The organism is Pelagimonas sp. (assembly GCF_050633425.1).
Taxonomy (GTDB): domain Bacteria; phylum Pseudomonadota; class Alphaproteobacteria; order Rhodobacterales; family Rhodobacteraceae; genus Pelagimonas.
In genome coordinates this window covers 31,489-73,944 of record NZ_JBOEGM010000014.1, presented here as the reverse complement: position 1 = coordinate 73,944, position 42,456 = coordinate 31,489, and the positions used below count along the sequence as shown (strand labels likewise).

The following is a 42,456-nucleotide window of genomic DNA, read 5'->3' as shown; positions in this document are numbered from 1 at the left end:
CCCCAGCCGGAGCAGACCCCACATGGCCCGTGTGTTCCTGGGCGTCCTTGGATCATGGCGGCGGGTGGAAAGTCTTGCACCATATGGCGCGCCGGTTTTTCGCACCGCTGCATGTGACGGTGGTTCCTGAGGCGGAGGGTTTTGCCCTGCGCGCCGTCAATGATGGCGACACAGACCTGTCTGGCAGGTTGGTGGTGGAAGCCATGACGCCAAAAGGCACACGGCGGAAATTGGGAGACTTCGATTTTCAAGTGTCGCCACGCCAAGCCGAAACGGTGTTTCAAACCGGAGCGTTGGCCGAGGATGAGATGTTGGTGTACCGTTGGGATGTGCCTGACGGCCCGTCTGGTCGGGATTGGTTCGCACCCAAACCGTACAAATCCTATGATCTTGAGGCGCCGCAGTTGGATTTGGAGGTGTCAAAAACCCAAGGCGGCTATGAGCTAACGGTTACAAGTGCGGCACCCGCTTTTTTCGCCACGGTCGAAGCCGACTGTGAGGGCCGTTTTAGTGACAACGCGTTTCTTGTTGTACCCGGTGAGCCGGTCGTCGTCCGCTTTGAGCCCAAGGAAGCAAGCCGGTCGCCGATTTTTGAAACCCGTGATCTGCATTCCGCGACATATGAGAAGGTATGACTGAGATCAAATTAACATAATCCTCATTATACGTACCGTGGGCGGGATCTAACCTCGGATGCGAAATTGTCCTTATTTTGCAGGAAAGAAAAGAGACTGAAAGCTGTGCCGCCGCCAAAGGCCATACCTTTCGGTCATATCAATTCTGATAAGTCCAAAGCTCTTGATCCGCTTGAATTGCGGCGATCACCGCTTTTGCGCGGGCCGCAGCGTCTTGTCGGTGGCCTAAACCCATATGGTTGGCCTCAATATCCATGAGGTAATTCGCGGTGTCTTCTTGGGACGCGCCCCTGCGAAGCTGACCTGCGGCATGAAGGAGATATCTGTCATACTCGTTGACGAACGGCTGGCAGTTTTCATCATCCCACTTTTGCCCGTGAGCCAAGAGGCCAATCGGATCCCATTTGGACCAGCCAATATCCCGAAGCCGAGAAAGCCTTATTTTAGGAGCTGGTGTCAGTGGCGGATCAAGACATGGCATCTCAAAACTTTCAAAATATCTGGCTCACTTACAGATGACCTGATTCCAGAGGGGTTCCAAGCCCGACCCTTGTTGCGATCTGTCGTGACAGGTCTGTTTTGCAGACCGGATGAGATGTCTCGTGGGGTGCAGTATTTGGAGCGCGGTTGGCGGGGCGCATGTTACAGTCGGGGTCTCAGACCTGAACCAGTGTGCGCCCGTTGGTCTGCACGACCTGCGCATCGGTGTTGAAGACTGATTTGAGCATGTCATTAGAGACCACATCCGAGGGCACCCCGGCGGGGCCGAGCTGGCCGGATTTAATCGTCACCATATGATCGGCGTAGGCGCAGGCATAGTTGATATCGTGAAGAACGGTTACGACGGTGCGATTGTGCTCATGCGCGACCCGGCGCAGCAGCTTCATCAAGGACCGACTTGCGGCAATGTCCAGGTTGTTCAGGGGCTCATCGAGCAACACAAAGTCTGTGTCCTGCGCAAAGGTCATCGCCACTTGCGCCCGCTGTCTTTGGCCCCCAGAGAGACTATCAAGCGTACGGTCAACGAATTGGCTAAGTTCAAACGTCTCAACGGCATTTTTGATTTTCGCCCGGTCCTGTTCTGTTGGGCGGCCCTTGTGGTGCGGATAGCGGCCAAAACTGATCAGTTCGCCCACCGTAAGGCGGGTGGCCACGTCTGAGGCCTGCGGGAGAATGGCGAGCTTGCGCGCCAGCACGTCGCTTGGTGTTGTTGCCACGTTCAAATCATCGACGATGACCCGGCCCGATTGGAGCGGCATCAATCGGGCGATCAAGCCAAGCAATGTTGATTTCCCTGCGCCATTGGGGCCGACTAACGCCGTGACCCCGCCACGGGGAATATCCAGCGAAATATCGCGAAGGATCGGAACGCTGCCGTAGTGATATGACAATCCAGTGACCGAAATCATGTGCGCAATCCTCGTAGAAGTAGAGCTAGAAACAGCAGCCCGCCCAGCACATCAACCACCACCGACAACGGGGTGGCCAAGCTAAGCACCCGTTCGAGCAGGGTTTGCCCGCCGACCAAGGTAATGGCGGAAATCAACCCGGCGGACGGGATCAGGGTGCTGTGATATGGGCTGGGGGTGATCAGATGGGCAAGCGAGACAACGAGCAATCCAAGAAAGGCAACCGGGCCAACCAAGGCCGTGGAGACCGAAACAAGGATCGCGACAAGGACAAGCGCCTTTATCTGGCCGCGCTTTGGGTTCACCCCAAGGTTAATGGCGGCATCGTGACCAAGAGCCAAGACATCAAGCTGAAAGCGCATGCGCCAACACATGGCCAGTGTCAGACAAGTGAGAAGGCTTGCGATTCCAAGCAGTTCGGTGTCGATCCACCCGAAACGTGCATAGCTTGCAACTTGAATCACCGAGTATTCATTGGGATCAATGAGGCGCTGCATAAAGGAGGTCAGGGACCGAAACAGCGTACCAAAAATAATCCCGGTCAAGATCAAGCGCATGAGGTCATGCCGGGTCTGGAACAGCAGGCTCCCAAAGAGGATCAAAGACGCCCCAACCAGCAATCCGACATTGACCACAAACAAGCCAATGGGGGGGAGTTGAATATAGCCCTGCCCGCCGAGGAAAAACACAGCCCCCGTCAACAACAGCACATACAGCGCGTCAAACCCCATAATGGAGGGGGTCAAAATGCGGTTTTGGGTGATCGTCTGAAAGAGCACAGTTGCGGTGCTGACCGACACTGCCACAAGGATCAGCGCAACCAATTTGGCCCCCCGAAACGGCAGGACGAAAGACCAGTTGCCCTTGGCACCGACCGTCATATAGGCGGCGCAACACAGCGCCAGGAAAAGCCCCAGGCCCATCAACCGTTTAGCGTGCATGGCGCGGCCTCGCATAAAGCAGCCACAGGAAAACGATCGCGCCGATCACGCCGAAAACAGTGCCAACCGGGATCTCAAACGGGTATCGCAAAACCCGGCCCAGAATGTCAGAGAACAGGACCAACCCTGCCCCCATAATCGCAACCATCGGCAAGGTCGCGCGCAGATTATCACCGAACCTGCGCGACACGATGTTGGGCACAACAAGCCCAACAAATGGGATCATTCCAACCGTAACAACCGTTAAGGCGGTCACAATGGAAATGGCCAGCAAGCCAATCAGTACAACCTGTGAATAATTCAGGCCCAGATTGATGGAAACGGTGCGCCCCATGCCAACGATGGCGAATTGATCGGCCACCAGATAGGTGAGCGCACCAACCCCAGCCGCAATCCACAGCAGCTCATACCGGCCTTTCAGAACGCCCGAAAACTCGCCTGTCATCCAGACATCAATGTATTGTAACAGGTCGTATTGGTAAGCCACAAAGGTAGTGCCCGCGCCCAACAACCCGCCATAAACCAAGCCAACCAAAGGGATCAGCAAGGGCTGTGTCGGTGGCAGGCGGCGCACAATCGCCAGAAACCCGATTGAGGCCAAAAGCGCTGTGCCCGAGGCAAACCCCATCCGCACCAGTAAGGGTGACGAGGGGATCAAAACAGTTGCCAGCAAAATGCCGATGGCGGCGCCCTGCCCGGTTCCCGTTGTCATGGGTTCGACAAACCGGTTCCGCAGGATTTGCTGCATGATTGTTCCGGTCACGGCCAGAACCGCACCGGTGATGATCACCGCAACTGTGCGGGGGCCTCGGCTGATGAGGATCAGCCGCAAAGCTTCGGGATCATGCAAAAGGTCAGTTGGGGCCATGTCGATGACCCCAACAAAAAGCGACAGCACAGCAAGAGCCATGAGAGCCAAAAGGCCCAATATTCCCGCCATGCGCCTTGTCATATTACCGGTCCAAAAACGCAGTGGTGATTTCATCAAGAGTCATGGTCATCGACTGAATCCCGCCGCTTGCAATATAGAGCGGTGCGCTGTTCAGATAGATCACTTTACCGGTCTTCCAGGCGGTTGTTTCGTGAACCAAGGCATTGTCCAAAGTCGTTTGAGCGCGTTCGCCGTCTCGTCCGATGGCCGCCAGCCGGTCAACGACGATCAGGATGTCAGGGTTGGCATCCCGGATAAATTCAAAGCTGATCGCTTCGCCATGGGTCGCTTGTTCCACCGCTTCGACCGCTTCTGGCAAGCCAATCGTATTGTGTAGCCAGCCAAACCGCCCCCCCGCGCCATAGGCCGACACTTTTGGCCCGTTGGTCATGATGATCAGGGCATTGCCTTGACCTGATACCGCCGTTTTTGCGGCGTCCAATTTGGCGTTGAAACTGTCGGCCAGGGCCTTGGCTTCGGCTTGCTTGTCGAAGATACGTCCAAAGGTCGCCAAGCGGTCCAGCCCTTGGCCCACGGTGTCTTCCCAAATGGTCATGTCGACGGTCGGCGCGATTTTTGCCAGATCTGGAGCAACTTTGGCGGATCGACCGCCCGCAACGATCAGATCCGGGCCCATGGCCGCGACGGCTTCGAAATCAGGTTCGAAGAGCGTACCGACTTTGGTTGCGCCATCCAGCGCCCCTTCGAGATAGGTCACGTAAATCGGGCTGACAGCCCCGTTTGGTTTGACCCCAAGCGCGGAGAGAGTATCCATTGCGGCCACATCAAAAACAGCGACGGTTTCAGGTGCCAAGGGAACATCCGCAGCGCCGGTATAGGTGTCGACAGAAATGGTGTCTGCAAAAGCCGGTGAGGTCAGCATAGCCAGCGAAAGGGTAAGCTTTTTGAGCATAGGATTTCCTCCTGATTGCTGCATGGCTTACCGGATGGTTGGCTGTGCATTTAAAATTCTGGGCTTGATTAGACGCTTGAAAAAGGCGAGTCCAGTATTAACTGACAGTTTCAATCAGATAAGGTTTGACTATGCACGCACTCACTGGCACCTTCGAAACTCCAAATGCATCAAAGTATCTGCAACAGCTCTGCAAACACTTTGCCCATAAAATTGAGGTCACATTCTCCGAAACGGAAGGCAGCTGTGCCTTTCCCATGGGAACCGCGCAGCTCCGGGCGAGCAACGACCGTTTGAATATCTCATTCGAATTGGCGGATTCCGACAAGGTGGATATGGCGAAATCGGTGATCGACAAACACCTGGAGCGCTTTGCCTTTCGCGAAGACTTCACAAATATGGACTGGTCCAGCGACAGCTGACAGGCCACGCAACAGGTCGGCCTTGATCGGTCAGGGTCATTGAGGGAGTCGGGCTCCCTCACCGAAGACCGCGGCCTGTGACCGGCGTCAAATAGGCATCAGGGCCCGGACGGCGCGGGCTAGGTCTCGTTTGCCTATTGGCTTCATGAGGCGCACGTCTTCCGCCCGCAACCCGTTGCCGTGAATCGTGGCTTCGTTGGGGTATCCTGTGATGAAAATCACCTTGAGATCGGGTTGTTGTTTGCGCAATTGCCGAGCCAGATCAGGCCCCTGAAGCGCGCCGGGCATCACGATGTCTGTGACCAACAGATCAAAAGGCCCGCTCTCGGCGTGGATTTCTGCGGCTTTGTCGCCGGTTTCGGCACTGGTGCAATCCAACCCCATTTCGGTCAATCGGCGCTCAATGATCTTGCGCACCTCCTCGTTGTCTTCGGCAAAGAGGACACGGCCACTGGCTTTGACGTCTGGTTCAGTCAGGGTTTCGTCCACTTCCATCGAGGCATCCAAGGCCGACGCAGGAAAGAAGAGTTTGATGGTGGTGCCGACATTTGGCTCGGAATAAATCCGCAACCCGCCACCCGATTGCCGCACAAACCCATCGACCATAGACAGGCCCAAACCGCTGCCTTGCTCGGAAGGTTTGGTTGAGAAATAGGGCGACAATGCATTTTTGAGCAAGGCTTCAGACATGCCAATCCCGGTGTCTGACAAGGCAAAGACAACATAGGGGCCGGGTTGAAGTGTTTCATGCCGGGCTTCGATATAGCGTTCGGTCAAAACCATATTGTTGGTTTCAAGCGTCACCACCCCGCCATCGGGCATGGCATCGCGCGCATTGATCGCGAGATTGAGCACCGCATTTTCAAAGGAAACGCGATCTGCATGCACGCTCCAACAGTTTTCACAGGACTTGATTTCCAACCGGATATTCTCTGGAAACACCCGGCGGAGCACGTCATCCATGCTGATCGCGATGTCATTCAAGTTAACCCGCCGCGGGTTGAGAACCGCTTTGCGCGCAAAGCTGAGCAGGTTACGGGTCAGCTCAGCGCCACGCAATGTTGCCTTGAGCGCGCTGTTGACCAACGGTTCCTGACTGCTTGATAGCTGTTCCTCTTGGAGCATCTCAAGATTGCCCAGGATAACCGCAAGCAGGTTGTTAAAATCATGCGCCGCACCGCCAGCCAATTGGCCAACGACCTCTTTCTTTTGGGCCGCCACCAATTGTTGTTCCGCGACGACAAGACCGGTGATGTCCTGCACGGTTCCAACCAGCTCAAATGGTTTGCCGTCAATGTCGGTTTCAACAATTGTACTGATGTCGCAATACCGCGTTTCACCATCGGGGCGAAAGATTCTTACCCGAATGCGATCAACCATATTCGGATCAAGATGCCATTTTTGCAGCACCCGCAGCTCACCCTTTTCGACCAATTCCAAATCTTCAGGGTGAAAGAGTTTGTCGAGGTCGCGCATATTGGGCTGAAAAGTCTCTGGGTCCAGCCCAAAAATTTGGCACAGTGCGTCGGACCAATACATTGTCTCTTCGCCAAGTCGGCGGGACCAATTGCCAAGCTTGGCGATCCTTTCGGCGCGCAGCAGTTTGTTGCTCAGGTCAACTTGTTCGGAAATATCGGTTTCAATGCCGACAAGCTGGACCGTCTCACCCGCGTCGTTGAGCACTGGCTGGCCCCGGATCAGGATCGACAAATACCGCCCATCCACAGCCCGCACCCGTGCCACTGTGCCAAAAGGCGTCCCATGTTTGACGGAATTTTGCATCACCTCGTCTAGTTGGTGAAGGTCGTCAGGGTGATACAGGCTCGAATTGAAGGCCACCAGATCGTCGACCTGACTGTAATCATGACCCAGCGAATTCATCAAACGAGCGGAAAAACTCACCTGGTTCGACAGGAGATCCCAACGCCAAATGCCGATTTCTTCGCCAAAACGGGCATCTTCCAACAGCTGGGTTGATTGGTGCCAGAACTGAAACTTGTGCGGATCGCGTCCGTCACGAGTGGTTTGAACAAGTTGCACCGGCGCGCGGCCTGCTTGTGGTGCCTGCATCGGAGAGACAACCAACAGCAAATCCGCAGGCTGATCACCATCTTGGGGGAGCACCCGCCCGGTGACTTGCCAACTGCGAAGGCTGCTGCTTGCCCAAAACGCATGTGTGTCGCCCTGGGCCTCGCGCACCTGCCGCAATTCATCCGCCAGAGCCCCATCATTGTCCGCCCAAATCCGAGCCAGGGGTCGTCCGATCAGTCGATCGATATCCAGTCGCAGCAATTTGGCGAATTCTTGATTGCAGATTTTGATCGCCTGATTCCCGTCGAGCACCAGCCACGGTTGCGGCATGTGCTGCAGCAACATCTCACTGCTTAACGGGTTGACCTGTTTACCATCCATCAACAACGAGTATGGCGGATAAAATTACCGCTTGTCGAGGAAGGTATCACAATTCTCGGTAAAGTTGATAACTTGGCCGCGAATATCACCTTGCAAATCGCGGCCCTGGATCGTGGGCCACATGAAAAAGCCGCCATGCCGGATGGGGCATAGCGGCGTGATCGCGATCAAATCAATTGCGGGTTAGATGACCCGAACAGCCCCTTTGGCGGCCGAGCTTGCCATCATGCCATAGGCCTTGAGTGCCTTGGAGACCTTGCGTTTACGAGGTGCGGCCGGAACCCACCCTGCGGCCTCTTGAGCGGCACGGCGGGTTGCCATTTCCTCATCCGACACAACAAGATTGATGCTGCGATTGGGAATGTCGATCTCAATTTTGTCGCCATTTTGGACAAGCCCAATGGCGCCACCCTCAGCGGCTTCTGGTGACACGTGGCCAATCGACAATCCTGACGTCCCGCCCGAGAAGCGGCCATCGGTCAACAGCGCGCATTCTTTCCCAAGACCTTTGGATTTCAAATAAGAGGTCGGGTACAGCATTTCCTGCATTCCCGGCCCGCCGCGCGGCCCTTCGTAGCGGATCACCACAACATCGCCCGCCTTGACCTTGCCGGTCAAAATATCGCTGACGGCGGCGTCTTGGCTTTCGCAGACATGTGCCGTGCCGGTGAATTTCAGGATCGAGGCATCGACCCCGGCGGTTTTCACGATACAGCCATCCAGCGCGATATTGCCGAACAGCACCGCGAGGCCACCGTCTTGGCTAAACGCATGTTCTTTTGAGCGGATCACCCCGCCTTCGCGGTCGGTGTCCAGCTCTTTGTAGCGGTTGCTCTGGCTGAAGGCTTCGGTGGTGCGCACGCCACCCGGTGCGGCTTTGAACAGGTCTTCGGCCTCGGGATTGTTGGCGACTTTGACGTCCCATTTGGCAATCGCTTCGCCCATGGTCGAGCTGTGCACGGTTGGCACATCAAGATGAAGCAAGCCAGCGCGGCTCAACTCGCCCAAGATCGAGAAAATACCACCGGCGCGGTGGACGTCTTCCATATGAACGTTTTCGGTGTTGGGCGCGACTTTGCACAGGCAGGGCACTTTGCGGCTCAGGGCATCCATATGGGTCATGTCGAAATCGACCTCACCCTCATGGGCAATCGCCAGCAGGTGCAGAACAGTGTTGGTCGAGCCACCCATCGCAATGTCCAAAGACATCGCATTCTGGAACGCTTCGAATGTCGCGATTTCGCGCGGCAGAAGGCCTTTTTCTTCGCCTTCATAGTGGCGCTTGGTGATGTCGACGATCTTGCGACCGGCCTCAAGGAACAGGTTCTTGCGGTCCGAATGTGTCGCGAGGGTTGAGCCATTGCCGGGCAGCGCAAGACCCAGAGCTTCAGCCAGACAGTTCATCGAGTTGGCGGTGAACATGCCCGAACACGACCCACAGGTCGGGCAGGCGTTTTCTTCGATATGCTGAACTTGTTCGTCGGTATAGGTTTCGGACGCTGCCGCAACCATCGCATCGACCAGATCAACCTTGTTCATATCCAGGTCTTCAAAGTCGATTTTGCCAGCCTCCATGGGCCCGCCAGAGACAAAAATCACCGGAATGTTGAGACGCATGGCGGCCATCAACATGCCGGGCGTGATCTTGTCACAGTTCGAAATACAGACCATCGCATCGGCACAGTGGCCGTTGACCATGTATTCGACACTGTCGGCGATCACTTCGCGCGAGGGCAGCGAATAGAGCATGCCGTCATGTCCCATCGCGATGCCGTCATCGACCGCAATGGTGTTGAATTCTTTGGCAACACCACCCGCAGCTTCGACTTCGCGGGCCACCATCTGACCGAGGTCTTTGAGATGCACGTGACCGGGCACGAATTGGGTGAAGCTGTTCACAATCGCAATGATCGGTTTGCCAAAATCATCATCCCCCATACCAGTGGCGCGCCACAGGCTACGGGCACCGGCCATATTGCGGCCATGGGTCGAGGTTCTGGAACGATAACGTGGCATACGACTCTCTTTTGCGGCTTGTGTCTCGGGCTGTCCTGTCTTTAGCAAAGATCATCCGACAGGAAAGCCGAAAACGACCTTATGTTGCCCAAAACCCCGACGCAAGTGATTGAAAGTTTCGATGGGCAAGGCCGCGCAGGGTTATAATCGTGCTTCGCTATCGGCGTCAAAGATCGAACAGTTTGACGCTTTGACGCCAACCACAACCCTGTCACCCGCTTGGATTTTTGCCTGGCCATTAACGCGCACCCGAAAAGGCTTGCCGTCCAGTTCGGACCAAACCAAGGTGTCAGCCCCCATTTTCTCAACCAGATCAACGGTCAGTTCGATCTGCAAATCGCAGCGTTGCGCGGCGGGACCAAGCGCCAGGTTTTCGGGCCGTATTCCAAGAACAATATCGCTTTTGTTGGGCCGCGAGGTAAAGGGATAGGTTCCGACCGACAGCGCGCGGCCTCCAAAGATCAGCAGATCATTTTCAAGCCGCCCGCGCACAAAATTCATCGCAGGGGCACCGATGAAATCCGCCACATAGAGATTTTGCGGGCGGTTATAGATTTCATCCGGGGTGCCAAGCTGCATGATCTTGCCGCCCTTCATCACCGCAATTCGATCCGCCAAGGTCATCGCTTCGACCTGATCGTGGGTCACGTAGATCATGGTGTTTTGCAGCCGCTCATGCAGGCGTTTGAGCTCAACCCGCAGATCGGTGCGCAGTTTGGCATCAAGGTTCGACAGCGGTTCGTCGAACAAAAACACATCCACATCCCGCACCAAGGCCCGGCCAATCGCTACCCTCTGACGCTGGCCGCCTGACAGAGCAGAGGGTTTGCGTTTCAAGAGCGGTTCAATCTGCAACACCGATGCGGCACGGGCGACACGCTCTTTGATTTCGGCCTTGGGCATGCCGGAATTTTTGAGACCAAAGCTCATGTTTCCTTCGACGGTCATCTGCGGATACAAAGCATAGCTTTGAAAAACCATGCCGATGCCACGATCACTTGGTTCGGCCCAAGTGACATTGCGGCCGTTGATGTGGATTTGCCCATCGGTCAGATCCAGCAACCCGGCGATGCAGTTGAGCAAGGTAGATTTGCCGCAACCGGACGATCCCAACAGCACAAGAAATTCACCTGGCGCAATATCGAGATCAAGGTTCTTGAGCACTTCGACCGCGCCGAAATTTAGTTGCAGACCCTGAATGGAAACAGAAGGGGTTTGCGTGGTCATATTACGTCAGCCTTTCACAGCGCCAGCAGCAATGCCGCGCACAAAGAGTTTGCCAGAAGCAAAGTAGATGGTCAGTGGAACAAGGCCGGTCAGCAGGGTTGCCGCCATATTGACGTTGTATTCCTTAACGCCCTGAACCGCGTTGACGATGTTATTAAGCTGCACCGTCATCGGGTAATGTTCGGGCTTGGTATAGATCACGCCAAACAGGAAATCGTTCCAGATACCGGTGATCTGCAAGATGATTGCGACCATGAAGATCGGCAAAGACATTGGCACCATGATCCGAAAATAGATGCCCCAGAACCCGGCTCCGTCCACACGGGCGGCTTTGAACAGCTCATCGGGGAGCGAGGTAAAGTAATTGCGAAACAACAGCGTCAGGATCGGCATCGCAAAGATGGTGTGGATCAACACCAGCCCCGAGATTGATCCAAACAGACCCAGTTCGCGCAGCAAGATCACCAGCGGATAAATCATCACCTGATAGGGGATAAAGGCCCCGAAGATCAGAATGGTAAAGAACACTTCAGAGCCTTTGAACTTCCAATTGGCCAGCGCGTAACCGGTCACCGATGTCACGGCGATGGAGGCAATGAGCGAGGGGATCAGGATTTTGACTGAGTTCAAGAAACCCGCGCTTAAGCCTTCACACACAAGACCGGTACAGGCCGAGAAGGCGGCTTTTTTCCATGGCTCAAAGGTGATTTCGACCGGCGGCGCAAAGATTTTGCCCGTGCGTATTTCCGGCATCCCCTTAAGCGATGTGATGATCATCACATATAGCGGCAAGGCATAGTAAATCAGCACAACAGCCAGCACAGACCACAACATGATCGTGCGACCATTCAGGCGTTTTTGCGGTTTGGGGCCACGCGGCCCGGTGAGGTCAGCCATGTTTTTTGCCCCCAAATTCGAGATAAGCCCAAGGGATCAAGATAACGGCCACAGAGAGCAGCATCATGGTCGAGGCCGCAAAGCCTTGGCCGAGGTTCAGATTGTTGAACATCATATCAATAACGTATTTTGCAGGCACTTCGGAGGCGATGCCGGGGCCGCCATTGGTCTGGGCTTTGACCAGATCATAGACCTTGATGATCCCGCTTGCGATCAGCACCAGTGCGGTCACAAACACCGGCCGCATCATTGGGATGATCACAAAGACATAGGTTTTCCATGTGGAAATCCCGTCGACTTTGGCGGCTTTCCAGATGTCTTGGTCAATACCGCGCAACCCGGCCAGCATCACCACCATGATAAAGCCAGACCCCTGCCAGAGAGCGGCAATCAACACGCCGTAGATCACGATATTAACGTCGTATAGTGGATTGAATTCGAAGCTCGTCCAGCCAAGATCCCGAACGATTTTCTGCACGCCAAAATCAGGATTCAGCAGCCATTGCCACACCAGGCCGGTGACAACAAAGCTCAGGGCGAAAGGGTACAAAATGATCGTGCGGATGGTGTTTTCAAACCGGATTTTTTGATCCAGAAGCGTCGCCAGAAAAAAGCCGATCACCAGGCTCAGCACCATCATGCAAGCCCCAAAAATCATTAAGTTTTCAACGGAGACAAGCCAACGTCGCGTGCCCCAAAGCCGCTCATATTGGTCAAATCCGACAAAGTCCGATTTGGGCAACATCCGCGATTTGGTAAAGGAATGGTAGATCGTCCAGACCGTGCATCCCACAAAGACGATCAATGCCGTCGCAATCATAGGAAGCGCCGCCAGTTTCGACGTCAGGTTACGAAACAACGGATTAGGTCGTTTGGCAGTGTCAGGCATGCAGAGAAGTCCTTGATCATCGGGCCTGTTAAAATGGTCGGCACCCTTTCCGGGAGGTCAGGCACCGACCGAGCTGCATTGACTGATCAGATCAGTCTGCAGAACCGATGATGTCGGCGAAACGGTCTTGTGCGTCCTCGACCGTCATGCTGGCGTCATTCCAGAACTCAGAGAACAGATCTTTGAGCTGGTTGTCTGTGTCGGCCGAAAGTGTCTGTTCGCCCGATGGCAAGATTGCGCCCGTGGCCAGAATGTCCAAGCCTTTGCGCATACAGTCATTTGCGGCGGTCATATCAATGTCACCGCGCACAGGGAGCGACCCCTTTTTCAAGTTGAATGCAACCTGCGCCTCCTTCGAGAACATCACGCTGGCCAGTTCCTTTTGGGCCGCCGTCACCGCAGGGTCATCATGTTTGGGGAAGTAGAACGCGTCGCCCCCGGTTGAGATGATTTCATGCATCCCAAGACCCGGCAAACAAGTGTAATCTTCGCCAGCAACCTTACCGGCAACGGCGAATTCGCCTTGCGCCCAATCGCCCATGATTTGCGCACCGGCGTCGCCATTGATGACCAGCGCAGTGGCAAGGTTCCAGTCGCCGACGTTAGAGTTGGACGATAGCTTGCGCGCGGTGTCCGCAGCTTCAAACACGGCGGTCATTTCGGCAGAGCGGGCAGCGTCTTCGCTCTTGTCGACATTCACCTTGCGCCACAGGGCTTCGCCGCCAACCGCAACGTTCAAAACGCCAAAGGCGCCTGATGTCTGCCAGCTTTGCTGACCCACGGCCAAAGGCACTTTGCCCGCCGCTTCCAGCGCTGGGGCCGAGGCCACAAATTCGTTCCAGTTGCTCGGCACATCAATGCCTGCATCTGCAAAGGCCTTGTTGCTCAGCCAGAGCCACTGCCAGGAATGGATGTTGATTGGCACACAATAGACTTTGCCCTCGATTGTGCAGCTGTCCAGCAGGCCAATTGGGTTCACAATATCGCGCCAGCCTTCGGCCTCGGCCACATCCGTCAGGTCAAGCATCATGCCGGCCTCAACCAATTCTTCAGCCTGACGGCCATGGTTGAACTGGGTGGCGTGCATGGGATCGCCGCCAGTGATCCGGCTGATCATGACAGGACGCGCCGTGCCGCCTCCCCCGGCAATCGCGCCATCGACCCATTCATTGTCGGACTTGCTGGCAAAAACCTCGGCCAGGGCACCAACTGCCGCCGCTTCGCCGCCAGATGTCCACCAATGCGTGACTTCAAGTTTCACCGGCTCGGCCAACGCCGCTCCGGCAATACCCATCGATGTTGTCGCCAAAAGCGCTCCCATCCATTTCATCGTCTTTTCCTCCCTAATGTTGCGCACGATTTGGTTGGCTCGATTTTTTTGAGTCGCTAACTAAATCGTTATAGAGAAACTAAAACGATTTAGATTTACATTGCAACACATTTGTCGCACCCTAAAGAAACAAGCCCGTCTCGATTGAGCCGCTCCACCCGCTAGGCTAGAGATATTCCAGTTTTCAGACGAAGATGGCCCCGCTCTTATGAACAAATCTCGGCGACCCACGCTCAAGACAATTGCTAAATTGACCGGGCTGGCGGTGCCAACCGTGTCGCGTGCGTTGTCGGGGGCCGAAGATATTGGGCAAAACACGCGGGAACGTGTGCGCAAGGTTGCGGATGAAATCGGATATGTTCCAAATCGTGCGGGGCTGCGTCTGCGCACGGGACGCACCTTTGTTCTGACGTTGGTGCTTCACACCGAAGCTGATGTCATGAACCTGACCGCCCGCCTGATCAATGGCGCGGCTTCGGCGCTTCGGTCGACCCGTTACCATCTCAATATCACCCCGTATTTTCCCGGTGAAGACCCGATGCGTCCGATCCGGCATATCGTCGAAACACACGCCGCTGACGCGATCATCATGAACCAAACCCAGCCCGATGACCCGCGGGTGCGTTACCTGCTTGATAAGGGGTTCCCCTTTGCCACCCATGGGCGGTCAAACTGGTCGGAACAACATGCGTATTATGACTTTGATAATTACACCTATGGACAGCTGGCGGTAAAACGACTTGCTGGATTGGGGCGTAAATCCATCCGTGTCGTGGCCCCGCCGATGGATCAAAACTATGGCCAAGAGCTTGTCGCCGGTGCCTCGGCCAAGGCCGAGGAACTTGGCGTTGATCTGCATGTGATGAAACGGGTGACGTCAGACGATTCCGCCGCGACGATTGAACAAGAAATAGCCGATCTGTTTTCTGAACACGTCGATACGGATGGGATGATTTTTGCTTCGGCCAATTCCTGTATGGCATCTGTCACCGGGCTGGAACGGGCGGGCCTGACCATTGGCAAAGACATCGATCTGTTTTCCAAAGAGGCCTTGCCATTTTTGCAGCGTTTCCGCCCAGCGATCCACAGCCAGCATGAAGAAGCCTGGGCCGCCGGTGATTTTCTGGCCCGTGCGGCGATTGAGCGGATCGAAAAGCCCGACAACCCTTTGATGCAATTCCTTGAGGTTCCCGAATAAAGCACCCAGGCCACCAGAACAGCTCGTCGCGCCCTGTCTTACTCCGCTGGCGCGACCTCGGCACCGTGTTCAGCGCATAGCGCCGCATACCACTTCCCGCTTTTCTTGACCGTGCGCACCTGGGTTTCATAATCCACATGCACAATGCCAAAGCGCATTTTGTACCCTTCGGACCATTCGAAATTGTCCATCAGCGACCAAGCGAAATATCCCAGCATCGGAATGCCATTGTCCAACGCATCCGCCACTTTGCCGATATGTTCGTTCAGATAATCGAGCCGCGGTTGATCATCGACACTGCCATCCGCGTCTGGCCCCATATTATAACAGGCACCATTTTCGGTGATGTAGCAGGGCGGCATGTCATAGCGGTCATAAACGTGGTTCAGCAGATGGGTCAGCCCGTCGGATTTGATCTCCCAACCGATGTCTGTGCGCACATTTGACGTGGTCGACGGCACGGCCACTGATGCCGGGAATGGCGCATTCGGGCTTGGGTCATGTTTGACTGTGGCAGGATAGTAATAGTTGAAACCCCACCAATCCAATGGCTGGTGGATAATGTTCATATCCCCATCTTGCATCCGCAATTTATCGCCATAGGCATCCAGAAACTGGTCACCATATTTGCCAGCAAACATTGGCCCTAAATAGATGTCATTGTGGAACTGAAAATGCCGTTCGGCGGCGGCCACGTCATCGGGGTGATCGCTCGCAGCATAGGTCGAGATCGTGTTCAAGACCACGCCCATTTGGATGTCAGCCCGTTCCGCACGCGCCGCCTGCACCGCTTTGCCATGGGCCAGATTGATCACATGGGTGGCTGCCATCGCCGCATCAATGTTCTTTTCGCCCGGTGCGTGTTTGCCAATCAAATGGCCCAAATAGGAGGAGCACCAAGGTTCATTGAATGTGCTCAGCGCGTCAATTCTATCCCCCAAACGCCGCACCACATGGCTTGTATATTCGGCAAAGGCATCGGCGGTGTCGCGGTCTGTCCAGCCACCATACCCTGTCAGCGCAAGCGGCAAATCCCAATGATACAGTGTAGGGAACACCGAAATATCACGCGCGACCAGGCCATCAACAAGGCGATCATAGAAATCTAGCCCCTCTTGGTTCACCCGGCCCCGGCCCTCTGGCAACACCCGTGACCAGGCGATCGAAAACCGATAAGCATCGCAGTTCAGCGACTTGATGAGGTCCAGATCGCTTTCCCAGCGGTTGTAATGATCGCAGGCCTCATTGCCTGTATGACCTTGATACACCCGGCCCGGCATATGTGAAAATGCATCCCAAATCGTCGGGCCTCGCCCGCCTTGTTTCGTCGCCCCTTCGATCTGAAAAGACGCCGTGGCCACCCCAAATTTGAAATTTGCAGGAAAGCGTTTGGCAAGCGGGTTTAGGGTCATGTCCTGTCCTTTAGTCACAACTGTGTGGGTCTGTGATCGCGGCAAGAGGCCACGGCTTCACAGGGTCAGAGCGGATTATTTTTGCATTAATCTCTAATACCCAACCACTAAAACGATTTAGAAATTCAGGCAAGCCCTCTTTTTGCGAACAAGCCTTTGTGGCATCGCGGGTCAAAATTCGGGGGGCACACCGCGTGGTCAAGCAGGCGGTGCGCCCATTTCCCTATGGAACGGGAACGCCAACCCGTATGGCCTGAGAAAACCCGTCGCCCAGGCCATGCGCAATGGCGCGGGGTGCAACGCGGCCCAATTCGCGCAGCTCGTCCAGCGTCAAATCGGTGTTCACCGACCCATTGTCATAGGCGAATTCGGGCAAATACCCATTGGCAATCACCCGCCAATCCCAGGCCTGCCCGGCCCCGACCCCGTCCATGATCGTTGTCACAACGGTGGTGCAGTTGGTGAACAAGGCATTGTACCAACGTGGTTTGGCGGCCAGTTGGGTGGCATCTTGCACAAAGGCGGTCAAGATATTGCGGGCGGCGAAGTCGCGAACTTTCAGCCGGTAGAGCTGTACATCTTCGCCACGCACATTGGTGCGAAGGCCGACCAAATCCCGTTCGGTACTGGCGAGGATCGCAAGTGTGTTCGATTTGAACATATCGGCGAGGGGTGAAAAGCCGCCGCCTTCGGTGCGGCGCACTTCAACCGACCAAGCCAGATGTTCACCATCGGAAAAACCAAAGCTTACAATGAGATGGGCCATATATTGTGGACCCCAATAGGGCAAAAATACATCCGTGGTGTCGAGCTCTGACAGATCGTATTCGCGGCTAATCCAATTTTCAGTGTAATCCTCTTTGCTACGCCATTCAAAATCCCGCATGTCGTGCATCACCAGCCTGTCACCCACGATCTCGCCATAAGACTGTCGGGCCACTTCGGGGGCGTAATTGCGCGCGCTGGGAGGGGTGAGAGTGCTCCACCAAGCCATAACCACGGCCAAAATCACCGCGAAAGCCGCAAGGCCCCGAAGGCGCCACGCGCGAAACAGTCCGAAAATCGCCAGAAACGCGACGACAGCAACAAAGCCGCCCAAGCCCATACGCGCCCACTCAGGTGCAGGAAGGCGAAACCATAGTGCCAGTGCCGACCATGCGGCCGCGACAACAATCGCTAGGGTCAAAAGCGCCCCCAGCATGACCTTCAAAGCTTTACCCATCTACGCGTTACCCACTGTTTTGTGGCGCTTGGTGACGCCAAGTTTCCGATCACGTAACCCTGCCACAGCGAAGCCAGCCTTTGCAAACAACGCGTTGCGAACTGACCGAGCCGTCGTCTTTGCAAATTGCCGCCCACGTCACATTTTGCCATGGCCCAAGGCGCCTCTCTGGCATAGGTTAAGCGCAAAAGGGTGGGGCAAATCATGTCGCTTGGCGGGTATGGTGTTCGATTGGTGCTTTGCGGACTGGCTTTGGTCGGCCCGCTTTTGGCCCCATTGCCGTCGCTTGCCTTGGAGCAAGCCAAAGTCAGCCTGCTCAACACGGACAATGATCCACTCCGCGATAGCCTCAGGAACGCTTCCATTTCGCTGCCGCTTGTCGATCAACCCGACGTCACCATTCGTGATGTTGTGACCGCCGCGCAGGCCGATTACGCCAATATCGTCGAGGCGCTTTACGCCCAAGGATATTATTCGGCCGTTGTGCGCATCACGCTGGATGGCCAAGAAGCCGCCAATATCGATCCGTTTCATCTCCCGACTCGCGCCAAGGATCTGCGTATTTTGGTGGAACCGGGGCCGCGTTTCACATTTGGGGCCGCCAAGATCGCCCCGCTGGCCGCCAATTCAACACCGCCCGAAACCTTTGCGCCCGGCCAGCCGGCCTTGGCCACCGTTGTGCGTGATGCTGCCACCGGTGCGATCACCGATTGGCGCGATGCGGGCTATGCCAAGGCCGATATCAGTGGCCAAGACATTAGTGCCGATCATATCGCCGCCACGCTCAATGTCGGGATTCAGGTCACCCCCGGTCCGCGTCTGCGCTTTGGCGACGTTATCGTAACCGGTGACAGCGCCGTCAAACCCGCCCGCATTCGCCAAATCGCAGGCATTCCAAGAGGGGATCGCTTTCACCCTGATGATGTGGAAAAAGCCGCCTCGCGCTTGCGTCAAACCGGAACGTTTCAATCTGTCCAGGTGACCGAAGCCGACACTGCCAATCCAGACGGAAGCCTCGATCTGTCCATCGCTGTGATTGATCGCAAACCGCGTCGTTTTGGCGGCGGGGTCGAGGTTTCAACCCTGGAAGGAATGACACTGTCGGCCTTTTGGCTGCATCGCAATATCTTTGGCGGTGCCGAACGCCTGCGCGTCGAAGGTGAAATCGCCCAGATCGGCACCGATACTTTGGGCATTGATTACAACCTGTCATTCCGCCTTGAAAAACCGGCTGTTTATGGCCCCGACACCCAGTTTTTTCTTGAGGCTGAACTCAGCCATGAAGACGAGCCCGATTACCTTGATCGTCAGGTCAGTTTAACCTTGGGTGCCTCGCGTGAATTCAACGAACACCTGTCAGGTCAGCTTGGGTTTGGTGTCAGTTATTCGAAGGTCACGAATCGTTTTTCCGATCCTGAAACCACCCGCGAATTGTTGATCCTGAGCCTGCCCGCATCGTTGACCTATGACCGGCGCGACGACAAGCTCGACACCACATCGGGCTATTACCTCCACACTGAACTGACCCCCTTTTATGACACGCGCAACTCTCAGGCCGGGGGCCGATTTACCTTTGACGGGCGCGGCTATCAAAGCCTCGGCGACAGCGGCGCGGTCTTTGCGGGTCGCTTGCAACTTGGGTCAGTGACCGGCCCCGACGCGGTCGATGCGCCGCCCGGTTTCCTGTTTTATTCTGGCGGCAGCGGGACGGTGCGTGGTCAACCCTATCAATCACTCGGGGCCAGCCATGGCGGCCTTGATCTGGGGGGCAAGGCGCTTGCAGCGATGTCTGCCGAGCTGCGATATGCCGTGACGGATACCATCGGGGTTGTTGGCTTTGCCGATGCCGGTTTTATCGGTGCTGATGGGTTTGACGACGGTGAGTGGCATGCGGGCGGCGGGCTTGGCCTGCGCTACAAGACCCCTGTCGGCCCCGTTCGTGTTGACGTGGCTGGGCCGCTGGCCGGTGACACTGACTATGGCGTACAGCTTTATATTGGCATTGGGCAAGCCTTCTGATGCAGCGCCTGATTGTCCTCTGTCTGTCCCTGTTCTGCGCCCTGTGGCTCCCCTTTGGTGCCGCCGCAGAGGATAGTGATCGGGGTTACATCCAAGGTCTTCTTGAAGATGCCCTTTCGGCCCCTGGCCGCACGGTGACCCTGACAGGGTTCGCCGGAGCCCTGTCGAGCCGCGCCACAATGGAGCGCATCACCATTACAGATCCCGATGGCATTTGGTTCACAGCCACCGATGTTGCGTTGGTCTGGCGGCGGGGGGCACTTTTGTCCGGCGAGATTGAAATCGACGAAATCACCATCGGCAAAATTGACCTGCCGCGTGCGCCAAAATCCTCTGGCACATCCGAGACCTTGGCCACCCCTGCCGCGTCTACGCCGTTTTCGCTGCCCCAGCTGCCTGTCTCTGTCCGCATCGCCAAAATGCAAATCGCCGAAGCGGTTCTGGGCGAAACGCTGTTTGGCCAAGCCGCCCGCGTTCAGTTTGCAGGGTCGGCCGAGCTTGTTGATGGTGCTGGTACGGTTGAACTCGGGCTTCAACGTCTTGATCAAAACGGTGTGTTCAAAATTAGCGGCGGTTTTGGAAACTCGGACCAAATTCTTGATCTAAATATCGAACTTGATGAACCTGCAGATGGGATTGCCGCCAATCTGCTCTCGCTTCCAGGCAAGCCATCGGTTCGGCTGACCGCCCAGGGCCGAGATCCGATCAGTGACTTCAAGGCCGATATCAACCTGGCCACCGATGGCCAAGAACGGCTCTCTGGTGATGTCGCGCTTATCACCGAGCCCGACGGCACGTCGCGTTTTGCGGCCAAACTTAGGGGCGATATTGCCCCCGTTTTTGTCCCGGATTTCGCGGATTTTCTGGGCGACGCGGTACAGCTTCGCGCCCAGGGCCATCGTGACCCGAACGGCGCGCTTTCCTTATCCGAACTGTATCTTTCCGCAGCCGCCCTAAACCTGCGCGGCTCTGGCACATTGGGGCCGGATGGTTGGCCGCAACGCCTGTCACTTGAGGGGACCATTACGCCGCCTTCGGGTGAGCGCGTGGTTCTGCCTCTGCCCGGCCCGCGCACCGCCATTCGCGCCGCCGTTCTGTCCGGCGATTTTGATGCCGATGCCGGGTCGCAATGGCAATTGTCGGGCCGATTGATGGGTTTGGTCCAAGATGGGCTCACCGCAGGGTCGATTGGCTTTGATGGTCGCGGTGAGATTGATCCTGACGCCTCTCGTGTGACGGGTGCGCTGACCTTTGACGCCGCCTCGCTCCTGCCTGATAACGTCCCGATTGCCCGTGCCATCGGCTCCGACCTCACGGGCGGGTTGCGGTTTGATTGGGCCACCGGTGCGCCCTTGCATCTGCGCGACCTCAACCTGTCTGGCGCGGATTACGGTCTGAGCGGCGCGCTCTCTGTCTCCGATCTGACACAGCTTGACGATCTGAGCCTGACCCCCGACATCACCCTAACCGCCACTGACCTGTCGCGCTTTGCCGATCTGGCAGGCTTGAAACTCAGCGGGGCCGCGGGGCTGCGTATCTCTGGCGACGTCGCCCCTTTGACCGGTGCCTTTGAATTGCGCTTTCTTGGCGACACAGGTGACCTGCAAACCGGCCTCACCCAGTTCGATCCGCTCATTCTTGGCAAGGGAGAGCTGTCGCTAAACGTCACCCGCGACACCGCCGGCCTGCGTGTCTCTCCGGCTTTGATCGACACAGACGAAGCGAGCCTGTCCCTGACCGGCACCCTCACTGATGGCACCAGCACCGCAACGCTCAATGCCCGCCTGCGCGACATCGGCAAGTCACTGCCTGATCTCTCCGGCCCCGCCACTCTGATCGCCGAAACCCAGCAGCAGGGTTCTGATTGGCTTTTGACACTCAAGTCGACCCTGCCAGGGGCGAGTTCCGCCACGTTCACCGGCCGCATTGATGAAATCGCCGCGTCGCAATGGGCGGCTTCGGGTGATGTGGTGGCCGAAATTGGCCAGTTGGCAGCGTTTTCCCGGCTTGCCGGTCAATCGCTGGCCGGGGCCGCAACAGTCAGAGCCAAGGGGCGTGCCAACCTTCAGGATCTGTCCTTTGATCTGACCGCAGATGGCACCCTGTCCAACCCGCGCTTTGGGAATGCCACCGCCGAAACGCTGTTGCGGGGTGTGTCGCGATATGCGCTTTCGGCGACCCGCGCCGGTGACACCGTGGACATCCGCCAGCTTGATCTCTCCGCGTCCGGTCTTGATGCGGATCTATCCGGTCGGTTTGACCGATCCAGTGGCACTTTGCGCTATCAAATCACATTGCCCGATCTGGCCCGGATCGTACCGGAGTTTCCCGGCGTGGCGCAGGTCTCAGGCACCGCCTCAAAACAGGGGGAGACTTGGCAAATTGATGCGTCAGGAACCGGGCCGGGCGGCATTACCCTTGCGACTCGGGGGCGTGTTGCAACCGACGCATCCCGGCTTGATCTAAGCGTTACAGGCGTCACCCCTTTGGCCGTTGCCAATCGCTATCTGTCTGGGCAGGCGCTTTCGGGTCAGGCGCAGTTCGACCTCGCCATTAACGGCCCACCTGCCCTAAGCTCGGTCACCGGCCAGGTCACGCTGAGCGAGGGTCGTTTTACCACCCCCTCTCTTGGCATCGCGGTCGAGAAAATCTCCGGCCCGATCACCCTGTCGGCCAGCCGGGCCAACCTTGATCTTGAGGGCAAAATTTCGTCGGGGGGGCGGGTGCGCTTTACCGGGCCGGTCTCACTCGAACCGCCTTTTGTTGCCGATTTGAACGCGGCACTCAAAAAAGTCACCCTGCGGGACGCGAGCCTGTACGAGATTTCCCTTGGCGGTGATCTCTCTATCAAGGGTCCGCTCGACGGCGGCGCGGGGATCGGCGGTGTGATCACCCTGACATCTGCTGAGCTGCGTCTGCCGCAATTCAATCCGTCTTATTCCGCGCTCGAAGGGTTACGCCATCTCAACCCCAATGCCGAAGTCAAGCGCACCTTGCGCTTTGCCGGGTTGGAGGAGGAGCCTGACAGCAACGCGAACTCAGCGGCGGCCTACCCGCTTGATCTGACCATCAATGCGCCTGACAAACTCTTCATTCGGGGGCGTGGTCTTGATGCGGAGTTGGGGGGCTCTCTCCAGCTTACCGGCACCAGCAATGACATCATTCCTATTGGTGGTTTTGAGCTGATCCGAGGGCGGCTCGACCTCCTTGGGCGTCGTCTCGAACTGACCCAAGGTTCGGCCTATCTGCGCGGAAGTTTCGACCCGGTGATTGATTTCTCGGCCACCTCCGAAGTCGAAGACGTTACCGTTTCGCTCCGGCTGTTTGGCTTTGCCTCAGCGCCCGAGCTCACTGTGACATCGACCCCCGAATTGCCCCAGGACGAAGCGCTGAGCTATTTCCTGTTTGGCAAAGACGCGACATCAATCTCGGCCATTCAGGCGGTGCAATTGGCGGCCGCCATTCGGACACTCACCGGGCGTGGGGGGCTTGGGATCGCGGATAAATTTCGTCAGGGGCTTGGCCTCGACAATCTTGACGTTGGCGCAGATGAAAACGGTCAGGCTCAGGCTAAAATCGGCAAATATGTGTCCGACAACATCTACACCGATGTCACGATCAAGAGCGGCGAAAGCCAGATCAATCTAAACCTAGATATCACCCCAAGCCTTAAGTTGCGCGGGCGTTTGGACAGTGATGGCGACACGGGGATTGGCCTGTTTTTCGAGAAGGATTACTAGGTTTCGAGACAGAGTGCTGTGCCGACACCCATCTGGGTGCGCGCCCTAAGTGTATCAACGCGCAGCCTCTCATCTTCTAATTGTGACCGGTCGTAGGCCACGACATTCCGCTCAAAAGTTCGTGTATTTCGTCACGTTTTAAACTATGCTTTTGAAAAAATAGCGGCAAGGGCGAAAAACGCCCAATGATATGAGCAGAGCATGAGGCAGCAAGCAATGCACAACCTGGCTTGGGTCAGTTTCTTAACGAGTCTCCTTCGTCTGTTTCAGACCGTTCGCGGGTACATATTTGGGGCGCTTTTGCTCGCCCTTGGTACCGGTCTTCCGATGGCTGCTTCGGCGCAGGTCACTCTGAATTTGCGCGACGCGGATTTGCGGAACTTTGTCGAAATCGTTGCAGAGGCGACCGGTCGGAGCTTTGTGCTTGATCCCGGCGTGCGTGGGACAGTGACGGTTCTTTCGCCTGACCAAATGTCGAATGAAGACCTGTATCAGGTTTTTCTATCCGTTCTGGAGCTGAACCGTCTGACCATTGTCGAAGGTGCCGGTGCGGATCGGATTGTGCCATTAAACGCTGCGCGTGAATTGGCCTCTGGGGTAAGCCCATTGCCCGGTGGCTTTGAGACCCGCGTTATCCGCGTTCATGAAATCTCGCCGCAAGAGGTGATTGAAGTGGTTCGGCCTTTGCTGCCGTCTGAAGCCATCATTAGCGCTGTTCCGGGAACGGATCGGCTGATTTTGTCGGATCGCGGTGCCAACATCGCCCGAATTTCCAAACTGATTGATCAGCTGGACAAACCCGGCAAATCCGCCCCCGTTGAAATTTTGCGACTGCGCAATGCCAACGCTGCCGATGTGATGCAGGTTGTGCAAACCATGGGGATTTTGGAAGACGGATCGAATGTCAGCGTAGATCGTCGCTCAAACGCTTTGTTGATTTCTGGGTCCGAAGCGATCCGCCACCGGGTTCGGGTCTTGGTCGCAGAATTGGACACCCAGCGCGATACCGTTATGTCGCGCGCGATTTCGCTCAATTACGCTGATGCTGCCTCAATCGCCGAAGTGGTGATGCGCACCCTGAACACCGAAGACCCCACCGGAGTACGTGCCCCCATTCGGATTGTGCCTGAGCTGCAGACGAACTCATTGCTGATTTCTGCCCCGCAGGAACGAATTGGGGAAATTGCCGAAATGGTCCGCTATCTGGATCAGCGTCCCAAGCAAGTCTTGGTCGAGGCGGTGATCTTTGAAATGTCGGTCGAAGGCCTGTCAGATCTGAGCGTCCAATTTGGCGCGGTTCTAAACGATGCGCTGATCGGTGGGTCACAGTTTGCATTGCCGGGGCGAACCAGCCTTATCAACCTGGTCTCGTCGGTTACCAATGGGCAAACCGCTGATCCGGGCAATGGGGGCATTCTAGGGGCCAGTAAACGGTCGGGAAAAGACGGTTTTGTTGGTCTCCTTACGGCCATCGCCTCGGTCAATTCGACCCGGCTGTTGTCGACCCCGTCCATCCTGACGCTCAACAACCAAGAAGCCGAAATTGTCGTTGCGCAAAACGTTCCCTTTGTGACCGGCAGTTTCGCCACGGTGGGTGAGAGCGCGGTTGAGAACCCGTTCCAAACCATCGAACGCCAAGATGTCGGCCTGACCTTGAACGTGACCCCACAAATAAACGCTGATCGGACAGTGCGCTTGGTGATCAAACAAGAGGTGTCAAACCTAACGGATTCCAACGCCTCGGCCGGTGGTGAAATCACCACACGCCGGTCTCTGTCGACAACCGCGCTGGTGCGTGACGGCGCGGTGATTATGTTGGGTGGCCTGTTGGAAAACGGCAACGGGTCGGTGTCTCAGCGGGTGCCGGGCCTGTCCAACTTGCCCGTTCTCGGTGGGCTGTTCAAAGGCAAGAACGCCAACAAATCGCAACGGGTTTTGCTTGTCCTTATTCGTCCGCAGGTGGTCGCCAATGATGCAGAAGCGCGGCGCATCACACGTCGTGTAGCTGGCAAGGCGCAAGCAGTCAGTGCTTCCATCGCGCCGCTGGATGATGGAAGATATCCCAAAAGCCAAGTCGGCGCGATGCCCTTCAACGGTGCCGATCTGGACCAACCTTTTGATGCCGGGTTTATAGATGACGTTGCCCAACGCCGAAACTTCCCCCCTCTCCCAACCCGGCTCAAGTTCGACGGGTACTAAGCCGCCGTTGACCGAGCGTTTGCCATTTGCCTTTGCGCAAGATCAGCAAATTGTTTTGACAGACCAAGGTGTTGTCCTTGGGCCAAAGGTGACTCATTTGGGCCTGCGCGAGGTTCAGCGCCGTCTGGGCGCGGCCGAGTTTGACGTGATCGAAGCCGATCAGATCGGCTTTGACGCCGCGCTGTCTGACGCTTATCGCGGTGGTGAAGCCGGGGGCGATGGCACGGGTGATGACATCAGCTTTAACCTGGAAGAAGCAGAGTTCGCCCGCCGTCAACGTGATCTGTTGGATGAACCGGGCGATGCGCCGGTGATCCAATTGGTCAATCAACTGCTGCGCCGCGCTGTCCAAGACAACGCGTCGGATTTACATATCGAACCCCACGAAGGCGGGTTGCAGGTTCGGATGCGGATTGATGGCGTGTTACAACAAGTGCTCGACCGGCCCGATGTTCCGGTCAAACGCATTGTTTCGCGGCTCAAAGTTATGGCGGGCTTGGACATCGCCGAAACCCGGCTTCCCCAAGATGGGCGGATTCCGCTGTCCTTGGGGGGACGGGTGATTGATACCCGCGTCAGCTCCCTGCCCGGCCATTATGGCGAACGGATTGTTTTGCGTATTCTGGACCGTTCGACCGGCTTGATGCCCTTGGTTGATTTGGGCCTGTCAGAAAACCAAGAAACGCTGTTGCGTCGGTTGGCGGCCTTTCCCAACGGCGTCATATTGGCGACTGGCCCCACCGGTGCAGGCAAAACCACAACGCTCTATTCCTTGTTGCAACTCGCGGATCGCGCTACGCGCAACATTGTCACTGTCGAAGATCCGATCGAATATGACTTGCCAGGGGTGTCGCAATCCCAAATCAATTCGGACATTGGCATGACTTTTGCTGCCGGATTGCGGGCGACCCTGCGTCAAGACCCTGACGTGATTCTGGTCGGCGAAATCCGGGATTCCGAAACGGCAAACACAGCGGCCCAGGCGGCGCTAACCGGTCACTTGGTTTTCTCATCCTTGCACGCCAACAGCTCGGTCGGGGCGATTGTGCGTCTGCGCGACCTTGGCCTTGAGAACTTCTTGATTGCAGCGACCCTGCGCGGCGTGATCGCACAACGTCTGTTGCGCAAACTCTGCCCCGAGTGTCGGACCGCCGGTCCTATCAGCAACGACGACAAGGCCCTGTTCGCCCGCCATGATGTTGCCCCGCCTGCGCAACTCTATCACGCCAAAGGCTGTGACGCCTGTTCCATGACCGGGCATGCCGGGCGCATGGGTATTTTTGAAATCACCGAAGTGACCGAAAACCTACGAGAAGCGATTGATCGCGGCGAAAGTGAATCCGCTATCAAGGCCGTGGCATTGTCGCAGCGCGACACGCTCACCGGGCAAAGCCTGCAGGCGGTTGCACAAGGTCGGGTGAGTTTGGCCGAAGCGCAGCGCATTGTCGGGGATGTCACGTGAAGGCCTATAGTTACACGGCTTACACCAGCTCAGGCCGCAAGCGTACCGGGACAATTGTCGCCGAAACACAAACACATGCGACCGACCAATTGGCGAGCCAGGATTTGTTCGTTTCCGATTTGGTCGAAACTCAGGCCGGTGGGGCCAAGTCCAAGCTGTTGTCGGGCGGGCGGACCCGGCGCCTTGGGCCCGATTTGCAGGCGGTGTTTACCCGACAAATGGCCGTGATGCTTGGGGCGGAATTGCCCGTGGATGCGGCGCTTGAAGCGGTGCGCACCGGTGGTCATCCTGCCCTCGAAATTGTTGCCGCCCGCACGCGGGCAGATTTGCTTGATGGCGGATCCTTATCATTTGCCCTTGAGCAATCGGGCGCTGGGTTTCCGCCCTATTACTTCGCCACATTGCGGGCGGGCGAAGAGGCTGGCGAGCTGGCAAATGTGTTTTCCGAACTGGCCGATCATCTCGAAGAACTGAACCTAGGCAAAGCGCAAATCGCAACCGCGCTCATTTACCCGGCCTTTGTGGCGGCGGTGTCTTTGTTGGTTTGCGGGATTTTGATGGTCAATGTCGCGCCGGAAATCGTCGCGATGTTTGAAATGACAGGGCGCGATTTGCCCCCCATTACGGTTGTGGTCATCGCGATTTCCGATGCGATATTGGACAACTGGGCGGGCCTTGCTTTGGCCCTTGTGGCTCTGGCCGCCTTTGCCATTGCGGTTCCTCGGGTGCCATCATTGCGCCACTGGCGGGACCGGACTGTTTTGAAACTGCCTTTGCTTGGCCGGTTGTTTCGAATGTCGCAAGCGGTGCAATACATGCGGACTTTGGCCCTGGTTTTGGGGTCACGGCATGCGGTGCTCAGCGCCGTTGACAGTGCCGCCAGCGTTTTGACGGTGGCACAATTTCAGGGTGAAGGCCAAGCCGTATCAACCGCTGTTCGCCAAGGGCAAAGCCTTGCCTCTGCGCTCGAAGAACTGAGCTTTTTGCCGCCCATCGCGCGCCAGCTGATTTCGGCGGGCGAAGTATCGGTGCGCTTGGCCCCCATGACAGGACGGGCGGCCGCCTTAACGGAACACCGATTATCAGCGGAACGCAAACGGATCGCGGCGTTGCTCGAACCCATGCTCATGATGGTGGTTGGCGCTTTGGTTTTGGTGGTTGTGCTGGCGGTCTTGTTACCGGTGTTTGACCTTCAGGCTGCGGTGGCCGGGTAACTCACTCGGCAAAGCTCAGCAACTCCGGCTCTCCGCCGCCGCGTGTCACCCAAACACCCTGTTTATCAATCCGGGCGACCTCCATTTCCTCCGTCAACATATCACCGGCCCGAACCAGCTGTTCGCCTGTGGGATGGTGAACCATTGCCCAGGTCGCGCTTCCGGCTTGCACCAACCCTTTGAGCGAATAGCCCAGCGAATCGATGGGCGGCAAAGGCGGTCGGGGCGGTTGGGGTTCTGGCGTTGGCGGCGCAAGAACCGGCGTTGGCGGTCGGGGTTCCCCAAAAATCGGAGGCCAGTGCCGCACGGCCCGCTGCGGGGGCGCAGATTCCTCAATATTGGAGGGGCCTTGCTGCACCACAGGTCCGATCTGCTCTGGCTCAGTCTGTGTCGTTTGCCACAGCGCATGGCCACTTTGACCGGCAAATGCCAGCGCACCCAGTGTCGTTATCCAGCCAATCCAGCGCATCCCGCCCCTTCGATCTTATCCCACGCGCCCAAGCATAGACGCAGCAAGCCACAAAGGGTATAGTGTCTGAAAATGCGCAAACAAAACAAGCGTTAAAGAGAGCAAACATGCAGGCATTCCCGATAGTTCGGGCCGGAATACTCGGTCTGGCATATTTATTTGTTGCAAGCTGCGATGACATTGGCGTTGGGCAGAACAATTTTCAGGCAAAATACGCAATTGCGCGTAACGCTTTGGAAAACGGGAATTATGATGTCGCCAAACGGTATTATGCGAAGTTGGTGGCCGAAGCAGGCCCGTTGTCGCAACGGCTGCAATTGGAATACGCGCATGCCGAATTGCGCAGCGGGAATTATGATCAGGCCGCTGCAATTTCGTCGACACTGGCAAATTCTCAGACAGGAAATGCACGCGCCGCCGCGCTGGCCGTGTTCGGAACAGCCCAACATGAACAAGGTTTGGAATTGTTGAGTACGGGGCAAAAAGGTGCCGGAAAGACACACATGATTTCGGCGCGCAAAGCCCTGTCGGAAGTGATCAAAACCAATCCGGAAATGGACCCGCTTGGGTCACTGGAAGGGCGCGTCGCCAGCATCTCAGCACGCTTAAAAACGCTCTAAGCTAGGGCCATTTGCCCTGTGTGGTTCGGGCTTTGGCAAGCGTTTGTGCTTCTGAAATCTGTGACGGCGTCATACGGCTTGCCATCAGGAAATTCAGATCGAGCGCCTGTGAAAACCCGGCAGCCCCCGCAAGCACCAGCCACATTTGGCCAAGCACATAGTCTTGGGGCACGGCCTGCCCCTGAAAATACATCACGCCCAAATTGGCCATAGCGGCAGGGTAACCTGCGTCTGCCGACATGCGGAACAGCGTTGCGGCCTTCTGGGTTTGGGCAAAGCTTTGATCTTGGGACGAGATCAACAGCCACGCCAATTGAAACTGCGCGACAGGATCGCCTGCCGTGGCGGCCGCTTCGATCGCTTGTACCGTGGCATCACTGACTGTGATCGGCTTCAACCGTGGGTCATACAAAGGGGCCAGATTGCCCTTAGGTGAGGCACTGCGCGCGGCATCAATGGCCAACGCCTTGGCTCGCGGTTCATTGATTTCGACCCCAAAGCCATTTTCATACATCACCGCCAAATTGCCTGTCGCGACTGGCAAACCCTGAGCGGCGGCGGCTTCAAACAATTCAAACGCGCGGTTGTAATCAAGGTCGACACCCTCACCGCGCACATACATCAGTCCAAGATTATTTTGCGCCTGCGCTGAGCCGTGCTCAGCCGCCTGTTCATAGATTGCCAGGGCCGCGGGCAAATCCTTGGGAACACCGCGACCAGCCTGCAACAAAACCGCGAGGCTAACAGCGGCAGTCAAATGCCCCTGATCTGCTGCCTGACGATAGAGCGTTGCCGCTTTGGCGATGTCGCTGTCCTGCTCCGCGCCCTCTTCCAGAACAACGCCATATTCATAGAGAAACTGACTGTTGCCCGAGGCGGCGGCCTTGGCCAGCCAAGTCAAAGCCGAGGCTCTGTCCTGTTGGGTGCCGATGCCATCGTGAAACATTTGTCCAAGGCGATTGGCCGCTGCCACGTGCCCTTGCTGCGCGGCCTTTTCCATCCATTCGGCGGCGGCGGCAAAGTCCTGCAAAACACCGTTGCCTTCCAGTAAACGAACCGCCAGCGCAAACTGTGCATCAGCTTGGCCAGCCTGCGCGGCTTTGGTCACATCCGTCTGGCTCGATTGGGCCAGTGTTTGGGCCAGTGTTTGGGCCTGAACACTTGGCGCAGCGCTGATCAACACCCACAGCATCACCCCACACACCCAACGGCAAAGCGTCATCATTCAGACACTCCGGCTGGTGATTTGACCTGCTCAAAAAACGCCCGCGCGGCGGTTTGGGCCTTTGCAACTTGTTCGGCTGTCATCAAATCCACCACAACCGCACGCTTGTCAGCGGCAGCAGAACTCCCGCTGGCCGCCGCGATATTCAACCACTTATGGGCTTGGACATAGTCCTGTTCCACGCCTTGACCGCTGATGAACAACAGGCCCAACTGATGCTGGGCAGGTGGGTCGCCCGCTTCCGCAGCAGCGGTCAAAAAGGTGACAGCCTCCTCCAAGGGGCCGTTTTGTGTGATATTCCAGATGCCAATCGCGGATTGTGCCGGACGTATTCCGGCCTGGGCATGGCCACGCACCCATTCCAACGCATCGGTGTTGCCGTTTTGCGCAGCGGCCATCGCCCAAGGCACGGCGCGATGTGGCGCCAATAACCCATCGAGCTTCCCCTGCCCCGCCAAGTCACCAAGCCGCACTGCCGCGCCTGTGTGCCCTTCTCCAAGCGCCTCACGATAAAGCGCAACCGCTGCTTCGATATCAACCGCCGCACCGCCTTGCCCTTCTTCCAGCATCGCCGCCAAACCGACCATTGCATTGGGCGATCCGTATTGCTCGGCCTGTTTGTACAGCGCAAGCGCCAGCGGTGGATCAGATTTCAAAACGGTCCCTGCCAGATGGCCTGCGGCCAATTCCGTCATGGCTTCAGCGCTGCCAGCACGGGCTGCCAATTGTAGCCACCGCTCAGCTTCGGCACCGTTTTGCGTGGTGCCCTCACCCTTGAGATACTTTCGCCCCACGACAACCTGCGCAGGCACATAGCCCCCTTCGGCGGACCGGTGCAGCCAGTCAAACCCCGCCTCAGTGTTGCGCGCTAAACCGCGCCCCTGATCAAGAGCAAATCCCAGAAAAAATTGCGCTTCGGCATGGCCCGATGTGGCTGCTTCTTGCAACCAATGCACCGCTTTTGCAGGGTCTGTTTTAGACGCCATGCGGCTCATTTCAAATTGCGCATCAATCTTGCCACCTTCGGCCGCCGCCAGCATCCAATTCAGTGAATCTTCAGCGCTTTGAGCAACGCCGACACCCTCGCGATAGAGCAAAGCCAGATAATACTGGGCTTCTACATTCCCACGCGGTGCCGCCGATTTTAGTAACCTGGCCGCCCGCTCTGGATCCGGTGCAGGCCCACCCGTGCCTTGCGACAAAAGCAGCCGCGCCAAAAGCACTGAGGCATCCAGTTGACCGCCTTCAATGGCCTTCTCAAGCCACTCAACCCCTGAGCGCATATCCTTTGGCCCACCGCGACCCTGAATCAAGACCCGAGCATAGCGATACATAGCAAAGGGTTGCTGATCGACTTCGGCGAGACGCTGTAACCCCTGACGCACGGCGATAAAATCTTTTGCCGCCCAAGCCTTTTCAACCTCCTCCATAGTCATGACGGCGGCGGGCGCATCTGTTTCGCCTGCTTCTTGGGCGGATGGCAGGCAAGGCCAAGTGACCAAGGCCAACAAGAGTGCGGCGGGCAGGTTGGTGTTCAAAACGGACATATCTCTCTCATTTTGGAGGGGCGGAGGAAAATAACTTCGGGCGCTCAGAAATGCGGCAGGGTTCGACGCGGGATCGTAAGCGCTCAAACACCCAATATCAAACCACGATTTCTGTCAGGTCAGATCGGCGATCCCTGTCGATAAATCCACAGAACCAAGCTCGCGATACATAGGGCCGCTCCAAAGGGCAAACGCCGGGTCGCCCAAGGGCCAGACCCGCCGCGCACGCCATAGGCGACAAGCCCGGTGATCAAGGCCCCGGCCGAGGCCAACAAAAGCAACAACGCAAGGTCAAACGGGCCGCAAAAAGCGCCCAACCCAGCCATCAGTTTGACATCCCCAAACCCAAGCCCCTCACGACCGCGCACCGCTTTGTAGGCGATGCGAATGATCCAAAAAACACCGCTCCCCAAAGCGGCCCCGGCCAGAGCCAGAAACACGCCCATCTGACCGGGCAACATGGCAAGCGCCAGCGCCGTGACAAACAAGGCCAAGGTCAACGGATCGGGCAGGCGAAACCAAAGCAGGTCAGCCGCCACAAGCCCCAACAAAATCCAGAAAAACAGCGCCGTCAGCCAGATGAGCACAAGGTTGCCACCGCTGCTCAGCGCAACAAGCGCAAGTCCAAGCGCCGCCACCTCGAGGTATAAATGCCATCCCGCTATCGGCTTGTGACACTGGCGGCATTTTGCGCCCAACATGACAAAGCTCAAGATCGGAATGAGATCAATAAAACCCAACGGTGCCCCGCAGGCCCGACAGCCAGACCTTTGCCCAAAAATGTCTTCTTGTCTGGGCAGGCGATCCACCAACACCCCCAAAAAAGACCCAATGGCAGGTGCGATCAGGATCAGAAAAACAGCGCTATAAACATCACCGAAACCGGTCTGGTCGAAGGTCATGGCGTTTCTGCCCCTTGGGTCGCTTGCCAAGATCGGCTGGACAACACATATGCCCCGTGAATAATAAACAGATGTGGCCTCGCAGCGGACTTGCGCAACCGTTTCAACGAAAGCACCTCATGATCAATTTTGACTATCATTGCACGCCCAAGACCAAGCGACCACAGGACGATGGGTTTTCCCTTCTCGAACTGATGGTTGTCGTGGTGATTTTGTCGATTTTGGCGCTGGTGATTGTACCCCGCGTCATCGACCGCCCCGATCAAGCCCGCGCGGCACGGGCGCAGTCGGATATCGCGGCGATTGTCAGCGCGATCAATTTGTACCGGCTCGATAATTTTCGCTACCCCACCAATGAACAAGGACTGGCGGCTCTGGTGACCAAACCAACGAGCGATCCCGAACCCACAAATTGGGCGCAAAACGGCTATATGGACCGCGCTCCGGTTGACCCTTGGGGGCAAGAATACAAATACCTTGAGCCCGGCGTTCACGGAGACTTTGACGTCTTTTCCTATGGGGCGGATGGCGTCGCGGGCGGCACGGGGGCGGATCGGGATATCGGCTCGTGGACGCTGAAATAACCTCCGCCATAGCGCCCGGCGATCAAGCTGATAGGGGGTTTACCCTTATCGAACTCTTGATCTCTATCGCCATTCTGTCGGTTTTGGCGGTCGGGGCCAGTCTGGCAATACCCCGGCAAGGATCGCCATTTACCAGTGATCTTGCCAAATTTCGCACAATATATCACAGCCAACGCGACCTTGCGATTGCGGGTCAGCAAACTCTGGGTCTCAGCGTTACGCGCCAAAACGCTCAGGTCATGGCGCTTGGCAGTCAAGGTTGGCAAACCGATCACACGCCGCGCAAGTGGAGCGGCACCGTCACCCTATCCTCCAAGCCTTTTCGCGGTCTGCCCGGACCGGTCTCTACGCAATCCCCCGATATCGTCTTTCTGCCGACCGGCCAAACATCCGCGTTTCGCATCACCTTTGGAACCTCGGTTCAATGCGAAAGCGATGGGTTTGCGGGGCTAACATGCACAACAAGCTAAGCCGCCTGCGCCGATCACGCCGCACAAAGGGCATCACCTTGGTTGAACTTGCAGTTGCCATTTTGGTGCTGACCATCGGCACCGTGGCCGCCTTGCGCGCAACCGATCAATCACAGCGTGTCATTGGCGGTGAAACACCAAGACTTATGGCGCGGCTCGCTGCCCGAAACCGAATAGAAGAACTCAAGATCTTTAGCACGCGGGCAGAATTGCCTAAACAGGTTATCCTTGGCCCCTACAACATCCAACTTGAGGTGAGCCACAAGACAACCGCCGCAGGCCTGGTTCAATCTGTTGTGACAGCGCGCAGCGACAGCGGTGAAGGCGCGCAACTGATTGCCTATTTCACCCCCGGTCAACCCCAATGAGACCGTGGCGTTCCGACACCGGGCTGAGCCTGATCGAACTGGTTGTCGCCCTGTCGATCTTTGCCTTGGTCGCGGTGATGGGCGCACAGGCCCTGACCGGCATGTTGCGTACCCAAGACCGCCAGACCGAGCGTTCCGACCAAAATGCGCATCTCACACGGGCGGTTTCCTTGCTGCGGGCTGATCTTTCGTCGGCGATCCCGATGGCCTTTTACCCACCTGACCGCCAGGCCCCACAATCCGCGGTTCGCTTTCGCTCCGGTGTTTTTTCGCTCTCGGTGGCGGGTCGCCGTGGTGTGGTGGCTGAACAAACCGTTGGTGCAGGTTTTCAGCGGGTTGACTGGATTTTGCGCGACGAGACTCTAAGCCGTCAGAGCTGGGGCACATTGATACCGGCACAAAACAGTGCTCGCCAAAAGCCACAGCAGGTTTTGACAGGCGTGCGCAACTTGACGGTCCAAAGCTATCTGCAAAGTGTCGGATGGATTGATGGGGCGAATTTCGGCCCCGCATTTACCACCTCACAAAGCGACGGAGATAGCGCCGGGAGCGCCCCAGAAGTCTATTCAAGTGCCTTGCCTAAGGCCATTAAACTCTCGTTTGAGCTGCAAGGGTTTGGCCCGATTGTCTTGGTGGAAACCTATTGATGGCCAACACCCGTGGATTTGTTCTTGTCAACGCTCTGGTTATCGTCGCCGCCTTGTCCGCCGTGGCGGTGTTTTTGCTGGCACGCTCTGAGGCCGGGCGCGCCCGATTGGATGCCGGAACCATGGCGGAACAGGTCACTCTCAACCTTGATGCTTTTGACGCCTATGCCGCCAGCATACTCGCGCGCGATTCAAACATGACGGATCACAAGAGCGAAGCCTGGGCGCAACCCTTGCCCCCTGTCGATCTCCTACAAGGGTCCGTCAGCGGCGAAATTCGCGATTTACAGGGGCTGTTTAATGTCAATTGGCTGGCCGATCCTGAAAATACGCTGGCTCAAACCGCCTTTGATCGTCTGTTGGCCGCCTTGTCCGTTCCCCCTCAGGTGGGCACAGAAATCCAAACCTTCCTCCGACCCGGTGGCCCAAAAGACCGGGTGGTTTGGCGCAGCATGGCACCGGCGCTTGATCCCGTTGGCGGTGCGATTTTATCCATGGATCAACTCCGCGTTCTGCCCGGTCTGACAGACCGTCACTTCGATCGCCTGCGGCCCTTTTTGGCTGCGCTTCCGGGCGACACGCTTCTTAATATTAACACCGCTGACTACGAAATTTTGTCGGCGTTTCTACCCAATGTACCGCCTGCGGCTTTGGCGCGGATTCTCGCAGCGCGTGACATGGAACCCTTTCCCTCCCCGGAATCTTTCCTGATCGCGACAGGTCTGGCCACCGCCGAGGACACCGAAGAGGAGAACAACGGCAATCCAGACACCCAAGAAGATCGAACTGTGCTCACCCAAGATCGGATTTCGGTGTCGTCAGACTGGTTTCATGTCCATTCCCAAACCAAGCTCGGGCGCCAAACGGCGCGCCGTGAAACGGTGTTGTTTCGCAAAACGCGCCCTGCCGTGACCGCATCTGTTTGGCATCAAAGCAGTCGCCCCTAACCCCGAAAACGCCGACCTAAGCCATTGCACTTGCGGCGCTCCATCGGCATTCTGCCCAAGCCATCAAAGCCCCGACCAGACAGGAGACCGATCTTGCGCCAGCCCGCCCCGTTTCCAGACGAGCCAGACGCAAAAACGGCCAGTCAGATCGTTTTGGTGCCCGGCACGTCGGTGCCTCTTGTGTCTTTGGACTTGCCGCCGGGGTTGCGCGGCCAAGCCCGTGAACAGGTGGCGGCGCGTCAGGTGTCGGACCGGCTCGGCCTGAAATCTGATCAGATCGCATTGCGACCCTATAATGCCGGTTTGGACAAAGGCTCTGCCGAGGCATGGACGCAGGTTTTGGTGGCAGACAAAGACTGGCTCGCCAGCTTGGTCGACCTTCCGGGGCGGGCGGTTTTGCCTGACTATTTGTCTTTGCCGGCGGCCCCCGAAATTTGGACCATTTCCGCAACAAAAATCGAAGGGGCTTTGGCTGTTATGGTGCGTTTGGGCCCTCAAGATGGGTTTACCGCCGCCCCTGCCTTGGCGCGTGTCGCCCTGCGCCGCGCCCTTCAGGACGGCCCCGCCCCCAAGGCGATTTTGGCAATCGGCGTCCTTCCAAACGATTTGCAGGACCTTGCATCGGCCCAAAACATTCGCGTTTTCAGAAGCGCGGCCGACCTTGCTGCCAGCGGGTTGGCCAAGCCGCGTGTGCTTGGTTTCGGAGAGCTGGGCCTGGACTTGCGCAACAACCCAACCGCGGCACGCGCCCGCCTCAAACGGCAATTGCGCCCTTGGGTGTGGGCCTTTGCCGCCAGTGCTTTGGCCGCAGCAGTCTGGGGCGCTGGCCAGTGGTGGGCTATTCAAAGTGCAGACAACCAAACCCTTGCCTACAAAAAACAAATCACCGCAGCTGTGCAGCAAGACTTTACCAATGGCGGCCCCGTTTTGGATGCGCGTGTCCAGGTCACTCGCGCCCTCGCCGATCTTAAGGCACAGGATACCGGCGTAAAACAAGAGCTCGACCCGCTGGATTTGGGAACGCAAATTGCCCAAATCCTTAGCGTTGCGGGGGCGCAGACAAATCTCTTCCACTATCGCCAGGATGAGGGGCTGCGCATCGTCGTCCAAGTGAGCGATTTTGCAGCGGTGGATCAGTTGGCCGAGGCCATTCGCGCCGACGGTTTGGACGTTGTTTTGCAAGACAGGCGAACCGAAAACGGTGTCACCGGGGTTCGGGCTGACCTGATCATCAACCCCGCACAGGAGACAGATCAATGATCGGTAAAATTGTCGATTTTGTTTTGCCCCTAAGCCGCCGAGAACGGGTGTCTTTGGGATTGATGATGGCTCTTGCCGTGCCTGCAGGCGTTTGGTTTGGCGTCCTCTTACCTTTGTCTCAATCGCGCGTCGCGGCAGATGCCACCTTGCAAGACACCGCCGCCCTACACAGCTGGGTCGAGAACCGCCGCGCCGAGGCCCAGAAGTTGCGCGCCATTCCATCCGCTGACCCGGTCAAAACCTTTACTCCGGTTGGGCTTAGCGGGTTAGAGGAAGGTCTCAATTCCGCCAATCTGCGACCCTCGCTTTCGGAGCTTGGCACCGAAGCCGGAGGCATTGTGCTTTTGCGCTTTAACGATGTTGATTTCGTGCGTCTCGCAACATGGATCACCTCGTCGCACCCCGATTGGGGCTATGAAATCCGCAGCTATCGCTTTGAAACGCTGGATGTTCCAAGCCGTGTCTCTGCCAAGATCGAGCTGCAAGCCCCAGACGGCTAAACCCCTCTTCCTAAACATGAAAAAGCCGCCCGTGTCTTTCACCGGGCGGCTTTTGTTGTTTTCATAGGTCTGGATTAGAAGTTCAGACGCACACCATGTTCGACCGTGACATCTTCGCTTCCTGGCATCGACAAGCGTGTCACAACCGACCCGTTGTCACCGGCAAAACGACGCTCGCGTGAGAAACTCAGGCGCACGCGGTTTTGGTCATCCATCCGTTCGTAATCCAGCTCAAACCCATAGTCCAAATGCTTGTTGGCATTGCTGGACGTGACTTCAAAGTTGATACCGCCGCCACAGGTCGGATCGCTCGAATTGGACGAATACTCGCAGGCGATCCGGGGTGTCAGGCTGATTTCACTCATCACCTGACCCAATGCTTCGGCACCTTTCTTGGTGCTAAGGCCCGAAATCTCAATCTCTGCGTAGAAACGACCACCGCTAAAGTTCGGCAAATCAATCGTGCCACTGTCACTCTGGCCAAGTTGCGTGGCCGTGACATCCGTATCGCTGACCCAGGCTTGGGCAACGTCCAAACCAACTCTTGGGCTCACGGTGTAGGTCTTAAAGTCGTGCTTCCCGCTCAGGGCCACACCACCAAAGAGAGCAGCGTATTTGTAGTTGCCTTCGGCTGTAATATCGCCGGCATCCGCGTCAAAGGTCAGGTCATAATCATGAACACCTATCGCCGCTGAGGCGTAGTAATCCACAAACAAACCCGAGCTGATCGCTTTGGCACCATAGATACCACCGTTCAGACCATAGCCATTGACGACTCCCTTGGCCGAGCTGTCGACATTGTTGCGGCTATAGTAACCACCCCAGAAGAAACCTCTGATCTCGTCTTCCGAGATATAGTTTTCCGTGAGACGGGACACCTCCAACATGGCTTGCGTGCCTGACTCCTCGGACCAGTTCACCGAGAAAGAGCCATCCAGAATATTGCGAACCGAGGTTTGGCAATGATAGGTTTCCCAGCCAAATTTACCCTGCATGTTGCCCGAACCATCCGTCGCCGACAGGCTACCACCGACATCAGGATGCTTGATCGTGCCACATGGCAGATCCTCAGCACCATCGCGCAACCGGCCCAACGCACCTTTTGCAAAACCGCTAAAGCGGCGCTGCTGTGTGCGGACCGTATCCTCAAGATCGTCCTTAAGGATTTCTGTCAAAGGTTCACGAATTTGATCGACCAGATCATCGCTGATGCTCACCGCAGCTAAGCTTAGAGCGTAGCCATTATAATCGGTATCAGACGAGCTGACAGAGACCGTTGGCTGACAACTATGTGTGCCTTCGACCTTGTCATCATCCACCGCCATAATGGTCAGGGTTTGCTGAGAGTCATAATTGACGCTGCTAAAGGTCATCGTTGATGGTGAAACAGTACACTGATCGTCACCCTCAAAATTCAGCACAACATCAAAGCCCGGCTGACTGCTGAGAGCAAAGCTCATCGCAGCATGATCGCGGCCGTTTTCAGAGGCCGACAGATCATCGTTGCTCACGGTGATTGCAATGGCATCATCATCGGCAATGGTCGCAGAGCCGGCCAAATCGCTGGCCGTTGTGCTGAGGATTGTTGCCTCATCCGTTGTTGTTACCGCCGTGAGTGTCAACGTCGCAATTTCAGCGCCTTCGACCAAGCCATCTTCAAGAACCGCAAGCTCAACATCCGCCGACATATCCCCGGCAGGAATGGTGAGTGTCCCACTGGCTGTAGCATAGTCGTCGCCTTGGGTCGCTGTGCCGCTCATTTCATAGGACACGACCGTGTCGACCAAAGACAATCTGTCTTGGGCGATGGTAAACGAAATACCATCTGTGACACCGCCATTGGCCTCGGCCCCGTTATCCGTCGCGCTGACGATCAATGCGTTTTCGGCACATTGGGTCATCGGGATGTTGTTGGCCAAGACATTTGGATCACCCGCTTCGATCACAAAGCTTGAATAGAATGATGGGTTTGCACCGAGCGAACTGTTTGCCAAATAGCCAGTGCTGCCAAATTCTGTTGATCCAAGGACCGCTGGGTTGGCGGGCAAAAGGCTTGTCACATCAAGAGTGCCCGACGAAACGCGTGTCGTGCTGGCAAGCCCCGACTCCGACGGATAGTGGTAGGTCACGCTATATGTCCCTGGGCGGAGCGCGAACCACTGGTACTGACCCGAGCTGCCGTCCTGAACGATGTTGATGTCATTGCGAACACCGGTCGAACTGTTAGAGCCGGATGGGCCAGACACCGTGATGCCACCACCTGACATAATGCGGCCGTCATCCTCACAGTAGAAATACCCGGCTGGATCGTAATCTGCGGCGTCGGCAATCCCGTCGCCATCGCGGTCTGCCGAAGCACTTTCATAGCTGTCAGGAACACCATCCCCATCTGAATCCGTTTCAGGAGCAGGATTGGGTGTGCCGGTCAAATGCGCGGTCACCGTGACCACAAGCGACGGATCGCTTGGGTTGCCGATGGCATCCTGTGCCGCGTTGCTCAGTGCCTGAATGGTGATCTCACCATCATGATCGGGCAATACAGTGAGAACGTAGCTGTCCAGCGCCCCCGTGAGGCCCGTCGCCGAACCGCCAACAATGTCGAATCCGGCAACGTCAAGACCCACAACCGGTTCGCTAAAGGTCACCGTGACATCAAAGGCGTCGGCCTGCGGTGTCACAGGCGCGGCCAAGGTCACTGTTGGCACCGCACTGTCTTTGGCCGCCGTCCCAGTCACGGCGGGCGCGGCGTTTCCGGCCACATCCGTCAAGACAAGTGAAGCGGTGACTGTGCCATCTCCCAAACCGCTTAGATCAAATCCGCTCAGTTGCTCCGAACCAGATGAGATCGTCCCGTTTCTGGTCACGGGTGTTCCGCCGCCCGATGAGCTTAGCGTGATCGCATAGGCCGACCCAACTTCGGCACCCGCCAAAGTGACACTGACCCCGGCTTCATCTGCCAGCAAAATGGGCGATTGATCAATGGAAACGCTCTGTCCCGAAGGCGCGGTCGCATCTTTGGCTAGCGTGGTGGTTCCCTGAACCGCCGCATTTCCTGCCGCATCCGAGACATCCGCCGTTAGGGTCAACGCCCCATCTGCCAAAGCCGTCAGGTCAAGCGCAACCGACCATGTCGAACCGCTAACTGTGGCTGGCCCGGAGACCGTGGACGACGCGCTATCCGCGACAACGACTGTGACCGTCTGACCATCTTCAACACCGGTTGTGGTGCCCGAGAGTGTCAGCGCCGCTTGCTCGGCGGCATTCACAACGGAATCGCCCGCCAAGCCAGAGTCAAATGCAACCTGTGGAACGTCGGCGTCCTTTTCAACCGTATCCGTCACCGCTGCTGCAGCGTTGCCGAAGGTATCGGTCAAGACAACCGAAACAGTCAGCGTGCCATCGCCCAGACCCGACAGGTCAAGCCCGCTGATCTGGTCTGTTGCGGTCGCGATTGTGCCGGTGTCTGTGACATCCGCGCCGCCGCCATCTGACGAAATCGTATAGGCATAGCTGGCCCCGACTTCGGCTCCCGCAAAGGTGAACCCTGTGGCAGATTGGTTGGCCGCATTGATCACACTGTCATCAAAGGCAACCGCCTGACCCGCTGGCGCAACCGTGTCCATCGTGACGCTCGCCGAGGCTTGGGTGGCGGGGTTGCCCGCAGCATCCGCCACATCCGCTGTCATCGTCAAAGCCCCATCGGTCAAGACCGACAGATCAACCGTCACGCTCCAGACGTTGCTGGTCACTGTGGCGGTCGGCGACAGGGTTGTCGTCGCCGCATCCGTGATCGCGAGCTGAACCGTTTGGCCATCCTCAACCCCGCTTGTTGTGCCGGAAATCACCACTGCCGTGGATTCAGCCGCATTGACCAAGTCATCCACCGCCAAAGGCGAAGCAATCGCCAATGTTGGCGCGGCAGTGTCTTTGACCACGGTATCAATCACCGCTGCAGATTCATTGTCGAACTGATCGGTCAACATAACCAAGAGACTCAGCGTGCCATCGGCAAGCCCCGACACATCAATGCCGGTGATCTGATCGGTCGGTGTTGAAATCAACCCAGCGCCGCTCACCGAACCCGGGCCACCATCCGAGGTGATGACATACTCATACGAGGACAAGAGTTCGGCACCCGCAAAGCTAAAGCTGATAGAGGTTTGGTTGGATGCATTGATCACACTGTCATCAAAGCTTGCGCCAAACCCGACGGGTTCCTGAACATCCAGCGAAACGTTGTGGGTCGCCTGTGTGGCCGGGTTGCCTGCAACATCAGACACATCCGCTGTCAGTGACAAAGACCCGTCCGCCAAGCCGGTAAGATCAACCGTCACGCTCCAAACGCCGCTTGCAACTGTTGCCGTATGGTTTCTGACCGTCGGCGTCGAATCCGTGACTGTGACAGAGACAACTTGCCCGTCTTCCGCGC

34 protein-coding genes are annotated in these 42,456 nt (G+C 56.9%); 16 read left to right on the top strand and 18 right to left on the bottom strand.

All coding sequences use genetic code 11. The features are described 5' to 3' along the window. Positions 1-635: glycoside hydrolase family 2 protein (locus ACRBB0_RS13065; protein WP_431374879.1), on the top strand; the 635-nt coding region annotated here is incomplete at its 5' end. A gap of 139 nt (positions 636-774) precedes the next feature. Here ACRBB0_RS13065 and ACRBB0_RS13060 read toward each other — a convergent pair. The 5 genes from ACRBB0_RS13060 to ACRBB0_RS13040 form a co-directional block, all read right to left on the bottom strand. After that, complete coding sequence (locus ACRBB0_RS13060) at positions 775-1,020, bottom strand: hypothetical protein (protein WP_431374878.1); 246 nt, start codon at positions 1,018-1,020, stop codon at positions 775-777. Between the two features lie 271 nt (positions 1,021-1,291). Continuing rightward, positions 1,292-2,044 carry an iron ABC transporter ATP-binding protein gene (locus tag ACRBB0_RS13055; RefSeq protein WP_431374877.1) on the bottom strand — a complete coding sequence of 251 codons (753 nt, stop codon included), beginning with the start codon at positions 2,042-2,044 and terminating at the stop codon, positions 1,292-1,294. After that, entirely contained in the window at positions 2,041-2,985 is a 945-nt protein-coding gene (locus ACRBB0_RS13050) for an iron chelate uptake ABC transporter family permease subunit (RefSeq protein WP_431374876.1), read from the bottom strand. The genes ACRBB0_RS13055 and ACRBB0_RS13050 overlap by 4 nt, the downstream gene beginning before the upstream one ends. After that, entirely contained in the window at positions 2,975-3,925 is a 951-nt protein-coding gene (locus ACRBB0_RS13045) for an ABC transporter permease (RefSeq protein WP_431374875.1), read from the bottom strand. Before ACRBB0_RS13045 ends, ACRBB0_RS13050 begins: the two co-directional genes overlap by 11 nt. Before the next feature lie 13 nt (positions 3,926-3,938). Continuing rightward, positions 3,939-4,829, bottom strand: coding sequence for a siderophore ABC transporter substrate-binding protein (locus ACRBB0_RS13040; protein ID WP_431374874.1), 891 nt, complete (start codon positions 4,827-4,829; stop codon positions 3,939-3,941). 131 nt (positions 4,830-4,960) lie between these two features. Between ACRBB0_RS13040 and ACRBB0_RS13035 the strand changes: the two genes are divergently transcribed. Further along, positions 4,961-5,251, top strand: a complete 291-nt coding sequence (locus ACRBB0_RS13035) for a DUF2218 domain-containing protein (protein WP_431374873.1) — start codon at positions 4,961-4,963, stop codon at positions 5,249-5,251. 87 nt (positions 5,252-5,338) lie between these two features. On the opposite strand, the gene ACRBB0_RS13030 is transcribed toward ACRBB0_RS13035, so the two are convergent. From ACRBB0_RS13030 to ACRBB0_RS13005, 6 genes are all read right to left on the bottom strand, one after another. Next, entirely contained in the window at positions 5,339-7,612 is a 2,274-nt protein-coding gene (locus ACRBB0_RS13030) for a PAS domain-containing protein (RefSeq protein ID WP_431374872.1), read from the bottom strand. Positions 7,613-7,846: 234 nt separating this feature from the next. Continuing rightward, positions 7,847-9,679, bottom strand: coding sequence for a dihydroxy-acid dehydratase (ilvD, locus tag ACRBB0_RS13025; RefSeq protein ID WP_431374871.1), 1,833 nt, complete (start codon positions 9,677-9,679; stop codon positions 7,847-7,849). A 141-nt stretch (positions 9,680-9,820) separates the two neighbouring features. Beyond that, a complete protein-coding gene (locus ACRBB0_RS13020) occupies positions 9,821-10,906 on the bottom strand; it encodes an ABC transporter ATP-binding protein (protein WP_431374870.1) in 1,086 nt (361 codons plus the stop codon). A 6-nt stretch (positions 10,907-10,912) separates the two neighbouring features. Further along, the gene (locus tag ACRBB0_RS13015) at positions 10,913-11,803 is read right to left on the bottom strand and encodes a carbohydrate ABC transporter permease (protein WP_431374869.1); all 891 of its coding nucleotides are present in this window, start codon (positions 11,801-11,803) and stop codon (positions 10,913-10,915) included. After that, entirely contained in the window at positions 11,796-12,692 is an 897-nt protein-coding gene (locus ACRBB0_RS13010; RefSeq protein WP_431374868.1) for a carbohydrate ABC transporter permease, read from the bottom strand. Before ACRBB0_RS13010 ends, ACRBB0_RS13015 begins: the two co-directional genes overlap by 8 nt. Positions 12,693-12,783: 91 nt before the next feature. Next, on the bottom strand, positions 12,784-14,022 hold the full coding sequence (locus ACRBB0_RS13005; RefSeq protein ID WP_431374867.1) for an ABC transporter substrate-binding protein: 1,239 nt from the start codon (positions 14,020-14,022) through the stop codon (positions 12,784-12,786). 208 nt (positions 14,023-14,230) lie between these two features. On the opposite strand from ACRBB0_RS13005, the gene ACRBB0_RS13000 reads away from it, so the two are divergent. Beyond that, positions 14,231-15,220, top strand: coding sequence for a LacI family transcriptional regulator (locus ACRBB0_RS13000; RefSeq protein WP_431374866.1), 990 nt, complete (start codon positions 14,231-14,233; stop codon positions 15,218-15,220). A gap of 38 nt (positions 15,221-15,258) precedes the next feature. Here the strand turns inward: ACRBB0_RS13000 and ACRBB0_RS12995 are convergent, their stop codons facing one another. Further along, the gene (locus ACRBB0_RS12995; protein ID WP_431374865.1) at positions 15,259-16,632 is read right to left on the bottom strand and encodes a GH1 family beta-glucosidase; all 1,374 of its coding nucleotides are present in this window, start codon (positions 16,630-16,632) and stop codon (positions 15,259-15,261) included. Between the two features lie 223 nt (positions 16,633-16,855). Then, the gene (locus ACRBB0_RS12990) at positions 16,856-17,854 is read right to left on the bottom strand and encodes a DUF4105 domain-containing protein (RefSeq protein WP_431374864.1); all 999 of its coding nucleotides are present in this window, start codon (positions 17,852-17,854) and stop codon (positions 16,856-16,858) included. A 204-nt stretch (positions 17,855-18,058) separates the two neighbouring features. On the opposite strand from ACRBB0_RS12990, the gene ACRBB0_RS12985 reads away from it, so the two are divergent. The 5 genes from ACRBB0_RS12985 (at position 18,059) to ACRBB0_RS12965 (ending at position 28,488) form a co-directional block, all read left to right on the top strand. Next, entirely contained in the window at positions 18,059-19,873 is a 1,815-nt protein-coding gene (locus ACRBB0_RS12985; RefSeq protein WP_431374863.1) for an autotransporter assembly complex protein TamA, read from the top strand. Continuing rightward, a complete protein-coding gene (locus tag ACRBB0_RS12980) occupies positions 19,873-23,613 on the top strand; it encodes a translocation/assembly module TamB domain-containing protein (RefSeq protein WP_431374862.1) in 3,741 nt (1,246 codons plus the stop codon). Before ACRBB0_RS12985 ends, ACRBB0_RS12980 begins: the two co-directional genes overlap by 1 nt. Before the next feature lie 201 nt (positions 23,614-23,814). After that, on the top strand, positions 23,815-25,812 hold the full coding sequence (locus ACRBB0_RS12975) for a secretin N-terminal domain-containing protein (protein ID WP_431374861.1): 1,998 nt from the start codon (positions 23,815-23,817) through the stop codon (positions 25,810-25,812). 7 nt (positions 25,813-25,819) lie between these two features. Beyond that, on the top strand, positions 25,820-27,274 hold the full coding sequence (locus tag ACRBB0_RS12970; RefSeq protein ID WP_431374860.1) for a GspE/PulE family protein: 1,455 nt from the start codon (positions 25,820-25,822) through the stop codon (positions 27,272-27,274). Then, positions 27,271-28,488: a type II secretion system F family protein gene (locus ACRBB0_RS12965; RefSeq protein ID WP_431374859.1), complete on the top strand. Its 1,218-nt coding sequence runs from the start codon at positions 27,271-27,273 to the stop codon at positions 28,486-28,488. The genes ACRBB0_RS12970 and ACRBB0_RS12965 overlap by 4 nt, the downstream gene beginning before the upstream one ends. 1 nt (position 28,489) lies before the next feature. Here the strand turns inward: ACRBB0_RS12965 and ACRBB0_RS12960 are convergent, their stop codons facing one another. Continuing rightward, the gene (locus tag ACRBB0_RS12960) at positions 28,490-28,957 is read right to left on the bottom strand and encodes a hypothetical protein (RefSeq protein WP_431374858.1); all 468 of its coding nucleotides are present in this window, start codon (positions 28,955-28,957) and stop codon (positions 28,490-28,492) included. A 107-nt stretch (positions 28,958-29,064) separates the two neighbouring features. Here ACRBB0_RS12960 and ACRBB0_RS12955 point away from each other — a divergent pair, with 107 nt between their 5' ends. Then, entirely contained in the window at positions 29,065-29,577 is a 513-nt protein-coding gene (locus ACRBB0_RS12955; RefSeq protein WP_431374857.1) for a tetratricopeptide repeat protein, read from the top strand. Position 29,578: 1 nt separating this feature from the next. Here the strand turns inward: ACRBB0_RS12955 and ACRBB0_RS12950 are convergent, their stop codons facing one another. The 3 genes from ACRBB0_RS12950 to ACRBB0_RS12940 form a co-directional block, all read right to left on the bottom strand. Continuing rightward, positions 29,579-30,802: an SEL1-like repeat protein gene (locus tag ACRBB0_RS12950; RefSeq protein ID WP_431374856.1), complete on the bottom strand. Its 1,224-nt coding sequence runs from the start codon at positions 30,800-30,802 to the stop codon at positions 29,579-29,581. Continuing rightward, on the bottom strand, positions 30,799-32,349 hold the full coding sequence (locus ACRBB0_RS12945; RefSeq protein ID WP_431374855.1) for an SEL1-like repeat protein: 1,551 nt from the start codon (positions 32,347-32,349) through the stop codon (positions 30,799-30,801). Before ACRBB0_RS12945 ends, ACRBB0_RS12950 begins: the two co-directional genes overlap by 4 nt. Before the next feature lie 119 nt (positions 32,350-32,468). Then, complete coding sequence (locus ACRBB0_RS12940; protein WP_431374854.1) at positions 32,469-33,251, bottom strand: prepilin peptidase; 783 nt, start codon at positions 33,249-33,251, stop codon at positions 32,469-32,471. Positions 33,252-33,370: 119 nt separating this feature from the next. Between ACRBB0_RS12940 and gspG the strand changes: the two genes are divergently transcribed. The 7 genes from gspG to gspM all read left to right on the top strand — a co-directional run bounded on the left by gspG (position 33,371) and on the right by gspM (position 38,027). Next, positions 33,371-33,835 carry a type II secretion system major pseudopilin GspG gene (gspG, locus tag ACRBB0_RS12935; protein WP_431374853.1) on the top strand — a complete coding sequence of 155 codons (465 nt, stop codon included), beginning with the start codon at positions 33,371-33,373 and terminating at the stop codon, positions 33,833-33,835. Then, complete coding sequence (locus ACRBB0_RS12930) at positions 33,820-34,305, top strand: type II secretion system protein (protein WP_431374852.1); 486 nt, start codon at positions 33,820-33,822, stop codon at positions 34,303-34,305. The genes gspG and ACRBB0_RS12930 overlap by 16 nt, the downstream gene beginning before the upstream one ends. Beyond that, on the top strand, positions 34,290-34,673 hold the full coding sequence (locus tag ACRBB0_RS12925; protein ID WP_431374851.1) for a type IV pilus modification PilV family protein: 384 nt from the start codon (positions 34,290-34,292) through the stop codon (positions 34,671-34,673). The genes ACRBB0_RS12930 and ACRBB0_RS12925 overlap by 16 nt, the downstream gene beginning before the upstream one ends. Continuing rightward, positions 34,670-35,320 (top strand): type II secretion system protein GspJ, encoded by a 651-nt coding sequence (locus ACRBB0_RS12920; RefSeq protein ID WP_431374850.1) that lies wholly within the window; start codon positions 34,670-34,672, stop codon positions 35,318-35,320. Before ACRBB0_RS12925 ends, ACRBB0_RS12920 begins: the two co-directional genes overlap by 4 nt. Next, positions 35,320-36,267, top strand: coding sequence for a type II secretion system minor pseudopilin GspK (gene gspK / locus ACRBB0_RS12915; protein ID WP_431374849.1), 948 nt, complete (start codon positions 35,320-35,322; stop codon positions 36,265-36,267). The genes ACRBB0_RS12920 and gspK overlap by 1 nt, the downstream gene beginning before the upstream one ends. Positions 36,268-36,360: 93 nt before the next feature. Then, positions 36,361-37,527 carry a type II secretion system protein GspL gene (gene gspL, locus ACRBB0_RS12910; RefSeq protein ID WP_431374848.1) on the top strand — a complete coding sequence of 389 codons (1,167 nt, stop codon included), beginning with the start codon at positions 36,361-36,363 and terminating at the stop codon, positions 37,525-37,527. Beyond that, positions 37,524-38,027, top strand: a complete 504-nt coding sequence (gene gspM / locus ACRBB0_RS12905) for a type II secretion system protein GspM (RefSeq protein ID WP_431374847.1) — start codon at positions 37,524-37,526, stop codon at positions 38,025-38,027. The genes gspL and gspM overlap by 4 nt, the downstream gene beginning before the upstream one ends. A gap of 74 nt (positions 38,028-38,101) precedes the next feature. Here gspM and ACRBB0_RS12900 read toward each other — a convergent pair. After that, a partial coding sequence (locus tag ACRBB0_RS12900; RefSeq protein ID WP_431374846.1) for an Ig-like domain-containing protein occupies positions 38,102-42,456 on the bottom strand: 4,355 nt, incomplete at its 5' end.

Bases quoted from the DNA above. Each gene is read 5' to 3' on its own strand.
- ACRBB0_RS13055 (WP_431374877.1), bottom strand. From the start codon at position 2,044: ATGATTTCGGTCACTGGATTGTCATATCACTACGGCAGCGTTCCGATC.
- ACRBB0_RS13050 (WP_431374876.1), bottom strand. From the start codon at position 2,985: ATGCACGCTAAACGGTTGATGGGCCTGGGGCTTTTCCTGGCGCTGTGT.
- ACRBB0_RS13045 (WP_431374875.1), bottom strand. From the start codon at position 3,925: ATGGCGGGAATATTGGGCCTTTTGGCTCTCATGGCTCTTGCTGTGCTG.
- ACRBB0_RS13040 (WP_431374874.1), bottom strand. From the start codon at position 4,829: ATGCTCAAAAAGCTTACCCTTTCGCTGGCTATGCTGACCTCACCGGCT.
- ACRBB0_RS13035 (WP_431374873.1), top strand. From the start codon at position 4,961: ATGCACGCACTCACTGGCACCTTCGAAACTCCAAATGCATCAAAGTAT.
- ACRBB0_RS13030 (WP_431374872.1), bottom strand. From the start codon at position 7,612: ATGCCGCAACCGTGGCTGGTGCTCGACGGGAATCAGGCGATCAAAATC.
- ilvD (WP_431374871.1), bottom strand. From the start codon at position 9,679: ATGCCACGTTATCGTTCCAGAACCTCGACCCATGGCCGCAATATGGCC.
- ACRBB0_RS13020 (WP_431374870.1), bottom strand. From the start codon at position 10,906: ATGACCACGCAAACCCCTTCTGTTTCCATTCAGGGTCTGCAACTAAAT.
- ACRBB0_RS13015 (WP_431374869.1), bottom strand. From the start codon at position 11,803: ATGGCTGACCTCACCGGGCCGCGTGGCCCCAAACCGCAAAAACGCCTG.
- ACRBB0_RS13010 (WP_431374868.1), bottom strand. From the start codon at position 12,692: ATGCCTGACACTGCCAAACGACCTAATCCGTTGTTTCGTAACCTGACG.
- ACRBB0_RS13005 (WP_431374867.1), bottom strand. From the start codon at position 14,022: ATGAAATGGATGGGAGCGCTTTTGGCGACAACATCGATGGGTATTGCC.
- ACRBB0_RS13000 (WP_431374866.1), top strand. From the start codon at position 14,231: ATGAACAAATCTCGGCGACCCACGCTCAAGACAATTGCTAAATTGACC.
- ACRBB0_RS12995 (WP_431374865.1), bottom strand. From the start codon at position 16,632: ATGACCCTAAACCCGCTTGCCAAACGCTTTCCTGCAAATTTCAAATTT.
- ACRBB0_RS12990 (WP_431374864.1), bottom strand. From the start codon at position 17,854: ATGGGTAAAGCTTTGAAGGTCATGCTGGGGGCGCTTTTGACCCTAGCG.
- ACRBB0_RS12985 (WP_431374863.1), top strand. From the start codon at position 18,059: ATGTCGCTTGGCGGGTATGGTGTTCGATTGGTGCTTTGCGGACTGGCT.
- ACRBB0_RS12980 (WP_431374862.1), top strand. From the start codon at position 19,873: ATGCAGCGCCTGATTGTCCTCTGTCTGTCCCTGTTCTGCGCCCTGTGG.
- ACRBB0_RS12975 (WP_431374861.1), top strand. From the start codon at position 23,815: ATGAGGCAGCAAGCAATGCACAACCTGGCTTGGGTCAGTTTCTTAACG.
- ACRBB0_RS12960 (WP_431374858.1), bottom strand. From the start codon at position 28,957: ATGCGCTGGATTGGCTGGATAACGACACTGGGTGCGCTGGCATTTGCC.
- ACRBB0_RS12955 (WP_431374857.1), top strand. From the start codon at position 29,065: ATGCAGGCATTCCCGATAGTTCGGGCCGGAATACTCGGTCTGGCATAT.
- ACRBB0_RS12950 (WP_431374856.1), bottom strand. From the start codon at position 30,802: ATGATGACGCTTTGCCGTTGGGTGTGTGGGGTGATGCTGTGGGTGTTG.
- ACRBB0_RS12945 (WP_431374855.1), bottom strand. From the start codon at position 32,349: ATGTCCGTTTTGAACACCAACCTGCCCGCCGCACTCTTGTTGGCCTTG.
- ACRBB0_RS12940 (WP_431374854.1), bottom strand. From the start codon at position 33,251: ATGACCTTCGACCAGACCGGTTTCGGTGATGTTTATAGCGCTGTTTTT.
- gspG (WP_431374853.1), top strand. From the start codon at position 33,371: ATGATCAATTTTGACTATCATTGCACGCCCAAGACCAAGCGACCACAG.
- ACRBB0_RS12925 (WP_431374851.1), top strand. From the start codon at position 34,290: ATGCACAACAAGCTAAGCCGCCTGCGCCGATCACGCCGCACAAAGGGC.
- ACRBB0_RS12920 (WP_431374850.1), top strand. From the start codon at position 34,670: ATGAGACCGTGGCGTTCCGACACCGGGCTGAGCCTGATCGAACTGGTT.
- gspK (WP_431374849.1), top strand. From the start codon at position 35,320: ATGGCCAACACCCGTGGATTTGTTCTTGTCAACGCTCTGGTTATCGTC.
- gspM (WP_431374847.1), top strand. From the start codon at position 37,524: ATGATCGGTAAAATTGTCGATTTTGTTTTGCCCCTAAGCCGCCGAGAA.